Annotated in this window: 53 protein-coding genes, 2 tRNA genes, 1 other RNA gene and 1 pseudogene (2 of these 57 only partly in view); 14 read left to right on the top strand and 43 right to left on the bottom strand. The window is 67.3% G+C overall.

Annotated features, from left to right (window positions below; genetic code table 11):
• A protein-coding gene (locus tag QM789_RS00315) for a M20 aminoacylase family protein (RefSeq protein ID WP_420350009.1) crosses the window boundary here: on the bottom strand, positions 1–604 show its 5' portion. It extends 596 nt beyond the left edge of the window; 604 of the gene's 1,200 nt are visible here — the first part of the coding sequence; it begins with the start codon at positions 602–604; its stop codon lies beyond the left edge, outside the window.
• The gene (locus QM789_RS00320) at positions 573–1,157 is read right to left on the bottom strand and encodes a biliverdin-producing heme oxygenase (protein ID WP_420350010.1); all 585 of its coding nucleotides are present in this window, start codon (positions 1,155–1,157) and stop codon (positions 573–575) included. The genes QM789_RS00315 and QM789_RS00320 overlap by 32 nt, the downstream gene beginning before the upstream one ends.
• A gap of 88 nt (positions 1,158–1,245) precedes the next feature.
• Here QM789_RS00320 and lipB point away from each other — a divergent pair, with 88 nt between their 5' ends.
• From lipB to ctaD, 3 genes are all read left to right on the top strand, one after another.
• Complete coding sequence (gene lipB, locus QM789_RS00325; RefSeq protein WP_420350011.1) at positions 1,246–2,019, top strand: lipoyl(octanoyl) transferase LipB; 774 nt, start codon at positions 1,246–1,248, stop codon at positions 2,017–2,019.
• Positions 2,020–2,054: 35 nt separating this feature from the next.
• Positions 2,055–2,462 carry a c-type cytochrome gene (locus QM789_RS00330; RefSeq protein ID WP_420350012.1) on the top strand — a complete coding sequence of 136 codons (408 nt, stop codon included), beginning with the start codon at positions 2,055–2,057 and terminating at the stop codon, positions 2,460–2,462.
• 172 nt (positions 2,463–2,634) lie between these two features.
• Positions 2,635–4,302, top strand: a complete 1,668-nt coding sequence (ctaD, locus tag QM789_RS00335) for a cytochrome c oxidase subunit I (RefSeq protein ID WP_420350013.1) — start codon at positions 2,635–2,637, stop codon at positions 4,300–4,302.
• A gap of 191 nt (positions 4,303–4,493) precedes the next feature.
• Here ctaD and QM789_RS00340 read toward each other — a convergent pair whose 3' ends face one another.
• The 4 genes from QM789_RS00340 to QM789_RS00355 form a co-directional block, all read right to left on the bottom strand.
• Positions 4,494–5,234, bottom strand: coding sequence for an outer membrane protein (locus QM789_RS00340; RefSeq protein ID WP_420350014.1), 741 nt, complete (start codon positions 5,232–5,234; stop codon positions 4,494–4,496).
• A 135-nt stretch (positions 5,235–5,369) separates the two neighbouring features.
• Complete coding sequence (locus QM789_RS00345; protein WP_420350015.1) at positions 5,370–7,859, bottom strand: DUF3772 domain-containing protein; 2,490 nt, start codon at positions 7,857–7,859, stop codon at positions 5,370–5,372.
• Complete coding sequence (locus QM789_RS00350) at positions 7,856–8,887, bottom strand: cysteine synthase A (protein ID WP_420350016.1); 1,032 nt, start codon at positions 8,885–8,887, stop codon at positions 7,856–7,858. Before QM789_RS00350 ends, QM789_RS00345 begins: the two co-directional genes overlap by 4 nt.
• A gap of 53 nt (positions 8,888–8,940) precedes the next feature.
• The gene (locus QM789_RS00355; protein WP_420350017.1) at positions 8,941–10,062 is read right to left on the bottom strand and encodes an NUDIX domain-containing protein; all 1,122 of its coding nucleotides are present in this window, start codon (positions 10,060–10,062) and stop codon (positions 8,941–8,943) included.
• 282 nt (positions 10,063–10,344) lie between these two features.
• On the opposite strand from QM789_RS00355, the gene QM789_RS00360 reads away from it, so the two are divergent.
• Positions 10,345–11,394 (top strand): ABC transporter substrate-binding protein, encoded by a 1,050-nt coding sequence (locus tag QM789_RS00360; RefSeq protein ID WP_420350018.1) that lies wholly within the window; start codon positions 10,345–10,347, stop codon positions 11,392–11,394.
• Between the two features lie 397 nt (positions 11,395–11,791).
• Positions 11,792–12,140: a transfer-messenger RNA gene (gene ssrA, locus QM789_RS00365) on the top strand.
• 1 nt (position 12,141) lies between these two features.
• Here the strand turns inward: ssrA and QM789_RS00370 are convergent.
• Positions 12,142–12,558 carry a YqaA family protein gene (locus QM789_RS00370; RefSeq protein WP_420350019.1) on the bottom strand — a complete coding sequence of 139 codons (417 nt, stop codon included), beginning with the start codon at positions 12,556–12,558 and terminating at the stop codon, positions 12,142–12,144.
• Positions 12,559–12,639: 81 nt separating this feature from the next.
• Here QM789_RS00370 and QM789_RS00375 point away from each other — a divergent pair, with 81 nt between their 5' ends.
• A complete protein-coding gene (locus tag QM789_RS00375) occupies positions 12,640–13,101 on the top strand; it encodes an SspB family protein (RefSeq protein WP_420350020.1) in 462 nt (153 codons plus the stop codon).
• Between the two features lie 6 nt (positions 13,102–13,107).
• Here QM789_RS00375 and QM789_RS00380 read toward each other — a convergent pair whose 3' ends face one another.
• Entirely contained in the window at positions 13,108–13,251 is a 144-nt protein-coding gene (locus QM789_RS00380) for a hypothetical protein (protein WP_420350021.1), read from the bottom strand.
• Between the two features lie 7 nt (positions 13,252–13,258).
• Entirely contained in the window at positions 13,259–13,816 is a 558-nt protein-coding gene (locus QM789_RS00385; protein ID WP_420350022.1) for a hypothetical protein, read from the bottom strand.
• A gap of 144 nt (positions 13,817–13,960) precedes the next feature.
• Here QM789_RS00385 and fumC point away from each other — a divergent pair, with 144 nt between their 5' ends.
• A complete protein-coding gene (fumC, locus tag QM789_RS00390; RefSeq protein ID WP_420350023.1) occupies positions 13,961–15,355 on the top strand; it encodes a class II fumarate hydratase in 1,395 nt (464 codons plus the stop codon).
• A 49-nt stretch (positions 15,356–15,404) separates the two neighbouring features.
• On the opposite strand, the gene QM789_RS00395 is transcribed toward fumC, so the two are convergent.
• A complete protein-coding gene (locus QM789_RS00395; protein WP_420350024.1) occupies positions 15,405–15,845 on the bottom strand; it encodes a GNAT family N-acetyltransferase in 441 nt (146 codons plus the stop codon).
• A gap of 118 nt (positions 15,846–15,963) precedes the next feature.
• Here QM789_RS00395 and QM789_RS00400 point away from each other — a divergent pair, with 118 nt between their 5' ends.
• Both QM789_RS00400 and QM789_RS00405 read left to right on the top strand, forming a co-directional pair.
• The gene (locus QM789_RS00400) at positions 15,964–16,146 is read left to right on the top strand and encodes a DUF4169 family protein (protein WP_420350025.1); all 183 of its coding nucleotides are present in this window, start codon (positions 15,964–15,966) and stop codon (positions 16,144–16,146) included.
• Positions 16,143–16,361, top strand: coding sequence for a ribbon-helix-helix domain-containing protein (locus QM789_RS00405; protein WP_420350026.1), 219 nt, complete (start codon positions 16,143–16,145; stop codon positions 16,359–16,361). The genes QM789_RS00400 and QM789_RS00405 overlap by 4 nt, the downstream gene beginning before the upstream one ends.
• On the opposite strand, the gene QM789_RS00410 is transcribed toward QM789_RS00405, so the two are convergent.
• From QM789_RS00410 to QM789_RS00420, 3 genes are all read right to left on the bottom strand, one after another.
• Positions 16,343–17,125 (bottom strand): lysophospholipid acyltransferase family protein, encoded by a 783-nt coding sequence (locus QM789_RS00410; protein ID WP_420350027.1) that lies wholly within the window; start codon positions 17,123–17,125, stop codon positions 16,343–16,345. The genes QM789_RS00405 and QM789_RS00410 overlap by 19 nt on opposite strands.
• Positions 17,122–17,907 carry a GNAT family N-acetyltransferase gene (locus tag QM789_RS00415; protein ID WP_420350028.1) on the bottom strand — a complete coding sequence of 262 codons (786 nt, stop codon included), beginning with the start codon at positions 17,905–17,907 and terminating at the stop codon, positions 17,122–17,124. Before QM789_RS00415 ends, QM789_RS00410 begins: the two co-directional genes overlap by 4 nt.
• A gap of 114 nt (positions 17,908–18,021) precedes the next feature.
• Entirely contained in the window at positions 18,022–18,201 is a 180-nt protein-coding gene (locus tag QM789_RS00420; protein WP_420350029.1) for a DUF3553 domain-containing protein, read from the bottom strand.
• A 25-nt stretch (positions 18,202–18,226) separates the two neighbouring features.
• Between QM789_RS00420 and QM789_RS00425 the strand changes: the two genes are divergently transcribed.
• Positions 18,227–18,838 carry a histidine phosphotransferase family protein gene (locus QM789_RS00425; RefSeq protein WP_420350030.1) on the top strand — a complete coding sequence of 204 codons (612 nt, stop codon included), beginning with the start codon at positions 18,227–18,229 and terminating at the stop codon, positions 18,836–18,838.
• A gap of 5 nt (positions 18,839–18,843) precedes the next feature.
• Here QM789_RS00425 and QM789_RS00430 read toward each other — a convergent pair whose 3' ends face one another.
• The 12 genes from QM789_RS00430 to QM789_RS00485 form a co-directional block, all read right to left on the bottom strand.
• A complete protein-coding gene (locus QM789_RS00430; RefSeq protein ID WP_420350031.1) occupies positions 18,844–20,109 on the bottom strand; it encodes a glutamate-5-semialdehyde dehydrogenase in 1,266 nt (421 codons plus the stop codon).
• 72 nt (positions 20,110–20,181) lie between these two features.
• Positions 20,182–20,258 (bottom strand) — tRNA-Asp (locus QM789_RS00435).
• 29 nt (positions 20,259–20,287) lie between these two features.
• Positions 20,288–20,364 (bottom strand) — tRNA-Asp (locus QM789_RS00440).
• A gap of 141 nt (positions 20,365–20,505) precedes the next feature.
• Positions 20,506–22,725, bottom strand: a complete 2,220-nt coding sequence (locus tag QM789_RS00445) for a PAS-domain containing protein (RefSeq protein ID WP_420350032.1) — start codon at positions 22,723–22,725, stop codon at positions 20,506–20,508.
• Positions 22,722–23,861 carry an FIST N-terminal domain-containing protein gene (locus QM789_RS00450; protein ID WP_420350033.1) on the bottom strand — a complete coding sequence of 380 codons (1,140 nt, stop codon included), beginning with the start codon at positions 23,859–23,861 and terminating at the stop codon, positions 22,722–22,724. Before QM789_RS00450 ends, QM789_RS00445 begins: the two co-directional genes overlap by 4 nt.
• A 21-nt stretch (positions 23,862–23,882) precedes the next feature.
• Complete coding sequence (locus QM789_RS00455) at positions 23,883–24,566, bottom strand: response regulator (protein WP_420350034.1); 684 nt, start codon at positions 24,564–24,566, stop codon at positions 23,883–23,885.
• Between the two features lie 83 nt (positions 24,567–24,649).
• Positions 24,650–25,468, bottom strand: coding sequence for a serine O-acetyltransferase (gene cysE / locus QM789_RS00460; RefSeq protein WP_420350035.1), 819 nt, complete (start codon positions 25,466–25,468; stop codon positions 24,650–24,652).
• A 69-nt stretch (positions 25,469–25,537) separates the two neighbouring features.
• Positions 25,538–27,049, bottom strand: a complete 1,512-nt coding sequence (locus QM789_RS00465) for an amidase (RefSeq protein ID WP_420350036.1) — start codon at positions 27,047–27,049, stop codon at positions 25,538–25,540.
• A complete protein-coding gene (locus QM789_RS00470; protein WP_420350037.1) occupies positions 27,036–28,244 on the bottom strand; it encodes a D-serine ammonia-lyase in 1,209 nt (402 codons plus the stop codon). The genes QM789_RS00465 and QM789_RS00470 overlap by 14 nt, the downstream gene beginning before the upstream one ends.
• A 38-nt stretch (positions 28,245–28,282) precedes the next feature.
• Positions 28,283–29,080 (bottom strand): family 1 encapsulin nanocompartment shell protein, encoded by a 798-nt coding sequence (locus QM789_RS00475; RefSeq protein WP_420350038.1) that lies wholly within the window; start codon positions 29,078–29,080, stop codon positions 28,283–28,285.
• Between the two features lies 1 nt (position 29,081).
• Positions 29,082–30,068 (bottom strand): Dyp-type peroxidase, encoded by a 987-nt coding sequence (locus tag QM789_RS00480; protein ID WP_420350039.1) that lies wholly within the window; start codon positions 30,066–30,068, stop codon positions 29,082–29,084.
• 57 nt (positions 30,069–30,125) lie between these two features.
• Positions 30,126–32,234, bottom strand: coding sequence for a heavy metal translocating P-type ATPase (locus QM789_RS00485; RefSeq protein WP_420350040.1), 2,109 nt, complete (start codon positions 32,232–32,234; stop codon positions 30,126–30,128).
• A gap of 78 nt (positions 32,235–32,312) precedes the next feature.
• Between QM789_RS00485 and QM789_RS00490 the strand changes: the two genes are divergently transcribed.
• Positions 32,313–32,735, top strand: a complete 423-nt coding sequence (locus QM789_RS00490) for a MerR family transcriptional regulator (RefSeq protein WP_420350041.1) — start codon at positions 32,313–32,315, stop codon at positions 32,733–32,735.
• Here QM789_RS00490 and mnhG read toward each other — a convergent pair whose 3' ends face one another.
• Genes mnhG through QM789_RS00520 form a run of 6 tightly spaced genes read right to left on the bottom strand, consistent with a single transcriptional unit; the run spans position 32,736 to position 38,688 of the window.
• Positions 32,736–33,071, bottom strand: coding sequence for a monovalent cation/H(+) antiporter subunit G (gene mnhG, locus QM789_RS00495; protein ID WP_420350042.1), 336 nt, complete (start codon positions 33,069–33,071; stop codon positions 32,736–32,738).
• Positions 33,068–33,349, bottom strand: a complete 282-nt coding sequence (locus QM789_RS00500; protein ID WP_420350043.1) for a K+/H+ antiporter subunit F — start codon at positions 33,347–33,349, stop codon at positions 33,068–33,070. The genes mnhG and QM789_RS00500 overlap by 4 nt, the downstream gene beginning before the upstream one ends.
• Positions 33,346–33,831 (bottom strand): Na+/H+ antiporter subunit E, encoded by a 486-nt coding sequence (locus QM789_RS00505; protein ID WP_420350044.1) that lies wholly within the window; start codon positions 33,829–33,831, stop codon positions 33,346–33,348. Before QM789_RS00505 ends, QM789_RS00500 begins: the two co-directional genes overlap by 4 nt.
• Complete coding sequence (locus QM789_RS00510; protein ID WP_420350736.1) at positions 33,828–35,465, bottom strand: monovalent cation/H+ antiporter subunit D; 1,638 nt, start codon at positions 35,463–35,465, stop codon at positions 33,828–33,830. The genes QM789_RS00505 and QM789_RS00510 overlap by 4 nt, the downstream gene beginning before the upstream one ends.
• On the bottom strand, positions 35,465–35,806 hold the full coding sequence (locus QM789_RS00515; protein ID WP_420350045.1) for a Na+/H+ antiporter subunit C: 342 nt from the start codon (positions 35,804–35,806) through the stop codon (positions 35,465–35,467). Before QM789_RS00515 ends, QM789_RS00510 begins: the two co-directional genes overlap by 1 nt.
• Complete coding sequence (locus tag QM789_RS00520; protein ID WP_420350046.1) at positions 35,806–38,688, bottom strand: monovalent cation/H+ antiporter subunit A; 2,883 nt, start codon at positions 38,686–38,688, stop codon at positions 35,806–35,808. Before QM789_RS00520 ends, QM789_RS00515 begins: the two co-directional genes overlap by 1 nt.
• A 299-nt stretch (positions 38,689–38,987) precedes the next feature.
• Here QM789_RS00520 and QM789_RS00525 point away from each other — a divergent pair, with 299 nt between their 5' ends.
• A complete protein-coding gene (locus QM789_RS00525) occupies positions 38,988–40,271 on the top strand; it encodes an O-acetylhomoserine aminocarboxypropyltransferase/cysteine synthase family protein (protein ID WP_420350047.1) in 1,284 nt (427 codons plus the stop codon).
• Between the two features lie 147 nt (positions 40,272–40,418).
• On the opposite strand, the gene hemP is transcribed toward QM789_RS00525, so the two are convergent.
• The 12 genes and pseudogenes from hemP to QM789_RS00585 all read right to left on the bottom strand — a co-directional run bounded on the left by hemP (position 40,419) and on the right by QM789_RS00585 (position 55,290).
• Entirely contained in the window at positions 40,419–40,583 is a 165-nt protein-coding gene (gene hemP, locus QM789_RS00530; protein ID WP_420350048.1) for a hemin uptake protein HemP, read from the bottom strand.
• Positions 40,580–40,735 carry a hypothetical protein gene (locus QM789_RS00535; RefSeq protein ID WP_420350049.1) on the bottom strand — a complete coding sequence of 52 codons (156 nt, stop codon included), beginning with the start codon at positions 40,733–40,735 and terminating at the stop codon, positions 40,580–40,582. Before QM789_RS00535 ends, hemP begins: the two co-directional genes overlap by 4 nt.
• 144 nt (positions 40,736–40,879) lie before the next feature.
• On the bottom strand, positions 40,880–40,999 hold the full coding sequence (cydX, locus tag QM789_RS00540) for a cytochrome bd-I oxidase subunit CydX (RefSeq protein ID WP_420350050.1): 120 nt from the start codon (positions 40,997–40,999) through the stop codon (positions 40,880–40,882).
• Positions 41,000–41,010: 11 nt separating this feature from the next.
• Positions 41,011–42,174 carry a cytochrome d ubiquinol oxidase subunit II gene (gene cydB / locus QM789_RS00545; RefSeq protein ID WP_420350051.1) on the bottom strand — a complete coding sequence of 388 codons (1,164 nt, stop codon included), beginning with the start codon at positions 42,172–42,174 and terminating at the stop codon, positions 41,011–41,013.
• A 5-nt stretch (positions 42,175–42,179) separates the two neighbouring features.
• Entirely contained in the window at positions 42,180–43,769 is a 1,590-nt protein-coding gene (locus tag QM789_RS00550) for a cytochrome ubiquinol oxidase subunit I (protein ID WP_420350052.1), read from the bottom strand.
• A gap of 112 nt (positions 43,770–43,881) precedes the next feature.
• On the bottom strand, positions 43,882–45,495 hold the full coding sequence (locus tag QM789_RS00555) for an amino acid ABC transporter ATP-binding/permease protein (protein WP_420350053.1): 1,614 nt from the start codon (positions 45,493–45,495) through the stop codon (positions 43,882–43,884).
• Entirely contained in the window at positions 45,492–47,141 is a 1,650-nt protein-coding gene (locus QM789_RS00560) for an ABC transporter ATP-binding protein/permease (protein WP_420350054.1), read from the bottom strand. Before QM789_RS00560 ends, QM789_RS00555 begins: the two co-directional genes overlap by 4 nt.
• 548 nt (positions 47,142–47,689) lie before the next feature.
• A complete protein-coding gene (gene lpdA, locus QM789_RS00565; protein WP_420350055.1) occupies positions 47,690–49,084 on the bottom strand; it encodes a dihydrolipoyl dehydrogenase in 1,395 nt (464 codons plus the stop codon).
• 45 nt (positions 49,085–49,129) lie between these two features.
• The gene (locus QM789_RS00570) at positions 49,130–49,702 is read right to left on the bottom strand and encodes a DUF924 family protein (RefSeq protein ID WP_420350056.1); all 573 of its coding nucleotides are present in this window, start codon (positions 49,700–49,702) and stop codon (positions 49,130–49,132) included.
• 51 nt (positions 49,703–49,753) lie between these two features.
• Positions 49,754–50,989 carry an MFS transporter gene (locus tag QM789_RS00575; RefSeq protein ID WP_420350057.1) on the bottom strand — a complete coding sequence of 412 codons (1,236 nt, stop codon included), beginning with the start codon at positions 50,987–50,989 and terminating at the stop codon, positions 49,754–49,756.
• 43 nt (positions 50,990–51,032) lie between these two features.
• Positions 51,033–52,105, bottom strand: a pseudogene (gene queA / locus QM789_RS00580) (tRNA preQ1(34) S-adenosylmethionine ribosyltransferase-isomerase QueA).
• Complete coding sequence (locus tag QM789_RS00585) at positions 52,102–55,290, bottom strand: hypothetical protein (protein WP_420350058.1); 3,189 nt, start codon at positions 55,288–55,290, stop codon at positions 52,102–52,104. The pseudogene queA and the gene QM789_RS00585 overlap by 4 nt, the downstream one beginning before the upstream one ends.
• Before the next feature lie 147 nt (positions 55,291–55,437).
• Between QM789_RS00585 and QM789_RS00590 the strand changes: the two genes are divergently transcribed.
• Together QM789_RS00590 and QM789_RS00595 are read left to right on the top strand one after the other, a co-directional pair.
• A complete protein-coding gene (locus QM789_RS00590; RefSeq protein WP_420350059.1) occupies positions 55,438–55,902 on the top strand; it encodes a peroxiredoxin in 465 nt (154 codons plus the stop codon).
• Between the two features lie 191 nt (positions 55,903–56,093).
• On the top strand, positions 56,094–56,881 hold the 5' portion of the coding sequence (locus QM789_RS00595) for a DUF5930 domain-containing protein (RefSeq protein ID WP_420350060.1). Its footprint extends 523 nt past the window's final position; only the first 788 of its 1,311 coding nucleotides appear in the window; it begins with the start codon at positions 56,094–56,096; the stop codon falls past the right edge of the window.

Raw genomic sequence — 56,881 nt, forward strand, 5'->3', positions numbered from 1 at the left:
CGCGCAGGATCACCTGCCAGCCATCGGCATTGGCCAGCATCGGCCCGGGACGGATGCCGAACTGCCCGAGCGGCAGGCCGGGTTCGTTGTGCATCCCATAGACCGCATCGCAGTGGAACCGCTCGAACAGCCCCTCCTCGACCATGCGCCTGCCACCGGCCAGCCCCTCTTCGGCGGGCTGGAAGATCACATGCACCGTGCCCGCGAAATCCCGGCTCTCCGCCAGCAGACGCGCGGCCCCCAGAAGCATCGCGGTATGGCCGTCATGCCCGCAGGCATGCATCTTGCCCGGTATTTCGGAGGCATGGGGCAGCCCGGTCGCCTCCTGAATGTTCAGCGCATCCATATCGGCGCGCAGCGCGATGGCGCGGTTGCCGGGATGCCGCCCCCGGATCGTGCCGACGACGCCGGTTCCGGCCAGCCCGCGCGTGACCTCGATCCCCCAGCCTTCCAGCCGGTCGGCGACCAGCGCGGCGGTGCGGTGTTCCTCGAACCCGGTTTCCGGGTGGCGGTGAATGTCGTGCCGGATCGCGATCAGCTCCGGCAGCAGCGCGGCGATGGCGTCCTTCATGTCACAGATGACGGTGCGCCAGAGCGGTGACATGGGCGAAGGCCGCCTCGGCCCCCCGGATCACGGCGGCCTCATTGATGCCCGCAGCGCTGGCACGGTCCAGCGCCTCGCGGAACGCGCGCCATTGCGGGGCCCGGCCCTCGGGCGCCTCGGCCAGATGCCGCGCGCCATGGGTTTCCGAAAGGCCCATCTTCTTCGCCGCCTTCAGCAGAAAGGCCGCACCCAGATTCGACCCCTCGACGACATAGAGCCAGCCAAGCGCCTCCGCCTCCGGCAGGCCCTCCGCCGCGGCGGGTTCGTCGGCCGACAGCGCCACGCCCAGATCGGCGGCATCCTGCGCCGCCGCCTGCAACCGGCAGCGCCGCGCAAGGTCCGGCACCCGCGCGGCCAGATCGGCCCGCGCATAAAGCGGCGCGACATCGCGGTGAAGCGCGTGCTGCATCCGCAGGTAACGGCCATAGGGGTCCAGCCCTGCAAAGGGATTGGCCGCCATGATCGTGCGGTCGAGGACTTCATGCACCGGATGGGTCGCCTCGCGCAGGCGGGCGGCCAGGCTGGTATCGGGAAGGGAAACGTGCTGCGTCATGGCGGCTCCTTTGGGCAGGGGATGGCTCGCGCCCGGGCGCTGGCGTTGCCGCACCATAGACGACCGCCGCCGCCGCGCAAGAACCCGCTTGAGGCATCCGCCGTTCTCCCGTAACCCCACGGCACCCCAAAAGGAGCCCGCCATGCCCGAATGGATCCATTCCGACCAGCCCGTGCCCTATGAAAAGGCCGTCGCCCTGATGGAAGAGCGCGTCGCCGCGATTTCCGCCGGCACCGCGAACGAGGCGATCTGGCTGCTGGAACACCCGCCGCTCTACACCGCCGGAACCTCGGCCCGGCGCGAGGATCTGGTCGATCCCGACCGCTTCCCGGTCTACAAATCGCGGCGTGGCGGGCAATATACCTATCACGGCCCGGGGCAGCGCGTGGTCTATGTCATGCTGGACCTGAACCGGCGCGGCCGCGACGTGCGCTGTTTCGTGCGCCGGGTCGAGCAATGGGTGATCGCGGCGCTGGCCGAATTCAACGTGAAGGGCGAAATCCGCGATGGCCGCGTCGGCGTCTGGGTGCAGCGCCCGGACAAGCCGCGCGACATCACCGGCGCAGTGGCCGAGGACAAGATCGCCGCGATCGGCATCAAGCTGCGGCACTGGGTCAGCTATCACGGCATCTCGATCAATGTCGAACCGGATCTGAGCCATTTCTCCGGCATCGTGCCCTGCGGGATTCGCGACCACGGGGTGACGAGCCTTGTCGATCTCGGCCTGCCGGTGACGATGGCGGATCTCGATACTGCCCTGCATAGGACATTCGTCTCGATTTTCGGGCAAACGGGGGATGCGGGGGCAGAAATCCGTGACGCGGCGAAGACCGACATGTTACATGGGGATGCAGCCGGTTAGACCGGTCCCAAGACGCCACGTCCAAGGAAATAGCGATGAAGACCAGCCTGTTCGCCACTCTCGCCGCCTCGCTTACCATTGCCGCCCCCGCCTTCGCCGGGGATCCCGAGGCAGGCGCGAAACTCTTCTCGAAATGCAAGGCCTGCCACACCATCACCGCCGATGACGGCACGGTGATCCAGAAGGGCGGCAAGGTCGGGCCGAACCTCTATGGCGTCGTCGGGCGCCCCGCCGCCTCGGTCGATGGCTTCAAATACGGCGACGGCATCACCAGGGCCAAGGATGCGGGCCTCGTCTGGGACGAGCCGCTGATCGCCGAATATGTCCAGGACCCGACGAAATTCATCGACACCCATGGCGGCGAAGGGGCCTCGAAAATGACCTTCAAGCTGCCCAAGGGCGGCGAGGACATCGCGGCCTATCTGGCCTCGGTCAAACCCTGATCGCGCCACCATCGCGACGTCAAAGACCCGGCCCCGCGCCGGGTCTTGTCCATTGCGACCAACGAAGCCGTTGCCGGATGGGATTTTCTTGCCTAGGCTGACCGGAACGATCCGCGCTTGGGAGGGCGCGGGGCGTCCTCACAAGCGTTCAGCACTGGCTAGGGAGGTCGGCATGGCAAACGCAGCCGTTCACGGCGACGCACATGATGCGCGGGGGATCTTCACCCGCTGGTTCATGTCCACCAATCACAAGGATATCGGCATCCTTTACCTGTTCACCGCCGCGCTGGTGGGGCTGATCTCGGTCGGCTTCACGGTCTACATGCGGCTCGAACTGATGAATCCGGGTGTGCAATACATGTGCCAGGAGGGCGCGCGGCTCTTCGCATCCGATGCCGACTGCACCCCGGACGGGCATCTGTGGAACGTGATGATCACCTATCACGGCGTGCTGATGATGTTTTTCGTCGTCATCCCGGCGCTGTTCGGCGGATTCGGCAACTATTTCCTGCCGCTGCATATCGGCGCGCCGGACATGGCGTTCCCGCGGATGAACAACCTCAGCTACTGGCTTTATGTGGCAGGGGTGGCGCTTGGCGTGGCGTCGCTGTTCGCGCCGGGTGGCGGCGGGGGCCATGGCGCGGGGGTGGGCTGGGTGCTTTATCCGCCGCTCTCCACCTCCGAAGGCGGCTATGCGATGGATCTGGCGATCTTCGCGGTCCATGTTTCGGGGGCGTCGTCGATCCTGGGCGCGATCAACATCATCACCACCTTCCTGAACATGCGCGCGCCGGGGATGACGCTGCACAAGGTGCCGCTCTTCGCCTGGTCCGTGTTCGTCACCGCCTGGCTGATCCTGCTCAGCCTGCCGGTGCTCGCGGGCGCGATTACCATGCTGCTGATGGACCGCAATTTCGGCACGTCCTTCTTTCAGCCCGCAGGCGGCGGCGATCCGATCCTCTATCAGCATATCCTGTGGTTCTTCGGCCATCCGGAGGTCTACATCATCATCCTGCCGGGCTTCGGCATCATCAGCCATGTGATCGCGACCTTCGCGCGCAAACCGATCTTCGGCTATCTGCCGATGGTCTATGCGATGGTGGCGATCGGGGTGCTGGGCTTCGTCGTCTGGGCGCACCACATGTATACGGTGGGGCTCAGCCTGACGCAGCAGAGCTATTTCATGATGGCCACCATGGTCATCGCCGTGCCCACGGGGGTGAAGGTGTTCAGCTGGATCGCCACGATGTGGGGCGGCTCGATCGAATTCAAGACGCCGATGCTCTGGGCCTTCGGCTTCCTGTTCCTGTTCACGATCGGCGGGGTGACGGGGGTGGTGCTGTCTCAGGCGCCGCTCGACCGGGTGTATCACGATACCTATTATGTCGTGGCGCATTTCCACTATGTGATGTCGCTGGGCGCGGTCTTCGCGATCTTCGCCGGGATCTACTTCTGGATCGGCAAGATGTCGGGGCGGCAATATCCGGAATGGGCGGGCAAGGTGCATTTCTGGGCGATGTTCATCGGCTCGAACATGATCTTCTTCCCGCAGCATTTCCTTGGGCGGCAGGGGATGCCCCGGCGCTTCATCGACTATCCGGAGCCCTTCGCCTTCTGGAACAAGGTCTCCTCGATCGGCGCCTTCATCAGCTTCGCCTCGTTCCTGTTCTTCCTCGGCGTCATGGCCTACACCCTGTTCGCGGGGCGGCGCGTGATGGCGGCGAATTACTGGAACGAATATGCCGATACGCTGGAATGGACCCTGCCCTCCCCGCCGCCCGAACATACGTTCGAGCAACTGCCGAAGCGCGAAGACTGGGACCACGCTCCGGCGCATTGAACCCGGCTCCGGGCCGCGAGGCCCGGATTTCACAGGCCGACGTCGCAGGGCCTCACTCCGCCCTCTGATCACCCGGGCTTCACCCGCGAGAGTCGGACCGACCCGCAAGGTTCGGGCCATCGCCATAGGGCCCGGAACGCGACAGGCCGCCGGAAAACCGGCGGCCTGTTCGTTATCCCCTGACAAGGCGCTCAGAAAGAGAAGTTCACGCCGATCTTGATATTGCTGAACTTCGGCGTCGCCTGCGTGATGACGCCAAAATCGCCCGCCAGAGCCTTCTTGCCGAAATTCGCATATTCATATTCGGCGGTCAGCGAGACCCGTTCCGTCAATTTACGTTCGACCCCGAGGCCGACGACATAACCCGTGCGCGAAAAGTCGCGATCAAGCTGGAAGTCCGTGTCAGCATCGGTGCCCTCGGCAAGCTTGTAATCGTATTTCGACTTTGCAACGCCCGCGATCCCGTAGAACAGGGTCTTGTCATTCACCAGATAGCCGGCCTTGAGCCGCAGCGCGGCCATGTGCTTGAGCTTGGTCTTCCCGTTGGCCCAATCGGTCTCGTCGAAATCTTCATCGTAGGCAGAGCGGTCGAAGGAATCCTTCACGCTGCCACCCTCGATCGAAAGCTCCGGCCCGAACACCCAGCGGTTGATCTGCGTGCGGTAACCCAGCCGCAGGCCACCATTGAGCCCGTGCAGCTTGAAGTTCTCGCCCGTCGAATGGACGACACCATTGTAGGCCAAGCCGATGCGGTCGTCGGCGCCGAAGGCATAGCCGAGGGTCGCCCCGACATAGGCCCCGTTCCAATCCTGCACCACGGCAGAAACCGCCGCAGGTTCGACCGGCGCCGGGCTATAGCCGCCCGCAGAGACCGCTCCTGCCCCGACCATAAACGAAAAAGAAAGAAGAACACGCATCCCAGCGTCGCGCATGACAATCACCATTCCAGTCAGGCCCCCAGGCCCTGAATTTTCGCTATCCGTAACGTCGTGGGATCATCGCTTCAATTCGTTTCGGAATTATTGACCGGGATCGAGACGAGACTGTTGCTAAACTGGCACCGCTCTTCAGCGGCGCTCCTTCTCCTCTTCCTCTTCGCCGTCATTGTCCGACAGGACGGACGGCGGGGCTGCTTCGGACGGCTCCGGCTGCGGGACGGGCGCCGCGCGCTCCGTCTCCTCCTCCGGCACCGTGGCCCGCATCGCCAGGGCCAGCGTCTCCGGATTGCGCAGCCAGACGTCGCGTTGCGCAAAAGGGATCTCGATTCCCTCCGCAGTGAAGCGTTCGATGATCTGGTGGTTCAATTCGGTCTGCACCGAACTGCCGAAATTCACATCCGACAGAATCACCCGCAGTTCAAAGTTCAGGCTGTCCGCCGCCATCTCGGTGAACAGCACCGCCGGGGCGGGGTTCAGCATCACCAGCGGATGGCCTTCGCCGATCTCCTTGAGGATGGCGACCACGCGCCGCGTATCGGTGCCATAGGCGACACCGACCTTGACGGTGACGCGGCCGTTCTTGTTCGTCTTCGTCAGGTTGGTCACGGTGCCGGAAATCAGCGTCGCGTTCGGGATCACCACCTCGGACCGGTCAAAGGTCTCGATCCGGGTCGCGCGGACGGAGATCGCCCGGACGATCCCCTGCTGCCCGCCGACGTTGATCCAGTCGCCCTCGGAAATCGGCCGCTCCACCAGCAGGATGATGCCGGAGACGAAGTTCTGCACGATCGTCTGCAAGCCGAAACCGACGCCGACCGACAGCGCCCCTGCGACGATGGCGAGCGAACCGAGGTTGATCCCCGCGATCGAAATCGCCAGCAGCGCCGCGAGGAAGATCCCCGCATAGCCCGCCCCCGCCACGATCGCGTTCTGCCCGCCCCGGTCGAGCGAGGTCTTCGGCAGGATCGTCGAGCGCAACGCCCCCTGCAACAGCCGCGTGACCGTGTAGCCGATCACGAAGATCACCACGAAGGTCAGGAACACGCCGGGCGAAATCTTCACCCCGCCGACCTGGAAACCCGAGAGGAACTCGAACCACAGGTCGCTCAGCTGCTCGGGCCGCACGCCCCAGATCAGCGCGCCGACCGGCACCGCGGCGAGCGTCAGCAGCAGCCCGATCAGCACCGGCACCAGCGCCTCGCCCCGGGTCTCGGACCGGGTGACGACGTAATAGACCTCGGCGAAATAGTTTTGCAGCACCGCGATCAGCGCGATCAGCGCCAGCGTCAGGATCGTCGGCCAGACCAGCGCATTCGCCGCCGCGATATAGCCCACCAGTGCCAGCACCGGGGCGACGACGCCGACGATGATGACGATGGTCGCCACGCCTCGCATCAGGTTCATGCGGAAGACGGCATCCTCGCTTTGCGCCTGCAACAGGCGGAGCTGGCGCCGGATGAGTTGCCCCAGCCGGAACAGCGCGATCCCGGCGAACAGCACCAGCAGCGCCTCGACCACCGTCAGCGCCGCCTCGGCGTTCTCCGCGATCTGCCGGGCCTTGTCGGCGGCGATCCGCCCCGAGCCGCCCAGAAAATCCTCCGCCCGGGGCGCGATCCATTCCGTCACCAGCGCATGCAGCACCGCCGCCAGACCCAGCATCAGCACATGGAGCCGCCCTTCGGCGGCGCCATCGCTGCTGAACCCGAGCGCGCTCGGCGCGCCCTCGTTCGGCGGGAAGATCCGGTTGCCCAGCCACCACATCGCCAGCAGCCCGAACATCAGCGCGGGCAGCAGGACGTAGAACTGCATCACGATCGGGCCGAACAGCGTCGTCAGCCGCAGCGCATTGGTCAGCAGCAGCGCCCCCACGACCGGCAGCACCACCTGCCCGATCGACACGAACCCCGTGACCAGGCTGCTGCCCCGCAGCGCCAGCTTGCCCAGCACCAGCCGCGCCAGCGCCATCATCCAGCGGCTGCCGCGCAGCATCAGGAAGGCCGACACCGCCACCAGCGCCGCGATCAGCGGCGCGTTGTTGCGCATGTTGTTGATATTGACCGGCTGCTGGAACCGCCACTCGGTCTCGTCATAGATCCAGCGGCTCATCCAGTAGAGCATGGAGCCGGTTTCGGTCCAGTTCACCGGATTCAGCGGCGAGGGCGACAGCCGCAGCAGCTTGTCCGCCTGCCGGTCGCGCTGAATCTTGTCGATGTTGCGGACGATACCGTCGGCGCGGCTCGCCGCCTCGCCCGCCGCGATCCCCGGCGCCTGCAATTTCGCCAGCGCATCGGTCAGTTGCTTGCGCCGGTCGGCGATCGCCGGATCCTCCGCCGTTCCTTCGGCGGGAGGATCGCCCAGGGCCGCGATCTGGTTCTTCACCGTCTCGATCGGATCGGCATTCGCTGTCTGCGCCGTGGTAAAGGCGGTGCGCCATTTCACCATCTCCGCCCGCAGCGCGATCAACTGGTCATCGGAGGCCGCGGCTTCGGCCACCGTCTCCTCGGCCGCGGTCGCGGCCTTCGACCAGGCGTCGTAATCCGGCCCCTGCGCCTCCTCCGCCGCCACCGGCAGCGCAAGGAACAGCACGACCGCGCACAGGCGGATAAGCCGGGAAATCATCCCTCGTAAACCTCGGGCAGGTCGCGGGCCGGACGGTCCAGCCATTCCGGCACCGGCAGGCCGCGCGGCTTCAGGAACTCGGGGTTGAACAGCTTCGACTGATAGCGGGTGCCGTAGTCGCACAGCACGGTGACGATGGTATGCCCCGGCCCCATTTCGCGCGCCATATGAATCGCGCCCGCGACGTTGATGCCCGACGACCCGCCGACGCACAGCCCCTCCTCCGCCAGCAGGTCGAACACCACCGGCAGCGCCTCGCTGTCATGGATGTTGAAGCTCATGTCAGGGGTAAAGCCGTCGAGGTTCTTCGTGATCCGGCCCTGACCGATGCCCTCGGTGATCGAAGTGCCCTCGGATTTCAGCGTGCCATGGGCGTAATAGTTGTGGATCGCCGAACCGTCCGGATCCGCCAGCCCGATCTTCACGCCCTTCGGTTGCAGCGCGAGCCCGGTGCCCGCGAAGGTGCCCCCGGAGCCGACCGAGCAGATGAAGCCATCGACCTTGCCCCCGGTCTGCGCCCAGATCTCCGGCCCGGTGGTTTCGACATGCGCCTGCCGGTTCGCGGTATTGTCGAACTGATTGGCCCAGATCACCCCGTTCGGATCGGTCTTCGCCAGCGCCTCGGCCAGCCGCTGCGAATAGCGCACATAGTTGTTGGGGTTGGAATAGGGCGCCGCCGGAACCTGCACCAGCTCCGCCCCGGCAAGGCGGATCATGTCCTTCTTTTCCTGGCTTTGCGTTTCCGGGATCACGATCACGGTGCGGAAGCCCATCGACGCGCCGACCAGCGCAAGGCCGATCCCCGTGTTACCCGCCGTGCCCTCGACGATGGTGCCGCCGGGCTTCAACTGCCCCTTCGCGATCGCGTCGCGGATGATGAACAGCGCGGCGCGGTCCTTGACCGACTGGCCGGGATTCATGAACTCGGCCTTGCCGAGGATCTCGCAGCCGGTCAGTTCCGACGCCTTCTTCAGGCGGATGAGCGGCGTGTTCCCCACCGCCGCGGCCAGATCCTTGTGAATGCTCATGTCCCGCTCCTTCGTCCGGATTCCGCAACAGTTAGTCCGCCCGCGCGCGGGCCTCAAGCCCCGGCCCGCAGCGCCGCGCGATGCCGCGCCAGCCACAGCGCCAGAATCACCAGCGGCGCATTGTCGATTTCGCCCGTGTCGAGCAATTCCATCATCCGCTCGAACGACACAAGATGCGGGCGAATATCCTCGCCCTCGGCCTCCAGCCCGCCCGGTCGCGCCGCGCCATCATGAAGATCCGCGATCCCGATATAGGTATACAGATATTCGGTCTTCGCCCCCGGCGAGGCATAGCATGACGGCCCCGGCACCAGCCGCGAAATCGCCACACCCGCCTCTTCGCCCGCCTCGCGCAGCGCGGTTTCCTCGGGCGTCTCGCCGCCGTCCACCAGCCCCGCCACCGTCTCCAGAAGCCAGGGGTTGGCATCGCCGCGCGCCATCGGCCCGGCGCGGAACTGTTCGATCAACAGCACCCGGTCGCGCACCGGATCATAGGGCAGCACCACCGCCGCATCCGAGGACACGAAGGCCGCGCGGATGATCGGCCCCATCATGCCGCCGGAAAACCGGCGATGGCGCAGGGTGTAATCCTCGACCGCGAAGAATTTGGCATAGCCGGTTTCCATCGCCTCGACCTGCACGTCGCCCTCGGCACAGTCGCGGCGCAGGCTGTGCGGCCCCGGCACCCGCGCCCGCAGCCGCGACGCCGCCCGCGCAAGAATACGCGGATAGCGCGCCGATGCGGCCTGCGCCGGGGAATGCCCCCGCAGCGCCATGAATTCCGCCGCCGCTTCGGTCACGACATCGCCCCACTGCGCCCGCCAGCGCGCGAAATCCCAAGGCTCGCCGGGGGTCAGCCCCGCGCCCGGAACATAGGTGCGCGCCGCGGTTTCGCCACCGCCATGCCGCACCGTCAGGGTCTTCGGCGTGAAGCCCATTTCGTAGAAATCCACCCGCGCCGCCGTCTCCGGATCCAGTTCGACCAGAAGCCCCGGCACCCGCTCGCCCGACGCGGGAACGATCAGCGGATAGCTGAGCGCGCCCCGCCCATCGCAGGCGATCCGCGCCGCGTAATCCGGCAATTCCGCGGCCACAGCGTCAAGCTGCCGCCCCGCGACACGCGCCAGGAGCGGCAGATGGCACAAGGTGCCGTAAAAGAAATGGTAATCGCCCAATGTCCCGCCCGGTCCCGTTCACGGCCAGCACCCCGCCAGCCAATTCACGCCGTGACCATAACGGAAAGCGCACCGGCCAGAAAGACCATGCCGCCCCGGACACCCGAGAGGCAGCACGGCGGGCAAGCCGTTGACCTTACGGAATTTTGCCCGGGGGTTGAGCAAGTGCCCCCGGAAACCGCCGAAATGCGGCCCCGGCATGACAAACCGCTTGTCGGCGCGGCCCCGGCCGGTCTAGCCTTCCTCCGAAGCCTTCGCCTCACACAGGATCACGTTTCAAAGATGACGAAAACAGCCCTTCTCCTGGCCGGCGCCGCCGTCCTTGCCCTTACCCTGCCGGCACGCGCGGCCGACAAGGATCTGCTGGTGTTCGACTGGGCCGGTTTCGAGGTTCCGGGCCTGTTCCAGACCTATCAGGAAAAACACGGCGATGCGCCGACCTATTCCTTCTACGGCGATGACGACGAGGCCTATCAGAAGCTCGCTTCGGGCTTCAAGGCGGACGTGGCCCATCCCTGTTCGCAGATGGTGTCGAAATACCGCGACGCGGGCCTGATCGAGCCGTGGGACGTCTCCCGGATCCCGGCCTATGCGGACATCGACCCGAGCTTCAAGGATTCCAAGATTTTCGCGGACGAAGGCGGCGTGTGGTATATCCCGACCGACTGGGGTGTGACCGCGATCGCCTACAACCCCGATGAAGTCCCGGCTGAGGACGTCAAGACGTTGCAGGTCTTCGTCAATCCGAAATATCAGGGGCGCACCTCCCTGCCGAATTCGTCGGATGACGTCTGGGCGCTGGCCTATCTGGCGACCGGCGTGACCGACTGGACCAATGTCACCGAGGAGCAGTTCCAAGCCGCCGCCGCCTGGCTGCGCGAGGCGCACAAGAACGTGCAAAGCTATTGGGCCGACCCTTCGGCGCAGGCGCAGCTGATGGCCTCGGGCGAGGTATTGATCGCCTGGTCGTGGAACGACGGGGTGAACTACGTCCGGCAGGACGGCTATCCGATCGCCTTCGAGCGCGAGCCGAAGGAGGGGTCTTCGACCTTCTTCTGCGGTTATGTCAACCTGAAGGACGGCCCCGGCAAGGAAGACAATGCCTATGACTTCATCAACTCCTGGATCCGGCCCGAGGCGGCCCAGGCCTTGGTGGACGAAATCGGCTATGGCCTGACCAACACGAAGGGCATGGCGCTGATCCCCGAGGAAGAGAAGCTCGAAAAGGGTCTTGGCCCGATCGACGCGCCGATCCTCGCGCAGGTGCCGAACGATCCGCAACTGCGCGAACGCCAGCTGGCCGAGTTCGAGAAGATCAAGGCCGGGTTCTGAACCGGACAACCGTTTCCGGCGCCCCCTGCGGAGCGCCGGAAGCCGGGGTGGCCCATAGCCCGCCCGGCAAGCACCGATGGGGTGGCACCCCTTCGATGGATCTGCGACAGGGCACCGTTCACGCCCCTTTTAAGGGGACCACCGAGAAGCCCTCTCTCCAAGAGGCGAAACGCCGGGAACGCGGCCACATCCCCCCGGCGCGCGACTGTCGGGGAGAGGGCCCGGGGCGCCCTCCGTTCCCCCGTCGCAGCGCCCTCGGTCGGGCCCCATCACCGCCGCTGCTCTCGCCTCCCTGCCTGCGCAGCGTCGCTCGCGCCTTGGGCGCGGCACAGGTCTTTGCCCTCCGCACAACATCGCGCCGCAAGCCGCAGCCGACCCCAGGGCATTTTCACCGCCTGCCGTTGACAAGCCGCCCGCGTCCATTATGTATGGGGTGTTCCTCGGAACTATGGACATAAACGGGGATCGTAATAGCTTTTCTGGACTCGGCTGCGAAGCCGACACCTCCACCAATATTCCCATCATTGGGGGCGCATGGGGGTGAAATAGGATCGACAGGGAGCGAAAGGGTCTTACTTTGTCCCGGTGAGCTACCACCGTTATCGGTGCAAGCATGATAGTTGCCAATGACAACCGTGCTCCGGTGGCGCTGGCTGCGTAAGCAGTTCGCAAAACCAAAACTTAAGTCCTGAGGCTTAGCCGCTTCAGGCGGGGCCCGCAGGAGCCTGGCAACAGAATCCTGCACCTTCACCCCATCAGCACCGCCACCGCGACATAGCGCGCCCCCTTTGCCAGCGTTACCAGCATCAGGAACAGTGGCAGTGGCGTGCGCAGCACCCCGGCGACAAGCGTCAGCGGATCGCCGATCACCGGCACCCAGGACAGCAGCAGGCTCCAGGCGCCATAGCGGCGATACCAGCCCGTCGTCCGGTCGAGCGCGGCGCCCTTCAGCGGAAACCAGCGCCGCCCGGAAAACCGCAGCAGATACCGGCCAAGCGCCCAGTTCACGGACGACCCCAGCACATTCCCCACCGTCGCCACCGCCACCGGCAGGACAACCCCCTCCCCCCGCGCGAGGATGAAGGCGAGCAGGATTTCCGACTGCGCCGGAAGCAGGGTCGCCGCCGCAAAGGCTGCGACAAAGAGACTCGCCAGCACGTTCAATCCCTTTCACATCCCGGGCCGCAGCCTCTTCCCTTGCGCGACAAATCTCCTATGCTGCACGAAACGGCAAGGGACGCTCACATGACGCGCAATATAGATTACGGCAACCTGATGCATCGGGCCATGCGCGGCCTGATTCAGACCGTGCTCACAGATGTCGCGCAGAACGGCCTGCCCGGGGCTCACCATTTCTTCATCACCTTCGACACCCATCACCCGGGGGTGCAGATGGCCGACTGGCTGCATGGCCGCTATCCGGAGGAGATGACGATCGTCATCCAGCATTGGTTCGAGAATCTGGCGGTGGACGACAACGGCTTTGGAATCACGCTGAATTTCGGCAATTCTCCGGAGCCGCTCTATATCCCCTTCGATGCTGTGCATACCTTCGTCGATCCCTCGGTCGAATTCGGCCTGCGGTTCGAGACGCAGGAATATGACGAGGACGATGACGAAGAGGAGGACGGCGATGAGCCGCCGCCCGACGACAAGCCCCGCGGCGAAGCGCAGGTTGTCAGCCTCGATCAGTTCCGCAAAACCTGACCCCGGTCAGGGATAGACCTGCCGCAGCGCCCCCGATGCGATCAGGCTGTCGGGGGTGACGATGGACAGGTTGCGCAGCTGCGTCTCCCAACAGGTGCCGAACGACACGTCGTATTGGCAATATCGGTGCGCTTCGAGACGCCTGCGCAACTGCGGTTCAAGGGCCCGTGGGCCATCCACCAACCGGCCCAGCCGTTGCGGCGCCCCGAGGACGATCCCGGCATTCAGCGCGCTTCTCATAGGCCAGTTCCGCGCCGTAGAACGCCCCGTTCCCGAACAGGAACTGATCGTCCTGCGCCGCGCCATACGCGATGAACAAGGCGAAGCGCCCCAGCGGCCCGACGGTCATCAGATCCGCCTCCGGGTCGTAATCCGGATTGAGATCCTTTGGCCGGTAAACCGCATAATCCCCCGGCGACAGCCCCGCGACCCAATCGTAGAGCATATCCTCCGTCACCCCCGCGGCCTGATCGACATGAATCACCCGGGGTCCGCCGCTGCTGGGCCGCAGGATCCCGACCGTGGCCCATCGCAGGCCAAAGCTGCGCCTCATCGCCTCGTCCAGGTCATTGACCCCGTTGCGGAAGATCAGATCACCCGGCTGCCAGTCCCAGGCGGCCTCGGCCATCATCGCCGCGTAATCCGGCGCCCGTTCCTGCGCCCAGACCGCCGGGCATAACATGCCCATGGCGGCCGCCAGGATCCATCTCCGCATCGGTTCCCCCCAAGCCTTCGCCGCACGATCCCGCCCCCGGATTCACGCAGGGCATACCATCGCATACGAACCCACCATAGCGATTGCAATCACCCATCCGCCGCCCTAGAACCCTTGCCATCCCAGGTTTTCACGGAGGCCCTGATGACCGCGACCCGCACCGAGACCGATAGCTTCGGTCCGCTCGAAGTTCCCGCCGACAAGTATTGGGGCGCGCAGACGCAGCGTTCCATCATCAATTTCCCGATCGGCTGGGAAAAGCAGCCCGTGCCGATCATCCGCGCGCTCGGCACCATCAAGAAGGCCGCCGCGATCGTGAACGAAGCGCAGGGCGATCTGGCGCCGGAGCTGTCGAAGGCGATCCAGGAAGCCGCGCAGGAAGTGATCGACGGCAGGTTCGACGACAACTTCCCGCTGGTGGTGTGGCAGACCGGCTCCGGCACGCAGTCGAACATGAACGCGAACGAGGTGATCTCGAACCGCGCGATCGAAATCCTCGGCGGCGTGAAGGGCTCGAAAAAGCCCGTCCACCCGAACGATCACGTCAACATGGGCCAGTCGTCGAACGACACCTTCCCGACCGCGATGCACGTCGCCATCGGCACCCATACGCGCGACGTGCTGATCCCCGGCCTTGAGAAACTGTCGAAGGCGCTCTGGGCCAAGGTCGAGGAATTCAAGGACATCATCAAGATCGGCCGGACGCATACGCAGGATGCGACGCCGCTCACGCTGGGCCAGGAATTCTCCGGCTACGCGACGCAGGTCGACCGCGGGATCGAACGGGTGAAGCTCGCGCTGACCCATATCTACGAACTCGCGCAGGGCGGCACCGCCGTCGGCACCGGCCTGAACACTCGCAAGGGCTATGACGCGAAGGTCGCCGCCGAAATCGCAAAGATCACCGGCCTGCCCTTCATCACCGCGCCGAACAAGTTCGAGGCGCTCGCCGCCCATGACGCGATGGTGTTCTACTCGGGCGCGCTCAAGACCATCGCCGCCTCGCTGTTCAAGATCGCGAACGACCTGCGGCTGCTCGGCTCCGGCCCGCGCTCGGGTCTGGGCGAACTGATCCTGCCGGAAAACGAACCCGGTTCCTCGATCATGCCGGGCAAGGTCAACCCCACCCAGGCCGAAGCGCTGACCATGGTCTGCGCCCATGTCATGGGCAATGACGCCGCCATCGGCTTCGCCGGGTCGCAGGGCCATTTCGAGCTCAACGTCTACAACCCGATGATGAGCTACAACGTCCTGCAATCCATCCAGCTTCTGGGCGATGCGGCCAGCTCCTTCACCGACAACATGGTGGTGGGCACGAAGGCGAACACCGTCCGGATCGACAAGCTGATGAAGGAATCGCTGATGCTGGTCACCGCGCTGGCGCCGACCATCGGCTATGATGCCGCCACCAAGGTCGCGAAAACCGCGCACAAGAACGGCACCACGCTGAAGGAAGAAGCCATCGCCCTTGGCTATGTCGATGCCGAAACCTTCGACCGGATCGTCCGGCCCGAGGACATGATCGGTCCGAAGGACTGATCTCGTCCGAGAGGAAAGGCGTGAAGGGCGGCCCTGGCCGCCCTTCTCCTTATGGTGCGACGGAATACAGGATGAACCCGGTCGCAGGCGCATAACTGTCATACAACACCCGCGCCGCCGCGTTCCCCTCCTGCGTGAGCCAGCGCACCGAAGGATAGCCTCGCTCCCGCGCAAACTCCCGCACATGGTCGATCAGCAGCCGACCGATACCCTTGCCCCGCGCCTCGGGCACCGTGAACAGATCCGACAGATAGACGGTCTGCGCCCCGGACAAGGACCGGTGCATCAGCGAATATTGCACCAGCCCAAGCGCCCTGCCCGCCTCATCCCGCGCGATCACCGACCAATAGGGCTCCTCCGGATCCTGGATCCAGCCCCAGACCGCTTCCTCCGCCGCCCGCGCATCGACCCGGTAAAACGCCGCATATCCCCGGAACAGGGCTTCCCAATCCGCCCTGTCCCCGGGTCCGACCGGCTGCAACACTGCCATCTCCGCACTCCTCGCATGATTTCCGACAGGAAAGGCCACCCTCCCCCGAATTGCAACCGCATCGCGCAAATCCCGGGGAACCACTGGAAATCCGCGGCTGAATCGGCGATGCTGCGACATGGCTGACGTGACCAACCTGAACCGTTTTCGCAAGCAGAAGGCCCGGGCGCAGGCGCGTCAGGAGGCGGATGCCAATGCCGCGAAATTCGGCCGGACCAGGGCACAGCGTCAGCGCGAGGAGGCGGAGGCCGAAAAGGCGCGTCAGACCCTCGACGCGCATCGCCGGGACGAAACCCCGTGACCCGGCCCGAGAAACATTCGCTGACGCTGCGGGGGCACCGGACCTCGGTCTCGCTGGAGCCCGATTTCTGGAACGGGCTGCGCGGCATCGCGCGGGACCGGGGCATCGGGGTCAGTGCGCTGGTGACCGAGATCGACGAAACGCGCGGCACGGATACCGGGCTCGCGACCGCCATCCGCCTGTTCGTGTTCCGCCACTACCGCGACAGGGCCTGATCCAGCGGCGCGCGCACCGTGGCCTCGCACAGGGCGGCGAGGTTCTTGCGCGTCCCGACATCGCGCACGCGCAGCGGCGGGTGAAAGATCGCCTCGACCGCGCCGCCCGGACAGGCCAGCACCTGCGCCAGATGCGGCGCGAACCCGGTATCCCCCCACCAGCCGTAAAAGCGCGGATCCTGCCCCTGCGGCGCCCGATAAATCAGCGTCACGGGCTGAATCCACGCCACCTCACCCGCGAAGAACGCCTGAAACAGCGTGGATTTGAACGGCAACACCCGGCGCCCGTCGCTCGATGTGCCCTCGGGGAAGACCACCAGCCGATGCCCTGCGCGGATCCGGTCTTCGATCGCGCGTTGCTGCACCCGGGCGTCGCGCGCGTCGCGGCGGATGAACAGCGTCCCCGCCGCCCGCGCGAGCGCACCGATACCGGGCCACCCCGCCACCTCGGCCTTGGCCACGAACTGCACCGGCACACAGGCATTCAGTGCGAAAATATCCAGCCAGGACGCATGATTCGCCACCAGCGCCCCGGAGTGCCGCATCGGCGCCCCACTGCACCGCAACCGCAGGCCCAGGAGCGGCAGCGCGACCCGGCACACCCCCTGCACCACCCGCCCGGACCACGGCCGCAGGATCAGCATCGCGATCAGCCCGAACAGGATCACCCCCACCAACGCCCCGCCGCGCAGCCCGATCCGTAGCCAGTCCACCCCCCGCAACCGCCGGAAAGGCGCGGGCGGATCGCCGTACCAGGTCGTCACGAACGCGCCTCGAACCGGCGGGCGTAGAAATCGCGATGCTTTTCCGACATCGCCGTGGTGTCCATCAGCAGCAGCACATCGGTGGTATTGAAGGCCCGGTCGATATAGGCGCCCTCGCCCACGAAACCGCCCAACCGCAGATAGGCCTTGATCAGATTCGGCATCCCCGCCAGCGCCTGCCGCCGGTCGAGCGCCTCGGCGGGCACCAGATCCATCGCCTGAAAATGATCAGCCAAGGCCCGCGGGCGCATCGCTTCGGGCGCGAGGTGATGGTGATGCAGCCAGGACAGCGGCATCTTCAGCGCCGCAACATCGGTACCATGGAAGGACGCCACGCCGAACAGAACCTCGATCCCCCGCGCCAGAACGTAATCCGCGAGCCCGTTCCACAGAAGCAGCATCCCCGCCCCGCCGCGCTGTTCCGCCGCGATACAGGAGCGCCCGAGCTCCAGCAGCCTGCGCCCCGAAGCCCGCAGCGGCGCCAGATCATATTCCGTATCGCAATAGAACCTGCCGAATTCCGCCGCCCGCTCCGAGGTCAGCAGCCGGTAGGCGCCGACAACATAGTCGATTCCCTCCGCCTCGCGCGCGGGATCCACCAGGATCAGATGGTCATAGACCGGATCGAATTCGTCGGCCTCCAACCGGCGCGCGTGATCGACCATCGGCCCGTCGCCGCCCAGTTCCTCGACGAAAACGCGATAGCGCAGCCGCTGCGACGCCATCAGATCGCGAGAATCCCGCGCCAGCCGGACTTCGATCAAAGGTGCTTCAGGCGTCATCCCTACCGTCCCGTTCACTGCCCTGTTTTAAGGCAGTGCGCTGCGCCGATGCAATTGCGGAGGTGATGATTGCGTAATTGTTTCAATACATTTAACAATCACGTTAACCAAACGTCAACTTTGGTCCGAAATAACAAGAGAGAGTTGAACCCGCCGCCCATCAAGGACCTGCTTGCCCGCATGTTCAAAATTGACCGTGATCCTGTCGCCGATCCGCGACTGCACCTGCCCAATGCCCCAGTCCGGCGCCATGGGATTGCGGACCAGCATGCCCGGTTCGAGAAATTCGTTCATCCTGTCCTCTGCCTCGGAAAGACCCATGCTTGCTGAAACCCTCCCGGAAGAAGATCTCGTGGCGCTTGTCGGGTCGCGACTCTGCCATGACCTTATCAGCCCATTGGGCGCGATCGGCAACGGGGTCGAACTGCTCACGATGACGACCGGCACGCCAAGCCCCGAATTGCAGCTCATCGCGGAAAGCGTGGCAGCGGCCAATTCGCGGATCAAGTTCTTCCGGCTGGCCTTCGGGCGCTCGGGTGAACAGCGCATCGGCAAGCCGGAGATCGCAACGCTGATGACACAGTTTTCGCAGGGCAACCGGCTGCGGATCGACTGGCGCGCGGAGGGTGATTTCGCCCGGCAGATGGTGAAGCTCGCCTGCCTCGCGGTGCTCTGCCTCGAACCCGCGATGCCGCGCGGCGGCGAAATCACGATCGACTCCGACGCGCCCGACGGATCGGGCACATGGATGATCCGCGGCACCACGCTGCGCGTGAAGGAGGATCCCTCCCTCTGGGCCAATCTGGACGGCATGCAGAGCGAGGTCAGCCCGGCGCAGGTGCAGTTCGCCCTTCTCCCGCGGGAGGCGCGGGCCATGGGCCGGACGCTCGCCTGGGACATCGGCGAAACATCCGTCTCCATCACCTACTGATCCGCTCAGGCGCGGCAGGTGCCGTCGCCGGTGACCAGATATTTGAACGTGGTCAGTTGCTCCGCCCCCACCGGCCCGCGCGCATGCAGCTTGCCGGTGGCGATGCCGATTTCGGCGCCCATGCCGAACTCGCCGCCATCGGCGAACTGGGTCGAGGCATTGCGCATCAGGATCGCCGAATCGAGCCGGCTGAAGAAACGCTCCGCCGTGGCGTCATCCTCGGTCAGGATTGATTCGGTATGGCTGGAGCCGTAGCGCCGGATATGGGCGATGGCGCCATCCACCCCATCGACGATCCGCGCCGCGCAGATCATATCAAGGAACTCACGCCCGAAATCCTCGGGCGCGGCGGGCACCGTGCCCGGCACCTTGAGCAGATCGCCCTCGGTGCGCACCTCGACCCCCGCGCGGATCAGATCCTCGACCAGAACCGGCCCGTGTTTGTCGTAGAAAGCCCGGTCGATCAGCAGGCATTCCATCGCGCCGCAGATCCCGGTCCGCCGGGTCTTGGCGTTCAGCACGACCCGGCGCGCCTTCTCCGGATCCGCCGCGCCGTCGGCATAGATGTGGCAGATCCCTTCGAGATGGGCAAAGACCGGCACCCGCGCCTCGGTCTGCACCAGGCCGACCAGCCCCTTGCCCCCGCGCGGAATGATCACGTCGATATGCGCGACCGCATGCAGCATCTCCGTCACCGCGGCCCGGTCCCGCGTGGGCACGAGCTGCACCGCCGCCTCCGGCAGGCCCGCCGCGCGCAGCCCCTCGACCAGACAGGCATGGATCGCGCGCGAGGAATGAAAGCTCTCCGACCCGCCGCGCAGAATCACCGCATTGCCGGATTTGAGGCACAGCGCCCCGGCATCCGCCGTCACGTTCGGGCGCGATTCGTAGATCACACCGATCACGCCAATCGGCGTGCGCACGCGCTGAATATGCAGGCCGGTGGGCCGGTCCCATTCGCTGATCACCTGCCCCAGCGGATCGGGCTGCCCCGCAACCGCGCGCAGCCCGGCGACGATTCCTGCCACCCGGCCTTCGTCCAGCATCAGCCGGTCCATCATCGCCGGGCTCAGGCCCTTTTCCGCGCCATAGGCCATATCCTCGCCATTCGCGGCGATCACCTCGGCGCGGCGCTCCCAAAGCGTATCGGCGGCATGGTTCAGCGCCTGCGCCCGGGCCTCGGCTGGTGCATAGGACAGTTCGGTGGCGGCGGCGCGCGCGGCGGCCCCCATCGTGTCGATCAGGCTCCTGACGTCCAACTGGTCCTTCATGGCGGGCTCCTTTTCCGGAAGCTCCGTATAGGCGAAGGCCCCTGTCCGGGCAAGCACTGGATAAAGGAGACGTGGCGCGGTTGACGGGGCTCGAACCCGCGACCCCCGGCGTGACAGGCCGGTACTCTAACCAACTGAGCTACAACCGCACGTCAGGCCCGGGCGATCCAGAGGGAAGTGGCGCGGTTGACGGGGCTCGAACCCGCGACCCCCGGCGTGACAGGCCGGTACTCTAACCAACTGAGCTACAACCGCTCTTCCCTTTCCCGGATCGCCATCCGGGCGTGTGGGGTGTTTACGCGGGGGGGGCGATGCCGTCAAGCGCCCTGTGAAAAAACTTTCACTTTTCCGCGCGAAGATTTCCCGTGGCGCCCGAAACCGCGTGGATACAATACTTTAGCCACCCCGCCGCAGCGTTGCCAGCAACCCGGCGAGTTCCGCCGTCGGGATCGGCTTCGGCAGGATGCCGACCTGCATCTCCCCGGCGCGCTGGCGCAGGGCCTCGGAGCGATCCGCCGTGACGATCCGCGCCTGCACCGGGCCCAGCCGGTCGCGCAGCGCGGCGAGGGCATCGAGCCCGTCCATCCCCTCGCCCAGCTGATAGTCGATCAGGCACAGGTCCGGCTCCACACCCGTCGCCGCGACCAGTTCCAGCGCCTCCTCGGCAGAGGCGACATCCAGCACCGTCACCCCCCATTTCTCCAGCAGTTGCACCATGGCACGCGACAGTTCCGCATCATTCTCGACCAGCAGGACCAGAAGCTCCGCCTCCTCGGCCCCAAACGGCTCTGCCGGGACCGCCCCCGCATCAAGCGGCGGCTGCCCCGCCGCCCGCGTCAGATGAACCCCGAAGGTCGAGCCCCGCCCCCGGCACGAGCGCAGCGACAGTGGATGGCCAAGCAGCGCCGCCGCCCGGTCCACGATCGCCAACCCCAGCCCCATCCCCTCCGAGGCCGAGGCATGGGCATCCACCCGGTGGAATTCGCGGAAGATCAGATCCTGATCCTCATCGGCGATGCCGGGGCCGGAATCGCGCACCTCGACCAGAATCTGCGCCCCGCGCGGGCGTGCGGCAATCAGCACCCGGCCCCGCTGCGTATAGCGCACCGCATTCGACACCAGATTCTGCAAGATCCGCCGCAGATAGGCGCGATCCGACAGCACCACCGCATCGGTCGGACGGATCCGCAGATCCAGCCCCTTCTGCGCGGCCAGCGGCGCATATTCGTCGGCCAGCGCCCGGAACATCGGGCCAAGCGCCACCGGCCCGACATCGACCGCCGCCCGCCCCGATTCCAGCCGGGAAATATCGAGCAGCGCGCCCAGAATCCCCTCGACCGAGCCAAGCGCGCCCTGCACCTTGCCCAGCGTCGCCCGCGCCCCCGGCGTCAGCGCATCATCCCCCAGCGAGGCCAGATAGAGCTTCGCCGCCGACAGCGGTTGCAGCAGGTCATGGCTCGCCGCCGCAACGAAGCGCGAGCGCGAGGCATTCGCCCGCTCCGCCCGCTGCAACGCGTCCTCCAGTTCCAGCGTCCGCTCCATCACCCGCGCTTCCAGCGTCTCGTTCGCGCGCGACAGCGCCTGTAGCGCGGCACGCTCGGCGGTGATGTCGCTCAGCGACAGCACAAACCCGCCATCCGGCAGTTCCTGCGCGAAGATCTCATAGACCTGCCCGCCCTCGCGGGTGACCTCGATTTGCAGGTGATCGCGCCGGCGCACCCGCCGCACCCAATCCGCCAGACGATAGGCCGACAGCCCGTTCGGAAAGATGAATTGGTCTCGCACCTGTTCCAGCAGCATGTCGAAACGCATCCCCTGCCGCAGCCGCGTCCGCGCCAGCGTCAGGAAATCCGCGAGCCGCCCGTTCCACGCCAGAAGCTCCAGCCGCGCATCAAAGACGCAGACGCCCAGCTTCAGATGTTCCAGCGTCGCGCGCAGGATCTCCGCCTGATCGTCGAGGATCCGCCCCCGCTCGGCCCGCTCGCGCCGGATCAGGTCGGTGACCTCGGTCTGAAGGATCACCGTGCCGCCGTCCTGCGTGCGGTGTTCGGAAACCTGAACCCAGCGGTCCCCTCCCATCTGCTGCGTCAAGATGAAATGATGGCTGCTGTGGCGCGCCGCGCGCATCGCCACCCAATCGGCGGCGGTCATCCCCTCGGGCAAGCCCAGATGCCGCGATTCGGCCGCGATCCGCAGATAGTCCTGGAAATGCAGCCCCGGCAGCAGGCGGTGCCGGATATCGGACAGAAGCACGTTGAAGCGCGAATTGCACATCACCAGAATGTCGTGCGAATCGAACAGCGCAAAGCCCTCCTGCACCGTCTCGATCGCGGCGGCGAGGTTCTGCCGCGCGGCCTCGGTCTCGCGGTTGGCCTGCGCGAGCTGCGCATTCGAGACGTTCAGCAGGTCGAGCGCGCGTTCCAGATCCCGCGTGCGTTCGCGGACCTGATCTTCGAGCATCGCGGCGCGCTGAAAATGGGCATAGGCGCTGCCGCTCTCCGCGCGGGTTTCCTCGGCATGGCGGATCAGCGCCTCGGCGATGACGCGCAGCTTTTCGTTCTGCCGCGCGAGGCTGTCATCCGGGCTGACCAGCGATTGCGCCAGCCGCCCCGTCATGGCACCACCCCCGGCGGGTAGAACGCGAAACCGGTCAGCGTCTGGTTCACATGCATCGCGCCGATCTGCTCGCCATAGGTCGAAAAGCCGCTGACCCGGTGCCGCGCGAGAATGTCCGAAATGTCGCGCACCTGCTGCCGCCCCTGGGCGTCGATCTTGCGAAACAGGCAGTCAAACCCGAGGATCGCCGAGGGCGCACCATTGCGGGCCAGCGCCGTCAGTTCCTGTTGCAGGTGATCCGCCATATTCCCCGGCGCCGCCAGCGTCAGCACCAGCCCCTCCGCCACCGCGGAAAAGAACAGCAGCGACCCGTCCGCCTGCACCCCCTGCACCGCCCGCGCATGATGCCGCCCGCCCGCGCGCACCATCACCGGATGCGCGGCAAAGACGAAGGGCGAAAGCAGATCCGGCGCCACCCCCATCAGCCGGGCATATTCCCGCGCGGCCGGTTCGTCGTTGATCCGGCTGACGATGCGGCGCGCGGGATCGGCCTCGGTCACCACCATGCAGACCGGGGTCGGATTCAGGTTGTCGAGCGAGAACGGCCGCACCGCGCCCCGGCTACGGATCAGCACCAGCGCCGCCGCATTTTCCATCACCCGGCCATGGGCATAAAGCAGCGTGCGCCGGAACTGTCCGCCATCCGCCGCCGACCCGCCCGCCATCGGCACCGCGCCAAGCGCGCCGGACAGCGCCGCGACCAGCCCGTCCTCCTGCCCCGAAAGCCCGTCGACCAACAGCACCGCGCATTCATGCGGCAGATGCGCCGCCCGCAGCGACAGCGCCTGCCGCGCCCGCAGCAGATCCGCCACCACCTGCCGCGCGTCCAGCCGGTCGATACGCTCGAACACCAGCACCTCGGTCTCGAACCCGCCCGCCGGAAGGGCGAAGGCCACCGCCTGCCCCTCGTCATAGCCCTGCGCCGTGATCTCCCCCGCCGTGGTGCAGCCGCAGATCGTCGCACGCGGGAAAAGCTGCGCCGCGCGCCCGCACAGCGCGGCCAGATCGGCGCCCGGACTGACGAAAAGGCACAGATGCGCGAAGGGCCCCGGCCCCAGATCCCGCGCCAGACGCTCCATCGCGTCGGGCAGATCCGCCGGGACCGACGCCGTGCGCGGGCTGTCGGTCACTGTCATGATATCCTCCCGGGCGGGAGACTAGCGCGACGCGCCCGCTTCGGGCAAGCCGGTGGCCTGCGCCTCGCGCGCCAGAAGCACCGCCTGCGTCCGGCTGTACACGCCCAGCTTGCGCATGATCGCGGTGATATGGGCCTTCACCGTGGTCTCGGCGATCGACAGGTCATAGGCGATCTGCTTGTTCATCTTGCCCGCGCAGATCTGTTCGAGGATGTTCGCCTGCTGCCGGGTCAATTGGCTCAGGCGGCGGATCGCCTCGTCCTGTTGGCTCGGCGGGGCGGAAAGCGCTTCGGCGGAGCCTTCGGGGACGAAGATGTCGCCGCGCGCGATGGCGGCGAAGGCCCGCCGGAACAGATCGCGCTGCGAATGTTTGGGCACATAGCCCGCCGCCCCGGCAATGATCGCGGCCCGGATCACCCGGGGTTCGTCGACCGAGGACACCACCACCACCGGCACCTCGGGCGCCGCCTGACGCAGCTGCATCAGCCCCTCCAGCCCGTTCACATCGGGCAGGTTGAGGTCCAGCACGATGACATCGGGCCGCAGCCCGCCCTCCAGCGCGGCGAGCGCGGCGCCCAGCCGGTCGGCCTGTTCCAGCCGCTCGATCCCCGCCACCGCCTGTAGGGTCATGCCAAGCGCATCGCAGAACAGCGGATGGTCATCCACGATCAGCGCCGCGCGAAAATCCTTCCGATCCGGTGTCATGTCGTCATCCAGGAAAAAGGCCGGGTCATTGGCCCAGCCTATCAAGCCCCGGGGACCGGCGCATACTGTCCTAAAGTCGCACCCTATTCGGCACAGTCGCAGCCCTTCAGCCGGTGATCCATCCGCACCGCGGGCTGATCGCAACCGGCCTCGCCCACGATCTTTGCCGGCACGCCCGCCACGGTCTTGCACGGCGGCACCTCGCTCAGCACCACGGACCCGGCGGCGATCCGGCTGTTGTCGCCCACCCGGATATTGCCCAGAACCTTCGCCCCCGCGCCGATCAGCACACCATTGCCGATCTTCGGATGGCGGTCCTCTTCCTCCTTGCCGGTGCCGCCCAGCGTCACCGAATGCAGCATCGAGACATTATCCCCCACCACCGCCGTTTCGCCGATGACGATGGAATGGGCATGGTCGATCATCACGCCCTTGCCGATCCGCGCCGCCGGGTGGATGTCCACGCCGAACACTTCTGAGGTGCGCATCTGCACGAAATAGGCCATGTCGCGCCGCCCCTGCACCCACAGGTGATGCGCGATGCGATAGGATTGCAGCGCCTGATAGCCCTTGAAGAACAGGATCGGTTGCAGGAACCGGTGGCACGCCGGATCGCGGTCATAGACCGCCACCAGATCCGCCCGCGCCGCCGCGCCCAGGTCCGGATCGCTGCCATAGGCCTGATCGGCGATCTCACGCAGGATCTGCTCGCTCATCTCGCCCGAGGCGAGCTTCAGCGAGAACCGATAGGCCAGCGCGCGTTCCATCGTCGGATGGTGCAGCAGCCCGGCATGGATCAGCGCCCCCAGAAGCGGCTCGTCGCGCACCGCTTCCACCGCTTCCGCACAGATCCGGCTCCACACCGGATCGACGGCGGTCACTTTGGCTCGCATTTCGGCCATTTCAGGGCTCCCCAGACAATTGCGCCGCGAACCTAGCATATAGCGCGCGGGACGGCTAGGCACAGGGCCTCAGGCAAGGCTCAGGAAGCCCTCCGCCGCGGAAATCGGCGGTGCGGCCCGCAGCGCGGCGAAGTCGGGCGCGCGCGGCGCCAGGTCCGGGATCCCGGCGATCACCGCTTCGAGTTCCGCCGCCACCGCCAGCACCTCCCGGTCGCCATGCCGGCGGCCCACGACCTGCAAGCCGAAGGGCATGGCGTTCGCGTCGAACCCGCAGGGGATGATGATCGAGGGATGCCCGGCCAGCGTCGTCGCATAGGCCAGCGCCAGCCAGTGATAATAGCTTTTCGTCGCCACCCCGTCGATTTCCGCCGGGAACAGTTCGCGCCAGCAACGCGGGCTGATGGTGACGGCGGGGCTGATCAGGATGTCCCACTCTTCGAAGAACGCCTGCCAGCGGCGGTGATAGGCGCCCTGCCCGATCAGCGCGCGGGCAACATCCTCGGCGCTGTAGCCCCGGCCCTCGGCGACGTTTTCGGTGACATTCGGGCCGACCAGTTCGGGCCGCGTATCGACATAGCCCGCGTGACGGCCCAGGAATTGCAGCGCGCGCAGCACGGCAAAGATCCGGTCGGCATCGGTGCAATCGGGCGTGGCCTCCCCGAACCGGCCCCCGAACTGGCCAAGGAAGGGCGCAAGCTGTGGCAGCACCTTGCGGAAATGCGCGCGCACGATGCTTTCCGTGGGGGCAAAGCCGAAATCCTCGGTCGCGGCGATGCGCAGCGTGGTCAGGTCGCGGCGCGGCAGGTTGGCGAAGCCCTCGGGCTCCCACAGCGTGCGACCGCCGATCACCTCGGTATACGGGTCATCGCGGTCCGGTCGCGCCATCACCGAGAGCATCAGCCCGACATCGGCCACGCTGCGCGCCATCGGCCCCGCGCTCGGCAGCGGGATCAGCGCGGTGCCGCGCTCCGGCCCGGGCACGACGCCTGGGCTGGGCCGAAAGCCGACCACGCCGCAGAAGGCCGCCGGGTTGCGCAGGCTGCCGCCGGTATCCGATCCGGTCGCCAGCGGCGCATAACCACAGGCCAGCGCCACCGCCGAACCACCCGACGACCCCGCACAGCTGCGCGACAGGTCATAGGGATTCACGGTCACGCCATAGACCCGGTTGCGGGTATTGCCGCCCGCGCTCCATTCCGGAACGTTGGTCTTGCCGATCGGCGCCGCGCCCGCCGTGCGCAGCGCCGCCACGATCGGATCGTCCCGGGTGGCGATATTGCCCGCGTAGATCTCCGAGCCGAAGGTGGTGGGCAGGCCCGCGACGTCGATCATATCCTTCACCGCCACCGGCAGGCCGTGCAGCGCCCCGAGCGGCGCGCCCGTCATCACCGCAGCCTCCGCCGCCTGCGCGCCGCGCCGGAGCCCGTCGAAATCCCGCGCGATCAGGGCGTTCAGCGCCGGGTCCAGCGCCTCCACCCGGGCGATGCAGGCTTCGGCCAGTTCGACCGGCGAGAGCTTGCGGCGCGCGATCAGCCGCCGGGCCTCCAGCGCGCCAAGGTCGGCGGGATCAGTTGCGGTCATCTTCGGTCTCCCTGCGGCCCCTGTCGAGAAAATCCTGATACTGGTCCTCGGGCACGAAGGCGCCGCCCGTGGCCCAGATCACATGCGTGGCCCCAAGGCCCACCCGCCCCGGCCCGGCGAAACCCGCCGCCGCCGAAGGCTCCAGCCGCAGCCCCTGCCCGGCGGCAAAGGCCAGCCAGCGGAACAGGTCACCGTCGGTGACCGTATAGACCCCCGCCAGCCGGTGCCGCATCCGCTCCGCCACCAGCGCGGACATCGTGGCGACCGCCATGCCATCGGCCTCGGTCCGGTTCGTCAGGCCGTAGTCATAGACCGACACCGGCACCCCCGGCCCCCGCATCATCTGCACCAGCGCCGAAGGCGCCTGCACCGGCTCGACGAAGAACGGATGCACCGCCGCGCCCCAGACCCCGCGCGCGCCCTGCGCGATCCCGCCCGGCGCACCGCCGATACCGCAGGGCAGATGCAGCACCACCGGCGCTTCGGGCGTGGGATGAACGCCCGCCGCCGCCAACTGCCCCGCCAGTTCCCGCGCCGCCGCCGAATAGCCGCGAAACAGCCGGATCGAATCCTCGTCATCGACGAAATAGCAGGCGGGATCGGCCGCAGCCGCCGCCCGCGCCGCCGCCACGGCGGAGGTGTAATCCGTCCGGTGCTGCACCACCTCCACCCCCCGGTCGCGCAGCCGCGCCACCTTCCAGGGCTTTGCATCCGACGACATATGCACCACCGCCCGGCAGCCAAGCGCCCGCGCCGCGATCCCGACGCTCAGCCCGAGGTTCCCGGTCGACCCCACCGCGATCGTCCGCCCGGCCAGAAACGCCGAAGCCCGCAACAGGTCGCGCGGATCGTCCCCCACGACACCGGCGGCCCGCGCTTCGGCCAGCATCGCGGTCACGACCTCGAAGACACCGCCGCGCGCCTTCACCGATCCGGCAACCGGCAGGGCATTGTCCGCCTTCACGAAGACCCGGCCCGGAACGCCAAACGCCGCCGGGTCCAGTTCCACCAGATCCGACGCGATCACCCCTCCGGGCAGGTCGGGGAACAGCCCGGCCAGAACCGGCGCAATCTCCCGCCACTCGGCCAAAGCCTGCGCCAGATCCGCCGCCGCCTGCGGATCGTCCCCGGCCCGGAACCCGGGGTTTCGCCACAGAACCGGCCGCCCGGCCTGTATCTCCGCTTCGATCGTCACCGCGTCCTCCTGCCGTTTCGCCGCGGGCGCAACCGTTCTCAGGGTTCCAGAACCACCACCGCCTCGGATGTCTGCATCTGGAAGGTCAGCGTTTCCTGCAAATACAGCGTCACCGTGTCGGCATCGTGGCTCAGATAGCCGATCGAAATGTCCTGCCCGAGCCAGAGGTCGAAATCCCCGCCGCGCGTCGTCATCAGCGCGCCGCCGGTGAGCGCCTGGCTCCAGACCACCGGCGCATCGACCAGCTTTTCTAGATGCTCCAGCACCGGATAGCCGTCATCCGCGCCGCCCGTCGCCTCGGTAAAGGCCGCCGTGCCCAGAACCAGCGCATAGGGCCCGTTCACCCCCGCCAGACGCAGCGCGCTCACCGCCCGGGCAACGGCCTCGGGGTAATCGGCGACGCTCGACGGCAGCGGCATGACCGGGTTGCTGCTTTCGGGCAGGATGCCCCTGATCCCGGCCTCCGTGTAGCCGTTGAAGACCAGCCGATCCTCGGCCAGCGCGATCTGCCGGGCGGCGTCCTTCAGCGGCTGCCAGTCGCTGTCGTTCGAGCCGCGCGTCACATCGTCCACCGCCGCGCGCGACAGCACGAAGGGCACGCGCAGTTCCACCAGCGGATTGACCACCCGCTGCGCGCACAGAACCCCCTCGGCCAGCGCGGCGGACGGGCGCAGATGCCCGGTGCCCACCGCCGACAGGTCGAACCCCTCGGGCCCGTGCAGATCGGCGATCCGCCGCGCGCCCAGATAGCGGGTCAGCGTGCGCTTCGCCTCTTCCTCGATCTGACCCCAGGCGGCGTCGCTGATCGGCGCAAGGGCGCGGTGCAGGTTGTCCATCTCAATTCTCCCCTTTCAAGGATCCCAGACCCAGCGACCCGGCCTGTGCCGGCGTGGGTTCCGCCGCGCCGATCCGTTCCAGCAGATCGGCCGACGGCACGAAGAACAGGCAGCCGGTCACCGCCCGGCTGACGTCCAGAATACGGTCGTAATTCCCCGGCGGATTGCCGACGAACATGTTGCGCAGCATCGTCTCGATCCGCCCCGGCTCGCGCGCATAGCCGATGAAATAGGTGCCCGATTCCCCGCGCCCGATCGAGCCGAAGGGCATGTTGTCGCGCAGGATCTCCAACTGGTTCCCATCGGCATCCGAGATATTCGTCAGCACATTATGCGCATAGGGCGCCTTCTCGGCATCCGGATATTCGATATCCGACAGCTTCTGACGGCCGATCACGCGTTCCTGCGCCTCGACCGGCATCGCCTCCCATGTCGTCATGTCATGCAGATATTTCTGCACGATGACATAGCTGCCGCCGGTGAACTCCGGATCCTCGTCGCCGATCAGAACGGCCTCGGTCAGCGCGGCGCCCTGCGGGTTTTCCGTGCCATCGACAAAGCCCAGAAGGTCGCGGTTGTCAAAATACTTGAAGCCCTGCGTTTCGTCCGCCACCGTCACGCCCGGGCCAAGGCGGCGCATGATCTGGCTGGCGAGTTCAAAACAGTAATCCAGCCGCGAAGCCCGGATATGCAGCAGCAGATCGCCGGGCGTGGCGGGCGCCTCATGAACACCCGAAATCGCCTGAAACGGATGCAGCCCCGCAGGCACCGGGCTCAGCCCCAGCCGCCCCCAGAGCTCCGCGCCGATGCCCAGAATACAGCTCAGCCCCGCCTCGGCGCTGCGAAACCCCACCGCCTTGACCAGTGAACCAAGATCGGCGCAAAGCGCGCGGGTCGCGTCCACGCCTGTTTCCGAAACCGTAAGCGTGAGGAAGATCGCGCTGTGCGTCAGCCCGGTTTCGACGGGCTGAATTCCAACTGATGACATGCACTGTCCCCTTTTTCGCGCCACAGTAGACCCGTTGCCCGCGCACGAAAAGCGCATTCATCCCCGCTCCGGATCGAAGGCCAAGAGCCGGAGCGCATTCAGCGTGACCAGAACCGTCGCCCCGGTATCCGCCAGAATCGCGGGCCAGAGCCCGGTGATACCCAGCACCGACGTCACCAGAAACACCGCCTTCAGCCCGAGCGCGATGCCGATATTCTGCCGGATATTGCCCATCGCCGCCCGCGCGAGCCGGATCAGCGCGGGCACATCCGCCACCCGGTCGCGCAGGATCGCCGCATCGGCGGTTTCGAGCGCGACATCCGTTCCCGACCCCATCGCCACGCCGACATCCGCCTGTTTCAGCGCCGGGGCATCGTTGATGCCGTCGCCGATCATCATCACGCCGTCCATCGCGCGGATCGCGGCCAGCTTGTCCTCGGGCAGCATCTGGGCGCGGTAGCCCATGCCCAGATCGCCCGCAATGGCGGCGGCGGTGCGCGGGTTGTCCCCGGTGAGGATCGTCGCGCCGATCCCCATCGCGTGCAACTGCCGCACCGCCTCGGCGGCATCCGGGCGCGGTTCGTCGCGCAGCGCGATCAGGCCAAGCGCATCACCGCCCAGCGTGACCACCACCACCGTCTTGCCCTGCGCCTCCAGCGCCTCGCTCACCGCAGGATCGACCCGGCCGGTGGCATGGACAGGCGCGGCGACCTCGGCCCGCTGGCCCTCGACCTCGGCCACGACGCCCTTACCCGGAATCGCGCGCCCACCCGAAGACACCGGCACCGCGATCCCCTCCGCCCGGCGCAGAATGGCCCGTGCCAGCGGATGGCTCGACCCGGCCTCGACCGCCGCCGCGATGCGCAGCACCCCCTCGGCATCCCCCCGCAGCGGAACGACATCGGTCACCACCGGCGTGCCCCGGGTCAGCGTGCCGGTCTTGTCAAAGGCGATGTGGCGGACCTTCGCCGCCGCCTCGATCACCACGCCGCCTTTCATCAGCAGCCCGCGCCGCGCCCCCGTGGACAGCGCCGAGGCGATCGACGCCGGCACCGAAATCACCAGCGCGCAGGGGCAGCCGATCAGCAACAGCGCCAGCCCGCGATAGACCCATGTCCCCCAGTCGCCGCCGAACATGAGCGGCGGCACCAGCACGACCAGCGCCGCGATCCCCACCACCGCGGGCATATACCAGCGGCTGAACCTGTCGATGAACCGCTCGGTCGGGGCGCGGCTCTCCTCGGCCTCCTCCACCATGCGGATGATGCGCGAAATCGTGTTGTCGGCGGCGGCCTTCGTCACCCGCACGCGCAGCGCGGCCTCGGTGTTGATCGTCCCGGCATGGACCGGCTCGCCGGGGCCACGGCTGCGCGGCACGCTTTCGCCCGTCACCGGGCTTTCGTCGATGCCGGAAGTGCCCTCGATGATCTCGCCATCCGCCGGGATCCGGTCGCCCGGACGGATCAGCACCACCTGACCGGGGGCCAGCGCCTCGGCCGGAACCTCCCGCACCGTGCCATTGGTTTCCAGCAGCGCGGTCTTCGGCACCAGCGCGGAAAGCGCCCGGATCCCCTGCCGCGCCCGGCCCGCCGCGACACCTTCGAGCACCTCGCCCACCGCGAACAGGAACACGACCAGCGCCGCTTCCTCCGCCGCGTTGATCGCCAGCGCGCCGATGGCCGCGATCGTCATCAACCCCTCGATGGTGAAGGGCTGCCCCAGCCGCAGCGCCGCCCAGGCCCGCCGCGCCACCGGCACCAGCCCGATCAGACAGGCCAGCGCAAAGGCCCATGGCCCGGCCTTGGGCGCCACCACCTCCACCGCCGCCGCGACCAGCAGCAGCACGCCCGAGACCAGCACCAGCCGCCCCTTCGCCCCGCGATACCAAGGCTGATCGGGGTCATGCCCGTGCCCGTGGCCATGGCCGTGCGCGTGATCATGATGCCCCGCCTCCACACCATAGCCAAGCGCGCGGACCGTCTCCTCCACCCGTTCGCGCGGGGTCTGCGCCGGGTCCAGCCTCAGCTTCAGCTTCTCCGTCATCACCCCCACATCGACGTCGCTCACCCCCGGCAGACGCGCGACGGCCTCGCGCACCTTCGTGGCGCAGGACGCGCAATCCATCCCCGTCACCTTGATTTCACAGTGAATTTCGTCCTTAGCCATCACGTCACTCCGGAAGTCCTTGATCTGAGCGACTCGGAACCTAATGTCTCTAGCAACTATAGCTTCAAGGGGTTTCGCATGCTGACGATCGGAAAACTCGCGCAGGAGACCGGGGTGAAGGTGCCGACGATCCGTTATTACGAGCAGATCGGCCTGCTGCCGGAGCCCGAGCGCAGCGCCGGGAACCAGCGGCTTTACGGCCCGGCGCAGTTGAACCGGCTGCGCTTCGTGCGCCATGCGCGTGCCCTCGGCTTTCCGCTTGAGGCGATCCGCGACCTGCTGTCGCTTTCCGGCCGTCCGGATCAGCCCTGCGCCGCCGCAGACAGTATCGCGCGCGAGCAACTGAGTGCCGTGCGCGCGCGGATCCGGCAGTTGCAGGCGCTGGAAAGCGAGTTGGAACGCATGGTGGCGCAATGCGACCACGGCGCAATCCGCGATTGCCGCGTGATCGAGGTGCTGGGCGATCATGCGCTCTGCGCGCATGACCACGAGGAGCCGTGATCAGTCTTCGGCCACCGGCGGCGCATCCGGCTCGCCATGGGCGCGGTCCCGCTGCACGGCGGCGCGGCCCAGCAGCAGCATGGTGACCGGCGTGGTGATCATCACGAAGATGCCGATGATGATTTCATGCAGGACGGGGCGGCTCTCGGTCCAGCTGAAATAGCCCATCGAGGCCAGCACGATCGCCCCCGTCCCCCAACTGGTGATCAGCGAGGGCGCGTGCATCCGCTGATAAAACCCCTTCAGCCGGAACAGCCCGGTCGCGCCCACCAGCGCCAGCGTGCTGCCCACCACCAGCAGGACCGAGACCGGAATCACCACCCAAAGCGGCATCATTCGATCACCTCGCCACGAAACAGGAATTTCGCCAGCGCGACCGAGGTGATGAAACCCATCGCCGCCATCACCACCGCCGCCTCGAAGAAGAAGCCCGTGCCCATCCGCATCCCCGACACGATGAACAGCAGGAGCGTGCAGGCATAGAGCGAATCCGCCGCCAGAACGCGGTCCTGCGCGCGTGGGCCGTGGATCAGCCGGGCCGCGCAGATCAGCGCCGCCACCGCCAGCGCGACCTGCGCATAGACCAGGGCAAGGGAGAGGATCGTGGCGCTCATCCGAAAATCTCCAGCAGGGGTTGTTCGTAACGGTCGCGGATCAGCACGGGCCAGTCCGCCTCGCCCACGTCGAGGACATGCAGCAGAAGCTCGCCGGTCTCGGGGTCGAAATCGACCCAGACACTGCCCGGCGTGGCCGTCACGATCAGCGCGAGGATCGCCAGTGGCGCCGGCTCGCGCAGCCGCAGCGGGATCCGCAGGAAACCGGAGCCGCGCTCCGGCCCGCGCAGGCCGAACAGGATGCGCCGCCCGACATTCACATTACTGACCGCGATGTCATAGCCGACGATGAAGAACAGCGGGATAATCCGCCACCATTTGTTCAGCCGCGGCCCCGCGGGCTGCACCGTCGCCATCGCGCGGCCCGCCGCCAGCGCGACCACCCCGCCCAGCAGCAGATGGCCGATGGAAAACCGCGTCAGCAGCAGCCACATCAGCAGCAGCGCCAGCGACACCAGAGGATGCGGAACGAGACGCTTCACGGGCTGGCCTCCTGGCGCGCGGCCTCCTGTTCCACCGAAGGCGCGGCCAGCACGCCGTTCGCATAAACCGACGGGTTCAGCAGCGATTGCGCCGTATCTTCCATATAACGCAGTGTGTCCTGCCCCTTCAGCGTCATCAGCACGATCATCCCCAGCAGCACGACCACCGGCACGATTTCCAGCGCCAACACCTTCGGCACCGCGCCCTCGGACGCCCAGAAGGTCTGGATCCCGATCCGCGCCAGCCCGATCAGCGTGGCGAAACCCGACAGCAGCAGCAGCGCCCCGAAGCCCCAGCCGAGCGGCGCGGGCAACGAAGGGTTGTCGAGCAGACCGGACAGGATCGCCACCTTGCCGACGAACCCCGACAAGGGCGGCAGACCGGCCAGCACCAGCACGCAGCCCGCGAAGCTCAGCCCCAGAACCATCAGCGTGCCGGGGATGGCAAAGCTCATGTCCGGCACGTCGTCATCCTCTGGCTGGTCGATGCCATAGGCATCCGCCGTGAGCGCGAGCAGCGCGGCGATGCCGCCTTCCTCCCGGCTCATCGGTTCGATCAGCAGGAACAGCGCCCCGGTCGCGATCGTCGAACTGACGAGGTAATAGAGCGCCCCGCCCAGCATCTTTTCGCCCCCGCCCATCAGCGCGAGCCCCGTCACCGTGAGCAGCGTGCCCGCCGAAAGCAGCACCAGATGCGCCGTCATCCGCCCCAGCCCCTGCGAGGCCAGCGTCCCCGTCATGCCGAAGATCATCGTCAGGATCCCCCCGGCGATCAGCACCTCGGCGCCGAAACCGACAGACGCCCCCGCCGTCGCCCCGAAGGTCAGCATCGAGAGCCGCAAGATGACATAGACGCCGACCTTGGTCATGATCGCGAACATCGCGGCCACCGGCGCGGCGGCGGCCATATAGGCCGTCGGCAGCCAGAAGGACAGCGGCCAGATCCCCGCCTTGACCAGAAACGCCAGCCCGAGCAGCGCCGCCCCGGTGCGGAACAGCGGCAGGTCGGCCTGCGACATCCCCGCGACGATCTTCGACAGATGCGCCATGTTCAGCGTGCCCGCGACGCCGTAGATCAGGCTGACCCCGATCAGGAACAGCAGCGACGCGGCCAGGTTGATCGCGATGTAGTTCAGCCCCGCGCGGACCCTCAATTGTCCCGAACCGTGCAGCACAAGGCCATAGGAGGCCGCGAGCAGCACCTCGAAGAACACGAAGAGGTTGAACAGATCCCCGGTCAGGAAGGCACCGTTCAGCCCCATCAGCAGGAACTGGAACATCGAATGGAAATGCTGGCCCTGCTTGTGCCAGCCCGCCGCCGCATAGATCAGCACCGGAATCGCCAGCAGCGCCACCAGCATCAGCATCATCGCCGCCAGCCGGTCCAGCACCAGGATGATGCCGAAGGGCGCCGTCCAGTCGCCCAGCAGGTAGAACGACGTCTCCCCCCCGCCCATCAGGCCCTCGCCCTTGGTGCGGCTCATCAGTTCGATCGACACGATCAGCAGCGCGACCGCCGAGGTCATCGCGATGCCCAGCTTCGCCTTCCGCTGCCGCTCGTCATACAGCAGCATCAGCGCGCCCGCGATGAAGGGAATGACGATCGGCGCGATCATCAGGTGTTGCGCGGCGATCATTCCTTTTCCTTCCCGTCAACGTGGTCGGTACCGGTCATGCCCCGCGAGGCCATCATCACCACCAGAAACAGCGCCGTGGTGGCGAAGCTGATGACGATGGCCGTCAGCACCAGTGCCTGCGGCAATGGGTCGGCATAGCGCGTCGGATCGACAAAGCCGCCCTTGGGCATGATCGGCGGCTGCCCCACCGTCAGACGCCCCATCGAGAAGATGAACAGGTTGACGGCATAGCTGAGCAGGCTGAGCCCGACGATGACCTGAAACGTCCGGGGCCGCAGCAGCAGCCAGATCCCGGAGGCCGACAGGATCCCGATCGCGGCGGAGAGGATCAGTTCCATCAGACGGCCTCCTTCCGGTCTTCTTCTTCGGCCTCGCGCATCCGCGCCGCCCGCAGCGACTGGTGCGCGATCGCGATCAGCATCAGCACGGTGGCACCGACGACCAGCGCGAACACCCCGAGGTCGAACAGCAGCGCGGTGGCCAGCGGCGTCTTGCCCACCAGCGGCAGATCGACATAGCGCGCATGCGCCGTCAGGAACGGATAGCCGAACAGCCACGCCCCCATCCCCGTCGCCCCCGCCACCAGCAGGCCGAAGCCCATCCAGCGGATCGGCAGCACGGTGATCCGCGCCTCCACCCATTTCACATTGGTGGCGATGTATTGCAGCAGCAGCGCGATGGCGATCGTCACCCCGGCCGAGAAGCCACCCCCCGGCAGGTCATGGCCGCGGAAGAACAGATCCGCCGCAAGGACGATCAGCACCGGGAACATGTATTGCATGATCATCGCAGGCACATAGAGGTAGGTCGCCAGCATCTTCGACGTCGAGCCCTTTTGCTGATCGGGCGCGGCGATCGCCTCGGGCGCGGGGCGGAAGCGGCGCAGCAGGGCATAGACCGTCAGCCCCACCACCGCCAGAACGGTGATCTCGCCAAAGGTATCGAAGGCGCGGAAATCGACGAGGATCACGTTCACCGTATTGGTGCCGCCGCCCTCGTAATAGGCATTGCGCAGGAACCAGTCGCCGATATTGGGCACCAGCGGCCGCGTCATCACCGCATAGGCGATGACCGCGATCCCGGTGCCCGAGGCGATGGCGATGACCAGATCGCGCCCGCGCCGGATCCGCGCCGACAGCAGCCGGTCGCCCGGGAATTCGGACCGCCGCCGCGGCAGCCAGCGCAGCCCGAGGATCAGCAGCACCGTGGTGACGATCTCGACCAGAAGCTGCGTCACCGCCAGATCGGGCGCCGAGAACCAGGCGAAGGTGAGGCAGGTCACCGTCCCCGCCCCGCCCAGCAGGATGAGTGCGGCGAAACGCTGATACTTCGCCTGCCAGGCGGCGGCGATGGCGCAGCCCGCCCCCACCAGCCACATCAGCCCGAACGCCATCCCCGGCGCCGTGTGCCGCAGCCGCGGCCCGACCCAATCGTGCCCCCACAGCGTCACCGTCGCCGCCGCCAGCGCCAGCAGCACCATCAGCCGCAGTTGCGGTTGCAGCTTTTCCGTCGAAATCTGCGCATAGAACCAGCGCGGCCATTTCCAGCTGAGCCGCAGCATCAGCCATTCGTAGATCTTCTGCCCCCGGATCACATGCAGGAGCGGCGGCCCCTCCGGCCCCGCCGCGACCCAGCGGCCGGTGACGGCATAAAGCACCACCCCCAGAACCAGCGCGACGAGGCTCATCACCAGCGGCTTGTTGAACCCGTGCCAGACGGCGATGTCGTAATGCGGCGTTCCCGGCCCGATGACCGCGCCAAGCGCGACATTCAGCACCCCGCCGATGGTCTGATCCGGCACGATCCCCAGCACGAGGCAGACCAGCACCAGCAGTTCGACCGGGCGGCGCATCCAGTGCGGCGGCTCGTGCGGGGTCTTCGGCAGGTCCGTCGCCACCGGCCCGAAGAAGACCGAAACGATGAACCGCGCCGAATAGGCCACCGCCAGCACCCCCGCCAGCGTGGCGAGCCAGGGCAGCGCATTGTCGAGCCAGGTGCCGTTGTGCCAGCCCACCGCCTCGGCGAAGAACATCTCCTTGGAGATGAAGCCGTTCAGCAGCGGCACCCCCGCCATCGCCGAAGCGGCGACGATCGCCAGGATCCCGGTGAAGGGCATCACCCGGATCAGGCCGGACAGGCGGCGCATGTCGCGGGTGCCGGTCTCGTGATCGACGATCCCCGCCGCCATGAACAGCGAGGCCTTGAACACCGCATGGTTCACGATGTGGAAGATCGCGGCCAGCATCGCCGCCGGCCCGCCGATCCCCGCGAGCGCCGTGATCAGGCCCAGATGCGAGATCGTCGAATAGGCCAGCAGCCCCTTCAGGTCATGCCGGAACAGCGCGATCGCCGCGCCGATGACCAGCGTCGCCATCCCGGTGCCGGTGACGACATAGAACCAGATGTCGGTGCCGCCGAGCGCGGGCGAAAACCGGATCAGCAGGAACACCCCCGCCTTCACCATCGTCGCCGAATGCAGGAAGGCGGAGACCGGCGTCGGCGCGGCCATCGCCCCCGGCAGCCAGAAATGGAACGGGAACTGCGCCGATTTGGTGAAGGCGCCGAGCAGGAACAGCCCGACCACGACCAGATAGAGCCGGTGCCCCCGGATCAGATCCCCCGCCGCCAGCACATCGTCCAGCCGGTAGCTGCCGACGATCTGCCCGATCAGCAGCATGGAGGCCAGCAGCGCGACGCCCCCCCCGGCGGTGATGATCAGCGCCGTGCGGGCGCCGTCCCGCGCATTCGGATTGCCGACCCAATAGCCGATCAGCAGGAAGGAAAAGAGCGATGTCAGTTCCCAGAACACCACCAGCATCAGGATATTGCCCGAGGTCAGCACCCCCAGCATCGCCCCCGTGAACGCCAGCAGGAAGGAATAGAACCGCGGCACCGGATCCGTCTTCGACAGGTAATAGCGCGCATACAGCACCACCAGCCCCCCGATCGCCAGCACCAGCGTGACGAACATCCACGCAAAGCCGTCCATCCGGAAATCGAGGTTCAGCCCGATCGTCGGCACCCATTCGACCAGACTGCGCAGCACGACCCCCTGCATCACCGTGGGGTAGAGCCCGACAAGGATCACCAGCCCCCCGAGCATCGTGAAGCCCGAGAGCCATGCGGCGGCGTTATGGGCATTCACCGGCAGCGTCGCCGCCACGACCGCCCCGAGGAAGGGCAGCAACACCAGGATCAGGAGCAGGTTCTGTTCGATCATCGTCGGGGGGCGTTCTTTCCGGTCAAGCTGCGCATCCTTCCCCCGCGCACAGGACCGAAAGACGCAAAGACATGAAAAACATGCCGCCTGAATCACCCGCTCTGTCGGCTGAGGAACCGGTGCCAGCGTGCCCCAGCCGGGGGGCGGGAATCAACTGCCCCGAGCATAAAATTTCCGTTTGTTTCGAGTTTTTTCCGCCCCGGCCCCCGGCCATGCCGCGTTCACGGGCCGGACCCCCGCCGCGATTGCGCCCGGCGCCCCCGGGGGCTAGGCTCGCGCGCAACCCGAGGGAGGATGCGATGAGCGACTATTCATTCGACACGATGCAGATCCATGCCGGAACCGCGCCGGACCCGGCGACCGGCGCGCGGCAGGTGCCGATCTACCAGACCACCGCCTATGTCTTCAGGGATGCCGACCATGCCGCGCGGCTCTTCGGCCTTCAGGAAGTGGGCTACATCTATTCGCGCCTGACCAATCCCACGATCTCGGCGCTGGCGAACCGGGTGGCGGCGCTCGAAGGGGGCGCGGGGGCGGTGTGCTGTTCGTCGGGCCATGCGGCGCAGATCATGGCGCTGTTCCCGCTGATGGGGCCGGGGCTGAACATCGTTGCCTCGACGCGGCTTTATGGCGGCACGATCACGCAGTTCAGCCAGACCTTCAAACGCTTCGGCTGGTCCGCGACATTCGTCGATTTCGACGATCCGGCGGCGATCGAGGCGGCGGTGGACGACAACACCCGCGCGATCTTCTGCGAGTCGATCTCCAACCCCGGTGGCTATATCACCGACCTGCCCGCAGTGGCGGCGGTGGCGCGGCGGGTGGGCCTGCCGCTGATCGTGGACAACACGCTGGCCTCGCCCTATCTGTGCCGGCCGATCGACCATGGCGCGACGCTGGTCGTGCATTCGGCAACGAAATACCTGACCGGCAACGGCACCGTCACCGGCGGGGTGATCGTGGATTCGGGGACGTTCGACTGGTCGGCCTCGGACAAGTTCCCCTCGCTGTCGCAGCCCGAACCGGCCTATCACGGGCTGGTGTTCCATCAGGCGCTCGGGCCGATGGCCTACACCTTCCATTCGATCGCGATCGGGCTGCGCGATCTGGGCATGACGATGAACCCGCAGGGCGCGCATTACACGCTGATGGGGATCGAGACGCTGAGCCTGCGGATGCAGAAGCACGTCGCCAATGCGCAGGCGGTGGCCGAGTGGCTGGAGCGCGATCCGCGCATTGATTACGTCACCTATGCGGGGCTGGCTTCGTCGCCCTGGCACGAACGGGTGGCGCGGATCTGCCCGAAGGGTGCGGGCGCGCTGTTCACCGTGGCGGTCAAGGGCGGCTACGAGGCCTGCGTGAAGCTGGTCGACAGCCTGAATCTGTTCAGCCATGTGGCGAATCTGGGCGATACCCGCTCGCTGATCATCCATTCGGCCTCGACCACCCACCGCCAGCTGACCGAGGCGCAGCAGATCGCCGCCGGGGCCGGGCCGAACGTGGTGCGCCTGTCGATCGGCACCGAGGATGCCGCCGACCTGATCGCCGACCTCGACCAGGCGCTGGCCGCCGCGACGGCCTGAGCCCGCACGGGGGAGGCACATACCGGCCGGGCGGTGGCGCGATTCGTCGCAAAACCGCCCGTGCAAGGCGCTGCGCATAAAAAAAGGGCCGGCAAGCCGGCCCATAGTCGCGATGATGGTTCTGCGGGGTCGCCGCGAACTTCGGGGTTATTTGGTCAGGATCAGCTTGCCCGCCTTGGTGATGCGCAGGGTGTAGATCTGGCCATCCAGCGCGATATGGGCGAGCGATCCGCCCTCGGTCAGCGCGCGCGCGTCATGGGCGGGCAGGACGGGGGCATAGCCTTGCATGGCGAAGTTCATCGGTGCGGTCATTTCAGTCCCTCGAGTCGATCTAGCATCATTTCAATTCCCTGTGCGGGGGCGACGCCGGTGCAGATGGCTTCGACCAGATCGCGCAGGCTCAATGGCGGGTCGGAACGGCGTGAGCCCTTTGCTGCGGGGCCGGGATGGGTGATGGTGGGCATCTCCGGATCTCCTGTTCCTGTCGGTTTCGATAGGGATAACCTGACTTATTAACTCGACTTTGTAAAGCCGATTCTTTTACTCGGGTAATTCGATGCGCAAAAAAAGGCCGCCCGAAGGCGGCCCCTGCCCTGTTACGCCGGAAATCACTCCGGATCGTGTTCCCCGGCCAGATGCCGGTCGTTCTGCAACTCCAGCCACATCGCATTGGCCACCGCCACCAGCGCCGCCAGCGGCAGCCCGAGGATCCAGGCGAAATACCACATCTGTGTTCTCCTCAGTAATAGGTATGGGATTTTTCGGCAACCTCTTCGGCCGTCACCTTGCCCCACAGCACCCGGTAGACCCAGGCGGTATAGGCCATGATGATCGGCACGAAGATCACCGCGCAGATCAGCATCACGAACAGCGTCAGATGCGAGGACGAGGCGCTCCACACCGTCAGCGAGGCATTCGGCTGCACCGAGGACGGCAGGATGAACGGAAACATCGGCAGCCCGACCGAGGCGATCACCCCGAAGATCCCGGCCTGCGCCGAGACGAGCGTGGGCACCTCGCGCCCCGCCCGCAGGCCCAGGACGGCAAGTGCCAGCCCGACCACCCCCAGCACCGGCGCGATCCAGATCCAGGGCCGCGCGGCATAGGCATCCATCCACGATCCGCCGCGCACGACCTCGCTCAGCAGCGGGTTCGACGGGCCGTCCGGCACATGCGGGGAAACGATCCGATAGGCTTCGATCCCATAGGCCATCCAGACCCCGGCCAGCACATAGGCGACGATCGCCAGCACCCCCGCCACTGTGCCGATCCGCCGCGCGCGGTTCCGCACCGGGCCATCCGTCTTCACCGACAGCCACGCCGCGCCCAGCGTCACCAGCATCGTCAGCGACACCACACCGGCCAGCAGCCCGAAGGGGTTCAGCAGCGCCGCGAATTTCCACCAGAACGGGCCGGGATAAAGCGGCATCTGGAATTCGTTCAGCTCGAACGGAACGCCCTGCAACACGTTGCCACAGGCCACGCCGAACACCAGCGCGGGCACGAAGCCGCCCACGAACAGCGCCCAGTCCCAGTTCCGCCGCCAGGTCAGGCTCTCCCGCTTCGAGCGGTATTTGAACCCCACGGGCCGCAGGATCAGCGCCGCCAGAATGGCAAAGATCGCAAGGTAGAAACCCGAGAAGCTGACCGCATAAAGCGGTGGCCAGGCGGCGAAGATCGCCCCGCCGCCGAGGATCAGCCAGACCTGGTTGCCCTCCCACACCGGACCGACGGAGTTGATGACGATGCGCCGCTCCGCATCCGTTTTCGCTACGAAAGGCAGCAGCACCGCCGCGCCAAGGTCGAAGCCATCCATCACCGCAAAGCCGATCAGCAGGATGCCCAGAAGCCCCCACCAGATCACCCGCAGCAGATCGAAGCTGACAAGTTCATGCAGTATCATCACCGTTACTCCGCAGGCCGGATCGTGGCACCCAGACGCGCATCATGCCGGCGCATCCAGATCTCGGTTTCCTCGACATCCTGAGTGGGGCCCTTGCGGATGTATTTCAGCATCAACCCCATCTCGACGATGAACAGCGCGGTATAAAGCGCGACGAACCCCGCGAGCGTGATCAGCAGATCCCCCACCGACAGGTGCGAGACCGACAGCGCCGTGGGCAGCACCCCGTCCACCGTCCAGGGCTGCCGCCCGTATTCGGCGACCAGCCAGCCCATTTCGGCGGCAATCCACGGCGCCGGAATGATTCCCACCGCGAGGCGCAGCGCCCAGCGGGGATAATCCATGCCCTTCAGGTTGGTGCGGATGAAGAAATAGGCCAGCACCAGCACGAAGCTGAACCCCAGCCCGACCATGATCCGGAAGCCCCAGAAGATCGGCCAGACATGCGGCACGGTATCGTTCGCCGCCATCGTCATCTGTTCGGGCGTCGCCTGCCGCGGATCGTCGATGTAGCGTTTCAGCAGGAAGGCATAGCCCAGATCCTTGGAATGGCTCTCGAATTGCGCGGTCAGTTCGGGCGTCGTGGCCTTCGCTTCGCGGATCCGCATCAGCGCGTCATAGGCGATCAGGCCCGACTTGATCCGCTCCGCATTGTGTTCGACCAGCTGGTTGATGCCGGTGATCTCCTCGGTCAGCGAACGGGTGCCGATCAGGCCCATCACATAGGGAATATGGATCGCGTAATGGGTTTCGCGCGCCGCCTGATCCGGGAAACCGATCAGGGTGAAGGACGCCGGTGCGGGTTCCGTTTCCCACATCGCCTCGATCGCGGCCATCTTCATCTTCTGGTTTTCCGAAGCCTCATAGCCCGATTCGTCGCCCAGCACGACGACCGACAGCGAGGCCGCCAGCCCGAAGGACGCCGCCACCGCGATCGACCGCCGCGCCAGTTCGACATGCCGCCCCTTCAGCAGATACCACGCCGAAACACCCAGAACGAAAACCGCCCCGGTCACATAGCCCGCCGAAACGGTATGGACGAATTTCGCCTGCGCCACCGGGTTGAACACCACGTCGAAGAAGGAGGTCATCTCCATCCGCATCGTCATCGGGTTGAACTTCGCGCCGACCGGGTTCTGCATCCAGCCGTTCGCGATCAGGATCCACAGCGCCGAGAAGTTCGAGCCGATCGCGACGAGCCAGGTTACCACCATATGCTGCACCCGGCTCAGCCGGTCCCAGCCGAAGAACATCAGCCCGACGAAGGTGGCCTCAAGGAAGAAGGCCATCAGCCCCTCGATCGCCAGCGGCGCGCCGAAGATGTCGCCGACGTAATGGCTGTAGTAGCTCCAGTTCATGCCGAACTGGAATTCCATCGTGATGCCCGTGGCGACGCCTAGCACGAAGTTGATGCCGAACAGCGTCGCCCAGAACTTTGTCATCTGCCGCCAGATCGGTCGCCCGGTCATGACATAGACCGTCTCCATGATCGCCACGATGATCGACAAACCAAGGGTAAGCGGCACGAAGAGGAAGTGATACATCGCTGTCATGGCGAATTGCAGCCGTGACAGCTCGACGATCCCGAAATCCATTCTCGTCTCCATTTGCGTAGCATCCGCGGCGCCCCGCCAAAGATGCGTCCGTCACATTCATTTTTCCATGATGCACCTTATCGGCGCCGATTGCGCGCGAAATTGACGGGGTTCAAAGGGACGGATGGTCGCAGCCCGGGGCGTCAAGGGCAATCCGGCGGTCGGCCAGGATCAGATCCGCCGCGCGATGGCTCACGATCAGGAGGGCGGCATCCGGCAGGTAGTGGCGCAGGCCCCGCAGGACCGACTCGGCGGTGGCGGGGTCCAGCCCCTCGGTGGGCTCGTCGAGCAGCAGGATCTCCGGCCGACGCAGCGCGGCGCGGGCAAGGCAAAGCCTGCGCGCCTGCCCGCCCGACAGGCCCGATCCGCCGGGGCCGAGCCGGGTCATCAGGCCGTCGCGCTGCCGCAGGGCCGGGCCGAGCGCGACCGCATCCACCGCCGCCCAGAGTTCGGATTCGGAACACGGCCCGGCCAGCGCGAGATTTTCCGCCACCGTGCCACCGATCAGCGCCGACCGCTGCGGCACCATGGTCAACCTCCCGCCAACCCGCAGCACCCCGGAGGTCGGCGCCATCAGCCCGGCCAGCACCGCCAGCAGCGTCGATTTCCCCGCCCCGGACGGGCCGCACAGGCCGACCGTCTCCCCCGCGCGCAACGTCAGGTCGAGCGGCCCGAAGACCGCGCGGGCCGCGCCGGGGCGGCGAAAGCTCAGGCCGCGCGCCTCAAGCAGCGGGCCGGGCTGCGGCATGGGGGCAGTGCGCGGAGGGGTATCCATCAGCGCCAGCACCCGCTTCCCGGCACTGTCCATCCGGCCGATCTCGGCCAATCCCCGGCGCAGGAGCGCCAGCCCCTCGCCAAGCGCGAGCGCGACGAAAAAGCCGATCGCCACCGTCGCCGCGCCGATCCCTTCCTGCGCAGCGCCAACCGCCAGCGCCGCCGCCCCGGCGATGCCGGTGGTCAGCGACAGCACCGCGCCCCCGCGCCGGTCGATCCGGTCGAGCGCCGCGCGGCTGTCCGCAGCGGCGGCAATCGCCCCGGTGACCCGCGCCCGCTGATGCAGCAGCGCCCCCGCCACCGCCAGATCGGCCCGGTTCTGCGCAAGGTCGAGCATCCCGGCCCGGGCCTCCTGCCGCGCGGTCTCATCCGCCTCGGCCAGGGGTCGCGCGCGCCGCAGCGTGAACAGCAGCGCAACTGCACCGCCCAGAGCATGCACCCCGACGACCGCCAGCGCCACGGCGGGCGCGACCAGCCCCCACAGCAGCAGCAGCGCCCCCGTCAGAACCACCAGCGCCGACACCCCCGGCAGCACCAGCCGCAGCAGCAGACCGTCCAGCGCCTCGACATCCGAGGTCAGCCGGTTCAGCGCCTTCGCCCCGCGCAGCCGGGCCTGCGCCTCCCACGGCAGCCGGGTGACGGCAGCGAACAGCCGCCCGCGCAGGGCCGCCAGCGCGCGCAAGGTGGCGTCATGGGTCAGCATCCGCTCGCCATACCGCGCCCCGGCCCGACCCATCGCCAGAAACCGCACCCCGGCGGAGGGGCGGAAGAAATCGAAGCCGATGCCGATCCCCGCGATTCCCGCCGCAGCCGATGCCGTCACGAACCAGCCCGACAGCCCGAGCAGCGCCGCCCCCATCGCCAGCACCAGAACCCCGAGCCCCGCCCCGCGCAGGAAGGCCGCACGGTCGGCGCGCAGCATCATCCCGGCCAGGCGCAGCAGCCCCCTCATAGCGCCACCACCCGGTCCATCGCCGCCAGAACCGCCGGGTCATGGCTTGCCACGATCAGCGCGGCGCCGCGCGCGCGGAGCTCCAGCAGACCGTTCAGCACCGCCCGCGCCGTCTCCGGGTCAAGATCGGCGGTCGGCTCATCGGCGAGGATCAGCACCGCCCCGGCATGGCGCGCGCGCGCAATCATCAGCCGCCGCGCCTCGCCCCCCGACACGCCGCCGCCCAGATCGCCCAGCCGTGCGTCCAGCCCACCGGGCAAGGCCGCGATAATGTCTTCGGCCTGCGCAGCCTTCAGTGCGGCGGACAGATCCCCCGCCCGGCCAAGGGTCAGCGCCTCGGACAAGGGCGCGTCGATGAAACGCGGCGCCTGTGGAATCCAGCCGATCCCGGCGCGGATCCGGTCGGCGGAAGCATCGTCCAGCGCCACATCCCCCCAGCGGATCGTGCCGGCGTCCGGCCGCAACAGCCCCGCCAGCCCGGCCAGAAGCGTGGTCTTGCCCGCCCCGGACGGCCCGGAAACCCCCACGGCCTCCCCCGGCGCGACGCAGCCATCGGGCGGGGTCAGCGGCGCGGCCCCCGCCCCGGGCCGCAGCACCAGCCCCCGCCAGCCAAAGGGCGCGGGCGGCAGCGGATCCCCCGCCGCGCCGGTGCCGAGAATGCGCCCGGATGCGGTAAATTCCGCCTGTACCGCCGCGACCTCCTGCGCCACCGCAAGGGCCGAAGCCCGGTCATGCCAGGCGGCGGCCAGATCGCGCATGGGCTGAAAGAACTGCGGCGCGATCATCAGCACGAAGATCGCTGCCGCCGGGCTGAGCGGCGCCCCCCAGGAACCGAAAGGCAGTTCCCCCAGCAGATTGAACCCGACATAAACCGCCACCATCGCCACCCCGAGCGCCGAGAACAGCTCAAGCACCGTGGAGGAGAGAAACGCCACCGCCAGCACCCGCATCGTCCGCGCGCGCAGGCTTTCCGAGGCGGCGGCAAGGTCCGCCCCCGCCCGCTCCGAAGCCCCGAGCAGGCGCAGATCGGCAATCGCGGCGATCCGGTCGGCCAGCAGGGTGTTGAGGGTGCCGATCTCGGCCATCTGCCGCTCGGACGCATCGCGCGCGGCCATCCCGACCAGCGCCATGAACAGCGGGATCAGCGGCCCCGCGACCAGAAGCACCAGCGCGGCGATCCAGCTGAACGGCAGCACCAGCGCCAGAAGCACCAGCGGCACGATCCGCGCCCGCGCCATCGCAGGTTGATAGCGCGCGGCCCAGGGCGCCAGCAGCGCGGCCTTTTCAGTGATCAGGCTGGCCAGCGCCGCCGGAGCAGGCGCGTCGGCGCGGGGCGTCTGCACCGCGGCCGCCGCAACGATCCGCAGCCGGGTGTCCGCCACCAGCCGGTTCGCCGCACGCTGCGCCAGACGCTCCGCCAGCAGGTCCAGCCCGGCGCGCAAAACCGCCAGCGCCAGAAACCCGGCGGCGGCAGTCAGCGGCGGCACCCCCGGCCCCGCCACCAGCCCGCCGATCGCCAGCCCGGCAAACGCCGCCTGCCCGGCCCAGAGGCATTCCGACAGCACCGCCAGCCAGGACGCCCGCCGCAGCGCCCCGGCAACCGGGGCAGCAAGGTGGCTCAGCGGATCGTTCAGGGTCTCGGGCATCCACGCACCATCGGCCAGGACGCCCACCCCGGCAAGGGGGTGCGGCCATCCGCCCCGCCGCCTCAGGTCATTGGGCCGTCAGGCGCGGCCATTCTCGCAAAGACTCCGCGCCCGGCGGAAGACCCGTCATCATGGCGCGGCAACTCATCGGCCTTGGTCGCGCTCACACCATGGCAGCGCGCGATCCAGCGAAACAAAACACCCCATGCGGACGGAACGTGTATGCTGCGGCCATATCTGGGGGAACGCCCCTATACGGGGCAAGCCGCTCAAACGCGCAGACCCCGAACGGGACGGACCAAACCACCCCTGTGCAGGCGGAGACGCCCTGATAGTCCTTGAGGGGGCATGTCCCAGCAGCGCCCACGCGTTCGAGGGTGCCGAATAGAGTCTACCGGCCAGAGCACAGCCGATAGGAGGCGCCCGGACTACCGATCACCAAGGGATGGAACAGCGCCTCACGCGGGCGGTGGACAGCCACGAGAGCCCGATCTGCCTCCGATGCCCGGGGCCCGGAGGGGAGCGCCCCCCATAGAGGGCGCTCTTTTTCAGAAGTGGATGGCGCGGCCGTAGGCCGACAGGACCGCTTCGTGCATCATTTCGGACAGCGTGGGGTGCGGGAAGACGGTTTCGATCAACTCGGCCTCCGTCGTTTCCAGCGTGCGGCCGATGACATAGCCCTGGATCAGTTCGGTGACCTCGGCGCCAATCATATGCGCGCCCAGAAGCTCGCCGGTCTTCGCATCGAACACGGTCTTGATCAGGCCCTCGGGCTCGCCAAGCGCGATCGCCTTGCCGTTGCCGATGAAGGGGAAACGGCCGACCCGGACCTCATGCCCCGCGGCCTTGGCCTTCTCCTCGGTCAGGCCGACAGAAGCAACCTGTGGGTGGCAATAGGTGCAGCCAGCGATCGAACCCGGCTTGACCGGATGGGCATGCTTGCCCGCGATCAGCTCGGCCACCATCACGCCCTCGTGGCTGGCCTTGTGCGCGAGCCACGGCGCCCCGGCGATGTCGCCGATCGCATAAAGCCCCTCGACCCCGGTGCGGCAGAATTCATCGACCACGACATGGGTGCGGTCGATCTTCACGCCCAGCCCCTCAAGCCCCAGCCCCTCGACATTGCCGACAATGCCGACCGCCGAAATCACCGTGTCGAATTCCTCGGTCACGGTACCCTTCGCGTCTTCGAGATGCGCGGTGACCTTGCCCGGCGCGCGGTCGAGCTTCTTCACCGTGGTCTTTTCGCGGATCTTCATGCCCTGCTTCTCGAACGCCTTCTTCGCGAAGGCGGAGATTTCGGCATCCTCGACCGGCAGCACCCGGTCCATCACCTCGACCACCGTGGTATCGGCGCCGAGCGTATTGAAGAAGCTCGCGAATTCGATGCCGATCGCGCCGGAGCCGATCACCAGCAGCTTCTTCGGCATCCGCTTCGGCAAGAGCGCATGGCGGTAGCTCCAGACCAGATCGCCATCGGCCTCCAGCCCCGGCAGGCTCCGCGCCCGCGCGCCGGTGGCCAGGACGATCGCCTTCGCGGTCAGTTCCTCGGTGCCCTTGTCGGTCTTGACCGAAACCACGCCCTTCTTCGGCAGCGTGGCCTCGCCCATCACGACGGTGACCTTGTTCTTCTTCAGCAGATGGCCGACGCCGCCCGCAAGCTGCTTCGACACCGCGCGCGACCGCGCCACAACGGCATCCAGGTCATAGCCGATATCGCCCGCCTTCAGGCCGAATTCCTTCGCCCGGTGCATCAGGTGGAAGACCTCCGCCGAGCGCAGGAGCGCCTTCGTCGGGATGCAGCCCCAGTTCAGGCAGATGCCGCCGAGGTTCTCGCGCTCGACCACGGCCACGTTCAGCCCCAGTTGCGCCCCCCGGATCGCGGCGACATAGCCGCCCGGCCCCGCACCGATCACGATCATGTCGAAGCTCTTCGCAGCCATGTCATTCCCTCCAGCTGAAAGTAGTTTGGTGTTAAACTATTTTCCTCATCGCTGCAACGGCGCGATGGCCTCCAGCGCATGGGCATAGCCGCCCGCTTCAAGGAACGCGATCTCCTCGGCGGTGCTGGGACGCCGCAGCGCGGCATTGCGCCAGGGGAAGCGGCCGAAGCGGGCGATCACATCGCGATGCGCGCGGGCATGGCGCTCGTTTTCGCCGGGCATCCGCTCCTCGAACAGCACGAGGCAGTGGGTCTGCGCCATCAGATCCTCGGCGTGCATCAGCGGCAGGTAGAAGAACTGCCGCAGCGGCGGGCCGATCTCCAGATCCTGCCCCTGCGCGATCGCATGGGTCGCGGCCTGCAACGCGGCGGCATCGGTGGCAAAGCTCTCAGGCCGGTCGCGGAACATGTTGCGCGGGAACTGGTCCAGCACCAGAAGCCGCGCCAGCGCCCCCTCCGCCGTCGTGTCCCAGCCGGGCAGGCCGGTGCGCCGGGCCTCCTGCCACAGCGGCTCGAACCGCGCGCGGATCGCGGCGTCGATCTCGGCGGTGCCGCGATACCAGCCCTCCGGCCCCAGATCGTCCCAATGGCGCAGCACGGCGCCGATACGCTCATCCATGGCAGATCCTCCCCTGTCCAAGCTATGGCATTGCCGCGCGCAGGCAAGGGCTCAGCCGTCGCTGCCCTTCGCCTGCAACGCCTCGTCCACCGCCAGAACCGAGGTCGTGGGGTTGATCACCGCATAGCCGCCCGGGAACTGCCCCACGCGGTTCGGGTGCCGCAGAATCCGGTAGAGCGCATAGGCCGCCCCGGCGCCGAAGGTCAGCGTCAGGAACAGGAAGAAGCCGCCGTTCCCCACCGTCTCCATCAGCCAGCCGGTAACCGGCGGCCCGGCCATCGCGCCCACTCCGTTGACGAACAGCAGCCCGCCCGAAGCCGCCGCCATGTCGTCCTTTTCCAGATAGTCGTTGGTGTAGGCGATCAGCAGCGAATAAAGCGGATTGGCCACCGCCCCCGCCACCGCCGCCAGCACCGACAGCACCACGAAGCCGGGCGCGAAGACGAAGGCCCCCAGCATCGCCACTGTCCCGGCGGCGAAGACCACGAAGATGACCCGGCGCCGGTCCACCCGGTCCGAGATCCAGCCGATCGGATATTGCGCGACCAGCCCGCCGACATAGATCGCGCCGATGAAGATCGAAATCTCCGACACGCTCATCCCGGCCCGCATCCCCCAGACCGAGGCCATCCCGAACAGCGCCGAGAACACGCCCCCCATCAGGAACATCCCCACCACGCCCAGGGGCGACACGGCGAAGAGCTTGCGGAAGCTCAGCCGCTTCACCTCGGCAAAGGCGGGCGCGGGCGCGACCGACAGCAGGATCGGCGTGAAGGCCAGCGACACCAGCACCGAGGGGATCACGAACAGCGTATAGCCCGCCGGATCGGCGACATTCATCAGCCCCTGCGCGCTGATGATGCCGATCATCTGCGCGATCATATAGGCCGACAGCGCCTGCCCCCGCGTCTCATTGGACGACGACGCGTTCAGCCAGCTTTCGGCGGTGATATAGACCCCGCAGAAGCAGAAGCCGATCACCACCCGCAGCGCCGTCCACACCACCCAATCCGGGATTTCGGCATACAGGATCAGCGTCGCCGCGATCAGGCTGCCGATCGCGGCAAAGACCCGCACATGGCCGACGCGGCGGATCATCACCGGGATCATCTGCGACCCGAACATGAAGCCGATGTAATACCCCGAGGTGACGAAGGACATCTGATAGGTGCTGAACCCCTCGATCCCGCCGCGCAGGCCCAGAAGCGTGCCCTGCGCGCCATTGCCCACCATCAACAGCATCACCCCCAGAAGCAGGGGCCAGGTCGTGCGCAGGACGGTCAGCATGTCGGGCTCCGGTCAGGGTTTTCGGCAAGGTAGCGCGGAAGTGTTACGAAGCCACAGGCGTTTCCCGACGTTCCGGGATCAAAAGCGACGCATCCCCATAAGAGAAGAACCGATAGCCCCCCGCGACGGCATGGGCATAGATCCGCCGGATCCGCTCCTGCCCCATCAGCGCCGAAACCAGCATCAGCAGCGTCGATTTCGGCAGGTGGAAATTGGTCATCAGCGCATCGGTCACGCGAAAGCGGTAGCCGGGATAGATGAAGATGTCCGTCGTGCCCCGGAACGGGCGCAGCGTGCCGTCCGCGGCAGCGGATTCGATCAGCCGCAGCGCCGTGGTGCCGACCGGAATCACCCGCCCGCCCGCGGCCTTCGTCGCGTTGATCTCGGCGGCGGCCCGTTCGGTGACCTCGCCCCATTCGGCGTGCATCCGGTGGGTTTCGACGTCCTCGACCTTCACCGGCAGGAACGTCCCCGCGCCGACATGCAGCGTGACCTCGGTGAAATCGACGCCCTTCGCGTGGATCGCCTCCAGCAGCTCGCGGGTGAAATGCAGGCTGGCGGTGGGCGCCGCCACCGCGCCGGAATGGCGGGCGAAAACGGTCTGGTAATCGGTCTTGTCGGCCTCGTCCGGCGCCCGCAGCGCGGCGATATAGGGCGGCAGCGGCATCGCCCCGGCATCCGCCAGCGCGGCATCGAAATCCGGGCCGGTGAGGTTGAAGGCAATCCGCATCTGTGCATCGCCGATGGCGCGGACCTCGGCCGAAAGCGCATCGGAAAACCGGATCGTCTCGCCCGCGCGCAGCTTGCGCAGCGGTTTCGCGAGCGCCGTCCATTCCCCCCCGGCGCGGGTTCCAGCAGCGTGACCTCGACCTTCGCGGTGACCTCGCCCTGCCCCGTCATCCGGGACCGCGTGCCGTTCAGCCGCGCGGGGATCACCTTCGTATTGTTCAGCACCAGCCGGTCGCCCGGGCGGAACAGATCGACCAGATCCGCCACATGCAGATCGCGGATCGCATCGCCCTGCGCCAATAGCAGCTTCGCCGCCGTCCGGGGCCGCGCGGGCCGGGTGGCGATCAGCCCCTCGGGCAGGTCGAAATCGAAATCGTCGAGCTTCATTTCATCCGCACCAGCGGCGGCGTGCGCCGGAACAGGTCGCGCAGCGCGCCGGGCGTCAGGATCGACAGCGGATTGACCGTCACGCTCGGCGCCTTCGCCGCGCCCTGGATAGTATAGGTGAAGCCGAACAGCCCCTCGCCCTTGCGCGAGAAGATCTGCCCGACCGAATTCAGGATGTAGAGCGGCGACACCACGCCCTCCATGTCGATCTGTCCCGTCTTCGGGAAATAGTTGCCCGCCATCGTCACACCCATCGAGGCGCCGGTGGCCTCGCCGGTTGTGATGCTGATACCCTCGGGCGTCAAGCGGAAGGCAACGTCAACGTCGGAGAAGACGATCCCCTCGCCGTTCAGCTGTTCGACCAGCCCGATGATCGAGGCCGCCGACAGCATCGAGGCCAGCACCGGCGCATCCGTCACCCGCAGCCCGGCGACATGGACCTTGCCCTCGTAACTGTGCTGCCCGACCGGCGAGAGGTTCAGCACCATGTCCCCGCTCGCCGCGCGGTCGGTGATCCGCGCCGAGGCCAGCACCGCGCCCGCATCCGGGCTGCGGATCTGCACCGCCGTGCGCCCCCCCGCCGCCGGACCCACTGCGCCCTCGATCTGCGCCGAACCGTTGACACGGGCCGCGAAATCGCCCGCCAGACCGTTGCGGGTGGTGAAACTGCCGCGCAACGCCGTCAGCGCGAGGCCATCCGACACGATCAGCCGGTCCAGCCCGACGTCGATCCGGTTGCCCGCGCCCGGGGAGGATTTGCCCTGCTTCATGTGGCGCAGGTCCAGCACCCCCTTGCGGATCGCCACATCGGGGGCACGGTCCTTGCCCTTGCCGATCAGATCCACCGCGCCGTTGAACCACGACCCGATCGCCAGCCGGTCGAACACCGCACGCTCCATCCCCCGGGCGGACAGGTCCAGATGCCCCGCAAGGCTCAGCCCCGGCGCCTCCAGTTCCAGCTTCTCGACCGTGGGCGGTTGCGACAGCACCCCCGCAAGCGCGAGCTTCCCCTTCGGCGCGGCGGGCTTCGACCACTGGATCCCCGGCACGGACAGGGAAATGCCCTTCAGGTCGGTAAGGAAATCATACCGCACCGGCTGGCCCTGCACGATGCCCAGCGACAGCCGCCCCCAGCCGGACCCCGCGACCATGCCCTTCGGCAGGCTGATCCCCACCCCGGCCAGCGCCGCGGGCGTGACGTTGACATAGCCGTCCAGTGCGGAGCGGCCCTTGTTTTCCTCGCCGAAACGCTGCGACCAGCGGGCGTCGAAGGGCACGCTCTCGAACTGGCCCTTGCCGGAAATCGTCATCCCCGCCCGATCCGCCCGCAGCACCAGAAGCGGCGCGGTGATCGACTTCCCCGGCACGATCTTGTCGGTGCTGACATCGGTCAGACGCGCGGTGACGTCGAAATCGACATCCTTGGGATCGACCTTCTTCTCCATCCGGAAGCGCAGATTGGTGCGCGCCTCGGCCCAGCCCTGCGCGAGGTCGGTGCCCCGGCCCGCCTTGCTCAGGAAACGGAACGGCTCCTCGTCCAGCAGCGACAGCGCGGCGGGGATCGGCGCACGGGTGACCAGGGCAACCTCGGCCCGCGCGGGCTTTTCGCGGATGTCGGGGACCGACATCACCGAATCCGCCACCTCGACCCGCCCGCCCGAAGGGGCCTCGGCGGTGCCTTCCTCGACCATCAGCGTGTGGCTGTCGTCGTGGATCGTGGCGAAGCCGCGCCCCTCGCGCACCGCAGGCAGGGTGCGCAGGATGCGCACCTCGGCGCCGCGGAATTCATAGCCCAACTCGAAACGCGGCTCCTGCCCCGGCGCGATCCGCACCGCCGCGCGGGCGTTCTGCAACTCGCCCGTCATCACGTTTTCCGCCAGCCAGTGCCGCGTGGGCGGCACCAGGCGCGGCGGCCAAAGCGCCAGCAGGTCATGCTGGTCGATCCGGTCGATCCCGGCATCCAGCACCACCCGCCAGCCATCGGCATCCGCCGCGATCCGGCCCTTGCCGGAAATCCGCTGCGCATCCTTGACCAGTTGCAACTGCCCCAGATCGACGCGGAACGGGTCGAGCCGCAGCCGCGCATCCGCCGCGCCAAAGGAAAACCGCGCGGGCGATTCGAAAATGCCTTCGGGGTCGGCCTCGATGTCGCGCATCTGCACCTGAACCAGCGCCTCGCGCGGGAGCCCGTGCTGAAAATCCCGCAGGTAGCTCTGGCCGGAGGCGCGGAACCGTAGCGCCTTGCTGGTGAAGGAGGCGTCGCTCACCGTCACCTTCTGCGCCTGCGGGTCGTAGCTCAGCGCCATTTCAGCGCCCTCGAAGGGCACGGGCGCCGCCCCTTCGACCGGGCTGATCGCACCCTTGCCCACCGAAAGCGTCGCATCGGTGCGCATCAGCGCGCCATCGGCACCGATACCGGTCCGGAACGTGCCCGAAATCGCCGCATCCAGCAGCCCGAGCATCGCGACGGCGGGCGACTGCACCGCCAGATCCTGCGCCGGAACATCGGTGACCGTGGCGCCGAAGCTCGCCTCCGGCCCCAGTTTCGAGGTCGACGCATCCAGCGACACACGCGCCGCCTTCCCCTCCCGGTCGCCCACGTCGAAAGCCAGCGCCAGCGCGATTTCGGAGCCGGTCTGCGTCAGGCGGAAGGCGCCATCGCTGACGTCCCAGACCCGGTTCAGGCGGCTGTCGTCGATCCGGATCCGCACATCCTGCGCCGTCACCCGTGCCAGCGCCCTGAGCGCGGGGGTGTCGAAGGCCTCCTCGACCGCCGCGCTGATCTGGCCGAGGCTGCGCAGATCGAATCCCTCCATCGCCCCGGCCCCGCCAAGGTCGAGGTCGATCCGCCCATCCGGCAACCGCCGCAGCGCGATCGTCGCACCGTCGATACGCAGCGATTCCGGCACCATCCGCCCGCGCATCAGCGGTTCGGGCCAGAAGCTCACGCGCAGTTGCGGCAGCACCGCCATCGGCGCGCCCGAAGGCCGCCGCACCTGCACCCCACGCAACAGCACCCGCGGCATCAGACCTTCGTCGATGATCAGATCGGCGCCGCCGGTGACGTCCACGCCCACCCGGCCCGCCAGCGCGGCGTTCACCTGCTCCTCGACCCGCGCCAGCACCCAGTCCGGCACCGGAACCGGCACATGGGTCAGCGCCACCACCGCCACAGCCGCAGTCACGGCCGCAACCGGCAGGACGATCACCGCCCATAATCCGCGCCGCCGTCGGCCCTGCCTTGCTGTCGCCATTCCACTCCGCCGGGGATTTGAAATTCCTGCATTCCGTCTTAGACCTTATCGGCGGGAGAGCAACCAAGGAGAAGGCCCATGATCGGTATCGGCGAAACCGCGCCCGACTTCACCCTGCCCCGGAGCGGAGCGGACGACCCGCTGACCCTTTCGGCGCTGCGGCCGAAGCCCGTGGTGCTGTATTTCTACCCGAAGGACGACACCCCCGGCTGCACGCTGGAGGCGATCGACTTCACCCGCCTCGCGCCGGAATTCGCGGCGGCGGGGGCGGTGGTGCTCGGTATTTCCCGGGACACCGTGGCGAAGCACGAGAAGTTCTGCGCCAAGCACGACCTGCGGATCCCGCTGCTGTCGGACGAAGACGGCCATGTCTGCGAATCCTATGGCACCTGGGTCGAGAAGAAGATGTATGGCCGAACCTCGATGGGGATTCAGCGCGCGACCTTCCTGATCGACGGCGCGGGCAAGGTGGCGAAGGTCTGGCCGAAGGTCTCCGTCGATGGTCACGCGGCGGAGGCGCTGGCCGCCGTTAAGGAATTGTAAAGATTCTTCGGCGGGAATCTGCCGCCACGCGCCGGTTCCCGCCCACACGCGGAAGTGACGGCCAAAACAGGTTGCGTGAAAGGCCGCACGCTTGTTAAGGCCAAGATGCCCAGCGGGGGGCGCGATGGCGCCTGTCGGGGTTCCGGGGTCCGTGGCCCCGGCCTTGAGTGTCACTTCACAGGACGACCGGCGTGCCCAGACGACTGATTGATCGCATCAACACGAGCCTCGAACGCTGGCTGCCAGAGCAGCGCCTGTTCATCAAATCCGACACCAAGACGCGGTTCGTGCGGCTGCGCCCGCTGACGCAGCTCGGTGCCCTGACGACGGGGGGTGCGCTGTTCCTGTGGGCGGTGGGCGCCAGTTCGGTGTTGTTCATTAACCATATTTCCTCGGGCTCCGCGCGCGAACAGGTGGCGATCGCGCAGGCCGCCTTTGAACAGCGGCTGGTCGCGCTCGCACAGGAGCGCGACAACCGCGCGAACGAAGCGGCCACCGCGCAGAAGCGGTTCCAGGTCGCGCTCGGCCAGGTGTCGCAGATGCAGTCGCAACTGCTCGCCAGCGAGGAACGCCGCCGCGAGGTCGAGACCGGGCTCGACGTGGTGCAATCCACGCTGAAGCGCACGATGGGCGAACGCGACGCCGCCCGCAAGCAGATCGCCGAAACCGGGGGCGAGGACCGGACCGCATCGCTCGCCGCCCGGGCCGAGGACATGTCGCATACGGTCGACATGCTCTCTGCCGCGCTTGGTGCCACCGCGGCGGAACGCGACGCCGCCACCCGCGAGGCCGCCGATGCCCGGCTGGAGGCCGACCGCGTTGCGCAGCAGAAACGCCAGATCGAGGCCCGCAACGACCAGATCTTCACCACGCTCGAAGGCGCGGTGAACATCTCGATGAAGCCGCTCGACCGGATGTTCCGGAACGCGGGCATGAACCCGGACTCCGTCCTGTCGCAGATCCGCAAGGGCTACGCCGG

It is taken from the genome of Paenirhodobacter sp. (assembly GCF_047600745.1).
GTDB lineage: Bacteria > Pseudomonadota > Alphaproteobacteria > Rhodobacterales > Rhodobacteraceae > Rhodobacter.

Excerpts from the sequence above, each read along its gene's own strand:
- QM789_RS00345 (WP_420350015.1), bottom strand. The coding sequence starts at position 7,859 with ATGATTTCCCGGCTTATCCGCCTGTGCGCGGTCGTGCTGTTCCTTGCG.
- QM789_RS00455 (WP_420350034.1), bottom strand. The coding sequence starts at position 24,566 with ATGACACCGGATCGGAAGGATTTTCGCGCGGCGCTGATCGTGGATGAC.
- QM789_RS00375 (WP_420350020.1), top strand. The coding sequence starts at position 12,640 with ATGACGCGCAATATAGATTACGGCAACCTGATGCATCGGGCCATGCGC.
- QM789_RS00450 (WP_420350033.1), bottom strand. The coding sequence starts at position 23,861 with ATGACAGTGACCGACAGCCCGCGCACGGCGTCGGTCCCGGCGGATCTG.
- QM789_RS00430 (WP_420350031.1), bottom strand. The coding sequence starts at position 20,109 with ATGAAGGACCAGTTGGACGTCAGGAGCCTGATCGACACGATGGGGGCC.
- QM789_RS00465 (WP_420350036.1), bottom strand. The coding sequence starts at position 27,049 with ATGACCGCAACTGATCCCGCCGACCTTGGCGCGCTGGAGGCCCGGCGG.
- cydB (WP_420350051.1), bottom strand. The coding sequence starts at position 42,174 with ATGATACTGCATGAACTTGTCAGCTTCGATCTGCTGCGGGTGATCTGG.
- QM789_RS00560 (WP_420350054.1), bottom strand. The coding sequence starts at position 47,141 with ATGCCCGAGACCCTGAACGATCCGCTGAGCCACCTTGCTGCCCCGGTT.
- QM789_RS00535 (WP_420350049.1), bottom strand. The coding sequence starts at position 40,735 with ATGCCCACCATCACCCATCCCGGCCCCGCAGCAAAGGGCTCACGCCGT.
- QM789_RS00395 (WP_420350024.1), bottom strand. The coding sequence starts at position 15,845 with ATGGCAGTGTTGCAGCCGGTCGGACCCGGGGACAGGGCGGATTGGGAA.
- QM789_RS00550 (WP_420350052.1), bottom strand. The coding sequence starts at position 43,769 with ATGGATTTCGGGATCGTCGAGCTGTCACGGCTGCAATTCGCCATGACA.
- QM789_RS00570 (WP_420350056.1), bottom strand. The coding sequence starts at position 49,702 with ATGGATGAGCGTATCGGCGCCGTGCTGCGCCATTGGGACGATCTGGGG.
- QM789_RS00525 (WP_420350047.1), top strand. The coding sequence starts at position 38,988 with ATGAGCGACTATTCATTCGACACGATGCAGATCCATGCCGGAACCGCG.
- QM789_RS00340 (WP_420350014.1), bottom strand. The coding sequence starts at position 5,234 with ATGCGCGACGCTGGGATGCGTGTTCTTCTTTCTTTTTCGTTTATGGTC.
- QM789_RS00475 (WP_420350038.1), bottom strand. The coding sequence starts at position 29,080 with ATGGACAACCTGCACCGCGCCCTTGCGCCGATCAGCGACGCCGCCTGG.
- cydX (WP_420350050.1), bottom strand. The coding sequence starts at position 40,999 with ATGTGGTATTTCGCCTGGATCCTCGGGCTGCCGCTGGCGGCGCTGGTG.
- QM789_RS00485 (WP_420350040.1), bottom strand. The coding sequence starts at position 32,234 with ATGGCTAAGGACGAAATTCACTGTGAAATCAAGGTGACGGGGATGGAT.
- hemP (WP_420350048.1), bottom strand. The coding sequence starts at position 40,583 with ATGACCGCACCGATGAACTTCGCCATGCAAGGCTATGCCCCCGTCCTG.
- QM789_RS00575 (WP_420350057.1), bottom strand. The coding sequence starts at position 50,989 with ATGCTGACCGTCCTGCGCACGACCTGGCCCCTGCTTCTGGGGGTGATG.
- QM789_RS00490 (WP_420350041.1), top strand. The coding sequence starts at position 32,313 with ATGCTGACGATCGGAAAACTCGCGCAGGAGACCGGGGTGAAGGTGCCG.
- QM789_RS00350 (WP_420350016.1), bottom strand. The coding sequence starts at position 8,887 with ATGAGCATTCACAAGGATCTGGCCGCGGCGGTGGGGAACACGCCGCTC.
- QM789_RS00360 (WP_420350018.1), top strand. The coding sequence starts at position 10,345 with ATGACGAAAACAGCCCTTCTCCTGGCCGGCGCCGCCGTCCTTGCCCTT.
- QM789_RS00320 (WP_420350010.1), bottom strand. The coding sequence starts at position 1,157 with ATGACGCAGCACGTTTCCCTTCCCGATACCAGCCTGGCCGCCCGCCTG.
- QM789_RS00330 (WP_420350012.1), top strand. The coding sequence starts at position 2,055 with ATGAAGACCAGCCTGTTCGCCACTCTCGCCGCCTCGCTTACCATTGCC.
- mnhG (WP_420350042.1), bottom strand. The coding sequence starts at position 33,071 with ATGATGCCGCTTTGGGTGGTGATTCCGGTCTCGGTCCTGCTGGTGGTG.
- cysE (WP_420350035.1), bottom strand. The coding sequence starts at position 25,468 with ATGGCCGAAATGCGAGCCAAAGTGACCGCCGTCGATCCGGTGTGGAGC.
- QM789_RS00400 (WP_420350025.1), top strand. The coding sequence starts at position 15,964 with ATGGCTGACGTGACCAACCTGAACCGTTTTCGCAAGCAGAAGGCCCGG.
- QM789_RS00555 (WP_420350053.1), bottom strand. The coding sequence starts at position 45,495 with ATGAGGGGGCTGCTGCGCCTGGCCGGGATGATGCTGCGCGCCGACCGT.
- QM789_RS00480 (WP_420350039.1), bottom strand. The coding sequence starts at position 30,068 with ATGTCATCAGTTGGAATTCAGCCCGTCGAAACCGGGCTGACGCACAGC.
- QM789_RS00425 (WP_420350030.1), top strand. The coding sequence starts at position 18,227 with ATGCTTGCTGAAACCCTCCCGGAAGAAGATCTCGTGGCGCTTGTCGGG.
- QM789_RS00520 (WP_420350046.1), bottom strand. The coding sequence starts at position 38,688 with ATGATCGAACAGAACCTGCTCCTGATCCTGGTGTTGCTGCCCTTCCTC.
- QM789_RS00385 (WP_420350022.1), bottom strand. The coding sequence starts at position 13,816 with ATGCGGAGATGGATCCTGGCGGCCGCCATGGGCATGTTATGCCCGGCG.
- ctaD (WP_420350013.1), top strand. The coding sequence starts at position 2,635 with ATGGCAAACGCAGCCGTTCACGGCGACGCACATGATGCGCGGGGGATC.
- QM789_RS00590 (WP_420350059.1), top strand. The coding sequence starts at position 55,438 with ATGATCGGTATCGGCGAAACCGCGCCCGACTTCACCCTGCCCCGGAGC.
- QM789_RS00500 (WP_420350043.1), bottom strand. The coding sequence starts at position 33,349 with ATGAGCGCCACGATCCTCTCCCTTGCCCTGGTCTATGCGCAGGTCGCG.
- fumC (WP_420350023.1), top strand. The coding sequence starts at position 13,961 with ATGACCGCGACCCGCACCGAGACCGATAGCTTCGGTCCGCTCGAAGTT.
- QM789_RS00420 (WP_420350029.1), bottom strand. The coding sequence starts at position 18,201 with ATGAACGAATTTCTCGAACCGGGCATGCTGGTCCGCAATCCCATGGCG.
- QM789_RS00515 (WP_420350045.1), bottom strand. The coding sequence starts at position 35,806 with ATGGAACTGATCCTCTCCGCCGCGATCGGGATCCTGTCGGCCTCCGGG.
- lpdA (WP_420350055.1), bottom strand. The coding sequence starts at position 49,084 with ATGGCTGCGAAGAGCTTCGACATGATCGTGATCGGTGCGGGGCCGGGC.
- QM789_RS00415 (WP_420350028.1), bottom strand. The coding sequence starts at position 17,907 with ATGACGCCTGAAGCACCTTTGATCGAAGTCCGGCTGGCGCGGGATTCT.
- QM789_RS00445 (WP_420350032.1), bottom strand. The coding sequence starts at position 22,725 with ATGACGGGGCGGCTGGCGCAATCGCTGGTCAGCCCGGATGACAGCCTC.